Origin of the sequence: Aeromonas sp. 6P, assembly GCF_051919525.1 — a bacterium.
Taxonomy (GTDB): Bacteria; Pseudomonadota; Gammaproteobacteria; order Enterobacterales; family Aeromonadaceae; genus Aeromonas; species Aeromonas veronii.
In genome coordinates this window covers 3,750,172-3,806,032 of record NZ_JBQBEO010000002.1, presented here as the reverse complement: position 1 = coordinate 3,806,032, position 55,861 = coordinate 3,750,172, and the positions used below count along the sequence as shown (strand labels likewise).

The window sequence follows — 55,861 nt, the reverse complement described above, 5'->3', positions numbered from 1 at the left end:
AGCCACAGCTCGCGGCTGGTGGGTCAGACCATCAAGGATGCCGAATTTCGCACCCACTTCGATGCGGTGGTACTGGCGGTGCGCCGCGGCGAAACCCAGCTTACCGGTGGCCTCGGCCAGATTGAGCTGCACGCCGGTGATACTCTGCTGCTGGCCCCCGGCCCCCAGTTTGCCCGCAACAAATCGTTGGGACGGGAGTTTGTGGTGGTGAGCGGGCTGGAAGCCTCCACCCGTCTCGATGGCAAGCGCAGCGCCGCCGTGGTGCTGGGCTTTCTCGGGGTGCTGGCGCTCTCGGTGTTTGATCTGGTGCCGCTGTTCAAGGGCTTGCTGCTGATGCTGGTGGCGCTGCTGCTCACCCGTATTCTGACCCTGGACGAGATCCGCCGCCGCTTTCCGCTGGATATCTGGCTGGTGGTGGGCGGGGCGCTCGCCATCGCCGATCAGCTGGAAAAAAGCGGGCTGGCCAAGCTTATCGCCGACTGGCTGATGGGGGAGTTCAATGGTGCCAGCCCCATCATCGCCTTTATCGGTATCTATGTGTTTACGCTGGTGCTGACCGAGCTGATGAGCAACAACGCGGCCGCCGCGCTGGCCTTCCCCATGGGTTACCAGCTGGCGCTCAGCATGGATGTCTCGACCATGCCGTTTATTCTGGCGGTGCTGTTCGGGGCAAGCTCCAGCTTTATCCTGCATCCTGCCCTACGGCTACCAGACCAACCTGATGGTCTATGCCGCGGGCAACTACAAGATGCCGGACTACCTCAAGCTGGCCCTGCCGGTCTCGCTGGCCTATAGCCTCGGGGTGATTGTGATGGTGCCCCTGCTGTTTCCGTTTTAAGGCGTGAGCGCCAGTCAAGGGGTGTTGGATGAGCAATGCCATGGCATCAGCACGTTGTCGGCGGATAGTCCTAGGCGGCTCCCCGTGGTGCCGGACAGTTTCCGTTTTAAGGCGTGAGCGCCAATCAAGGAGTGTTGGATGAGCAATATCGTGTGGCATGCCCATGCCGTGGGCAAACAGAGCCGGGCCGAGCTTAAAGGGCAAAAACCGCTGGTGATCTGGTTTACCGGGCTATCGGGGGCGGGCAAATCGACCCTGGCGGGGGCGCTGGAGCAGGCGCTGGCGGCACAAGGCAAGCATACCTATCTGCTGGATGGGGACAATGTGCGCCATGGCCTCTGCGGCGATCTCGGGTTCGATGATGCCGCGCGGCAGGAGAATATCCGCCGGGTCGGCGAGGTGGCGAAACTGATGGTGGATGCGGGCCTTATCGTGCTTACCGCCTTTATCTCGCCGTTCCGTGCCGAGCGGGATCTGGTGCGCAATCTCGTGGGTGAAGGGGAGTTTGTCGAAGTCTTTGTGGATGCGCCTCTCGCCGTCTGTGAAGAGCGCGATCCCAAGGGGCTCTACAAAAAGGCACGGGCAGGGGAGATCACGAATTTTACCGGTATCGACTCCGCCTACGAGGCCCCAGAGCAGCCGGAAATACACCTGCTTAACGCCGGTAAGCCGGTGGAGGTGTTAGTGGATGAGTTGCTGACCGCCCTGCGGCAGGGGAACTATCTGTAATTGGATCGGAAGAACCTATAACAAGCGCCCAGTGGTCTGCCACTTGGCTACCACAGGCGCTGCTGGGCTGGCGGCAGCCACTATAAACAAAAGTTGGGTAATAATCGGAAAACCCATAAATCCAGCTTATAGTGGCACCGACGAGCCTTGAGCCACCCCAAGGCAGCCGATAGCAACCCCGCAACGGGATATTCCGATCCTTGCTTATATCGCGGCGGGGTTATTCGCGATTGTCCGAATACGCTGCGCTATTCGAACCTACGGGGTTGTTTTATTTTTCCACTTAACACCAAAGGCAACACGATCCTTGTCTAGCTTTAAAAACTGTGAGTCTTTTATTATTCTTTGCGTGTTAATTTTGTACTTTGATGTTTCATCAATAGAAATAAATATTTGTTTGTCAAAATAAGAGTAAGTTGAAATCAGGTTTTCTATTGATGTTACATCCATGTTCTTGAATAGCAGACTATCGTGAATGATATTCGGTAGGCATGTCTTCTCTAGAAATGTTAGATCTAGGGATATCATGTTCGCAAATCCTTTTCCTGTTCCTCTGTCATCACCTCGATCGAAATTATAGTCATTATCAAAAATATGGATTTTTGGACTTATTGGATTTTCCGTATATATACGCTTGATATATTTAGCTAACCCTTCGTTTATTGTGGTTTGAATTTTTTCAACTGAATCGACAAGTGCATATTTTATATCTGAACTAATGGACTTTATTTTTTCCTTAACATCTTCGTCCTTTTCCCAAAAATTATTTTGCTGGGTTAGCCTTTTTTCAAGGCGATCAAGTTCAATTAATTTTTCAAGCATATAAACGGACTCTTCTTTAGAGTCAACAATTTCAAGGAGTTTTTCGTCAATTGTCTGTATTTCTTTGTTGATGTCATTGATATTTTCAATGAGAGAGCGTTTTTCTTCATTAAGTTGATTCCTCATTATCTTGCTAATTCCATTATGAAATGAATCAACTTGTGACAGGCGATCTTTATCTATCTCTGGGAAGAACTCAACTAATTGGACAAAGCTTTTACTATTTTTTAGTGTTGTTTTTGAAAGACTGTCTTCAACTCGACTCAGGCTGGTTTCTAGCTTTATTCTCATTTCAATGAGAGAATCTTTATTTCTCTTAAGTTCAGAATTTTCTTTGCTGATTAATGATTTTATGTCAGTTACATTTGTCTCTAGGGCTTTCTTAATACTAGCAATGAGGTCTCTAAGTTCTAAAATTTTATCCTCATTTAGTTTAAATGTTCTTTTGTTAATTTTAGTTATCGCACCAGTATTAAACGTTCCCTTGATATCATTCTTGCGCTCTGTCTCAGTCTTCTTGTTCTGTTCGAGTTTTTCGATAGTGCTGTACTCGTTGAATAGCTTAAGAATGCGCTTTCTGATAGATAGCCACCCTTCTTTGTGAAAGTTGTCCAAAGGTCGCTTATCATTGTAGTTGTCTCTCTGGTAGATTCTATAGAATCCGCTTACACACTCACGAAAAGATAGTGAATTTTTGTCAATGTTATATTTCTTCTGAAGAAAATCCTGAAATCTTCAATAGTTAAAACAGATTGTTCTTCAATATGATAAACATCATTACTGGTGCTAGTGTTTCGAACGAAAGAATATGTTTTATCAAACTCAAATACCATGCCGACATCAAAGTCGCCGATGTTCTTAATTACATCATCACACTTTATTGGGAAGTCATCTCCGCCAAAAGCAAAATCAATTAACATTAAGATAGATGATTTTCCAATTGAATTATGAGCATCGTCAGCACCAACTACAGAGTTTAAACTGCTTTTGAACATCAAGGTTGTTTCTATAATTTTTTCGCAGGTAATAGATTTAAGCAATTTTAATAACTCCGTTAGTTGAGTCTAAATTTATTCTTTTTAGAGAAAATAGGATATCAAGAGCTTCAATATACTCTGGAATGTCAGAAAATAGTTTTTTATTCTTTATGTATAGTTCTGTAACCGCCACATCACCATCGATTTTTGACATTAGCTTTGCGGCTTTATAAATTCCACTTTCATCAATCGCTATAATTTTATTCGGCATTATCATCAGAAAATATCTCGCAATTTTGAATAAAGTAAGAAACTAAAACTTCAGCTTTAGTTCTTTCTGTTATTCCAGTATTGACCATGAACCACTCACACATGTGTTCAAAGATTTGACTTTGACTAAAATTTTGGAGTAATAGAGCGGTATAGAATGTTCTTACTTGATTGCATATAAATAGAGAGCTTGCTTTCCTTTGCATTTCAAGGTGCTTGAGAGATTCTTTGATATGGGCGAAGTAGTTGATGACAAACATATTGACTTTCATTTCATTAATTGGCCCAAAAGTGTCATCTGTTTTTTCTGATACCTTAAGTGCATCATATGAAAGTTTAGTGTCTGCTAATTCGTCTTTATTTAGTTTGCTGATGTTTTCTGCGACAATAGAAATGTCTCTATGCAAGGTTTGAGTATCCCAAGTTGCGGTGAGAGCATGTATTTTATTAATTGTTCTCTTTATTTCAACTAACTGCCTATATTCGGTGACAGTTTTTTTAGTGTCATACATCTTGTGGCATTCTTTACAAAGAGCAATGAAATTACCTTCTGAGTCAATGTCATCACAGAGTTTTTCTTCATTTACTAGCAGTGTTATTTCACTAGGCGTGGCGTTTAGTGGATATATATGAGCTACATCAAACACCCGAACCGGTATATTAGATGCTTTTCGTTTGATTAGACTCTTTCGGCATAGGGGGCATTTTCCCTGAACTTCTGAGAGTAGGCCCATTTTAATCGTATCGTTCACCTGTGCTCGTCTTAACTGTTCTGCCAATCTGATAATACTCCGCAGTGAGAATTTATAAGTAGAGTAAATTGAGCCACTGAATAGACTGACACTATGACAGTCACCATTGCAAAAAGGAGTGTAGGGTAAGGACACGACTCACAGGCCTGTTGCATCAAGCAAAGCTACCGCCCCTGAATCCCAGCCTCCAGTCTGCTGCTTTTTACCTGCGTTTTGGCATTGGCCTGACTCATGGCTGACTCCGACAAGAGGTTGCCAAGCGGCTATGTTACCGAACGGGGCTGGGGTGAAAAGCGCAAGCGGGCCGTTTCCTGAGCAAGATCGATAAATTAATCATTAACGGGTTTAAATGTGGTCGATCAACCGCTTGGGCCCATCAGCGCAGAGGAAAATCAGACGGTGAAAGCGGGAGTATCGTCCTCTTGTTGGCGGGTATGAAAAAACCAAATGGGCCTGCGGGCCCATTTGGTTTTTCTGCGGTGATTGTTTGTGTTGTGGTTATCTGGCTTGGCGTACCGGCACGGTGCGGGCGGTGGCCACTTCGTAGCGGCTCTGGGTTGCCGGAGCGCCCTTCTGGAACTGGCGTACCAGCCGGTCGAGATCGCTCAACTGGTTGACCAGCTGGGTGATGCCGTGCACGGCGTGCTGGCTGCCCACGCTGGAGTCATCGGCCAGGGTCTTGATGCTGAGCACGTTGCGGTTGATCTCGGCGGTGACGTGGGACTGCTCCTGCACCGCCTGGGCAATCTGGCTGCTGCCGGAGGCGACCTGCTGCAACATGTTGTTGATTTGCTGGAGTATGGTGCCGGTCGCGGTGGCCTTCTGCTGGCAACTGTCGGCAAGTTGGCAGCCCTTCTCCATCGCTTGCTCAGCCTCGCCAGAGCTGTTTTGCAGCTCGGTGATCATCTTCTGGATCTCGCTGGTCGAGGATTGGGTCTTGATGGCGAGGGTGCGGATTTCGTCAGCCACTACCGAGAAACCGCGACCCGCTTCGCCAGCCCGGGCCGCTTCGATGGCGGCGTTGAGGGCCAGCAGGTTGGTCTGGTTGGCGATGTTGTTGATCACATCGAGGATGCCGTCGATATCGCGGCAGTGGCCGACCAGCGCACTGATCACGCTCTTGGAGGTGATAAGTTCGCTGTTCATGCCCGCCACGGCAGCCACGGTTTCGGCCACGCTACTGTTGCCGCTCTTGAACAGCACGGCTGTTTCATCCAGCAGGCTGGAGGAGTCAGTCGAGCTTTGTGACACCTCGCGAATGGATTCCGACATTTCGGTCACGGCAGTGGCTACCTGATTGGTTTCGGCCTGCTGCTGTTGCAGGTTGTCGGTGATGGATTCGGCGTTGCGCAGATCCCCCTCGGCGGCCTGCAGGATCTTGCTGCAAGTCTGTTGGGTGCGGGCCAGCACGGCGTTGAACTCGGCCTGATTCATCACCATCGAGAGTTCGATGGCGGCGATATTGTCCACCTTGTTGGTGTAGAGCAGCTGCATCAATGGGTTGTCAAAGCGGCTGCGGGCCATCTTGTTGAGCTTGCCGAGGCGACGGGAGAGGGCATTCAGGGTGATGGCCGCTATCGCCAGCGGCAGGGCGGCCAGCGCCAGTTGCCAGTTCATATCGTGGCTGTAGCCCAAGGCAAACATGGCGAGCAGGCTCAGCAGCAGGCAGAGGTTGATGGTCAGGGTATGGGAGAAGGTGGGCAGCTTGAGCGCCAGCGGCAGCTTGTTGTTGCGAAGGTCGGCATAGACCTTCTCGGCCCGCTGTTTGATCTCCTCGCTCGGGGCGGTGCGCACCGACTGATACTCCACCACCCGGCCGCTGGCATCCTTGATGGGGGTGACAAAGGCGCTGACCCAGTAGTGATCACCGTTCTTGCAGCGATTTTTCACCGGTCCCATCCAGCTCTTGCCATCCCTGATGTGACCCCACAGATCGGCAAAGGCCTGTTTCGGCATGTCAGGATGGCGCACCAGATTGTGGTGTTCCCCCTTCAGCTCGTCGAGCGAGAAGCCTGCAATATCGCAGAACTCATCGTTGGCGTAGGTGATGCGGCTCTCCAGATCCGTGGTGGAGATGAGGCTCTGGTGGTCTGGATAGAGACGTTCTCTTTGGGTAACCGGTTGATTGATTCTCATGGCCTTGCTCCCGAGCTGTGGTGGTTAAAATTTGATCTGCATCAAGACATGTGCAAGGGGCGGGCCAGCTGGCAAAAACTAATGATTGATGTATTATTAGCGAGGTTTGGAGAGGAAAAGCGCGTGGTTGTTTGCAATATGCAACGGATCTGACGGGGTGTGCCTTTGCGGCATCTGCAATTTGCAACCTATTCTGGGCAAGCCCATAAGCTTGGAGCCAGCAGCTGGATGCGAAGGAACCACAAACAGACGGGGCATCCGCTGCCCCGCCAGAGATCAGGGGGGAGGGTCGGGAGCGGGTGAGGAGGGTGTGCTGACGAGCTGCATCACTTCAATCTGGATACCCTGCACCAGCACAGTTTTCAGATCCTGCAGGTACTCCTCCAGCGGCGACTCTTGCAGCAGCTGGGCAAGCTCGTTGCCCACCGGGGTGAGGCGGTAGTAGAGCAGGGTGATGTTGTTCTGCTTGCACTGCAGCCGCCAGCGCTGGTTGCCGAACTCCAGCTCGACCCCATCGGCGGGCAGTGGGCCGGACTCCAGCTCCGCGCGATGCAGCAGCCCGAGCTCAAACAGTTGCAGCAGGGCGTTGTAGGGCAGTCGGTATTTGCCAAGGCCGAGGCGCGTTGCCTTGGCGCGACTCAGCAGGGTCGCTCCCTTGTGCAGCCCCAGCAGCAGTCGCTGCTCGTCGGTGCCGGTGTAGTGGCAAGTCAGTGAACAGATGCGCTGAAACAGCTGGGCTTCGCGCTGGGTCATCTCTTTGAGGGTGGCGAGCGCCCGGATGGAGAAGCGGCCCGGCGTGGCGACTTCCAGCGCGAAGATCCGCCCCCACAGCTGCTGCATCGGCACCATGCTGATATCTTCCGCCAGTTGCAGGAAGCGGGTCAGCCAGTCGCTGTCCATCTCGCCGCCAGCCGCAGTCTCTTCGCAGTGGCGGGAGGCCATCACCATGATGGCTTCCAGATTGCGCTGACGGGCGGCCTGATCCGCCAGATGGCGAAAGGTGGCGCGCTGTTCGAAGGTGCTGTCGGTATTGCGGGTGAGCATGCCGTCGATGCCGCGACTGCGGGCCAGACGCAGGGTCTGCTCCTGGCTGCTCAGGATCGAACTCTCTTTTTTCGGGGGGGGGAGGTCTGCCATGCTGACTCCATTCGCACAGGTTCTGGAGCTGAATGTTACTCCAACCGGGATGCCAAGATAACAAAGCGGCCTCCGTGGAGGCCGCTTTTTTTGCAACGGGAGGATTACTCCTCGTAGACGCTCACCTCGACCGCTTCCATCGAATAGGAGGCGGTGGCCATCTCGTGGCTGGAGCTGACAGTGCGCATCTTGCCCTTCACCCAGATGGCATCCCACAGATCATCCACCGGCGCACCCTTGGGGTAGCTCACATAGATCACCTGATTGGTGGGGGGCGGCGGCACATGGATGCAGGCGCCGAAGTAGGGCACCAGCAGGAAGGCGGTGATCTTCTTGGCATCCCCCTCCAGTGGCACCACGAAGCCCGGAATGCGCACATCCTGGTTGTCCAGCTTCTTGTTTACCCCGCCCACCGGTTGCGGAACCGACATGGGATCTTCGTGATTGACCTGGGGCGGTGGCAGCAGTTTCTCCCCTTCTGGGATGAGTACATCCCAGTCGATGGTCTTGTAATCGGCGGCCAGAGCGGGCAACACCAGCAGGCTGGCGAGCAGCGCCACAATTTTCCACTTCATCATCTGTCCTTCTGTTTCTATTTTTGGGCGTCTCGCTAGACGCGAATGCTCATGCCATCGCTCAGGCTGTAGCGGTAAGCGCGGGCGGCAGGGAGCAGGCCAATCACCATGCCTGCCAGCCAGACTACGCCCAGCAATTGCCACTCGTAGGCGCTCGGCAGCCCCAGACTCAGTTGCAGGCCATAGTGGCTGAGCAGCCAGGGCGAGGCAAGCCCCTGTCCCAGATAGAGCACGGCAACCCCGAGAGCGATACCGACCGTGGTCAGCGCCATGGCTTCCAGCGCCAGCAGCAGGAACAGGTGGGCAGGGCCCGCGCCGAGGGATCGCAATATGGCGAGCTCCCGGCGCCGCTCGTTAAGCCCCGCCAGCAGGGTAGTCAGCATGCCTATCAGGCCCGCGACTACCACAAAACCGGCGATCACCGACAGCGCGGTTTCCGCCACGCTCATCAGGCTCCACAGCTCCTGCAGGGCGGCCCCCGGCAGGATCGCCATCAGCGGCTCTTTGGGATAGGTGTTGACGCTGCGTTGCAGCTGGAACGCCAGAATCCGGTTGCTCAGCCCCACCATAAAAGCGGTGATGGTTTTCGGGGTGAGATCCTGCGCCAGTGCCTGCTCCGGCGTCACGTTCTTGCTGTGGCGGCCGGTATCCCAGCCCAGATGGATCGCCTCTATCCCCGCCAGCGGCACATGGATGGTGCGATCGATGGGCGTGCCGGTCGGCGCCAGAATACCCACCACCTTGAACGGCAGATTGTCGTGCTGGCTGAACGAGGTGTTGCCAGCGCCGTGGGCGATGACGATGGATTGGTCGAGGTGATAGCCGAGCTTCTCGGCTACCTGGGCGCCGAGTACCGCTTCAAACGGCGTGTCGAAGGGCCGCCCCTCGCGCAGTTGCAGCGACTGTTGCTGACCGTACTTCAGGTGGGTGAAGTAGTCGCCATTGGTGCCGAGCACCCGAAATCCTTTGTGGGAGTCGCCAAGGGAAAGCGGGATGGTCCAGGCGACGCCCGGTTTCTGTTTGATGGCCTGATAGGAGTCCCACCCCACGTTGTTGGTGGGGTTGCCGATGCGAAACACCGAGTAGAGCAGCAGGTTCACCTGACCGGATCGGGCGCCAACGATGAGATCGGTCCCCGAGACGGTGTTGGAGAAACTTTCGCGGGCCTGGGTGCGCACCCGCTCCACTCCGAGCAGCAGGGTGACGCTGATGGCGACGGCCAGCAGGGTGAGCCCGGCGGTGAGGCGGCGGGCCCAGAGACTTTGCAGGGCTAGCTTTAGCATGATGCCCTCCGGTTGAGCTGTTGCAGGTTTTCGACCCGCGGGAACAGGGGTTCGAGATAAGGGTCGTGACTGACGAAGATCAGGGTCGAGCCCTGCTTGTCGCACTCCTCGAACAACAGCTTGATAAAGGCGGCCCGGTTGTCGGTGTCGAGTGCCGAGGTGGGCTCGTCGGCGATCACCAGTGGCGGCGAGCCGATCAGCGCCCGTGCGGCAGCCACCCGCTGCTGCTGGCCAATGCTGAGGGCATGGACGGGGCGATGCAGTGCGTCATCCGGCAGTTGCAGCTCCGCCAGCAGACGGCGCGCCTCCTGCTCCGGACTCCCTTGCAGGCGGGCCCGTTTGGTGGGCGAAAAGGTGAGGGCAGCGGTCACGTTGTCCTGCACCGAGAGAAACGGCAGCAGATTGAACTGCTGGAAGATATAACCCAGATTGGCCGCCCGGAAGTGGTCACGGGCACGGCCAGAGAGCCGGGCCAATGGTTGGCCCAGCACCTCCAGGGTGCCGTGGTTGGCGGTCTGGATCCCGGCCAGCAACCCGAGCAGGGTCGACTTGCCAGAGCCCGACGGGCCCTTGATAAAGACTCGCTCACCCTCGCGGATGGTGAGGGCGGGCAGATCGAGTACAGCGTCGCCACCTGGCCAGGCAAAGGCCAGATCGCGGATCTCAACCACGGCTTTTTTCATGGCGTTACCAGCTCAGCTTGTTAGCGGACGGGGTCAGCTCGCCAGCGGTCTGGCCAGTGGGCAGGATCCCCTGCACGCTCAGCTTCTCAAGGCTCGGATAGACGCTGAACAGGGTCGCCTCAAGGCCGGTCAGTTTGGTCGGCGTGGCGCAGGTGTAGGTGTACATGGCGCCCATATCGGCGTGACCCGCTTCGTCATGATCATGGTGGTCTTCATGTTTGTCGCTGGCAGCCTTGTCATGGTCATGGTCGTGATCATGCTCTTCTTTGGCGGCTTGCAGCTCCTGCTGGGTCAGTTTGCAGCCAGCGGCCGGGTCGAAGCGGAACAGGGCGTCAGGCTGCTGGAGGCGGGTGACCGCTTTGGCATATTGCGCCTTCTCTTCATCGCTCTTGGCGGCGTGCTCGAAGCCCACCAGATCGGCTGCGGGTGCCTGCAGCTCGATCATCAACTGGTCGCCATCGACCACCAGATTGAGGTGGCCGTGGCCATGCTCGTGGGCGCCGTGGCTGTGGCTCTCGTGTTCGTCGTGATTTGCGTGTGCGCCAAAGGCCGCAGCGGCCAGTAACAGAGTAACTGCTTTCATCTTTAATCCTTTTTCAAAACAAATAGCGAAATTAAACAAAGGGATAGAGAAAAGCAGAGGCGGGCGGCGCACGGATGGCATAGCTGTGAAGCGTGGCGGTATCCGCCGAGCGTTGCATGGTTGCAACAGTGGGCAGAACAGAGGTCGAACCGGGGAAACAATAGGGGGTGGCGGTGATGACCTGTTTGCCATCCAGATGGAGGGCGCAAACCAGGCAGTGATGGTCGTCGTGGCCGGGCAGGGCAGATTCAAACTGGTGCCGGGCAAGGGCAGGCTGCAGCCATAACCAGCCCAGCAGCAAGATCCAGATTTTCAGCTTGATACGACCCATAGACCCTTATGGAAAGGGCGCCATCAGCGCCCTTTCTCTCTGACTTAGAGATGGGACTTGATAAGCCCCATCACGGTAGTAATGTTGTTGGCATCGAGCTGGCCATCTTTGGCAAACAGCACCTTGCCCTCTTTATCCAGCAGGATGATCGCCGAGCTTTCCGGCGTCAGATCCCAAGCGTTGCGCGCCATGCCCTTGGCATCCAGCACCATGGCGGACCAGGGGAACTCTTTCTTGCTGTCCTCGGCACTGCTCTTCACGAAGCCGGAGGTGCCCCAGATGGCGTCATTGCTGTTGATGACGGTAACGGTCTGGTACTTGTCTTGCGGCAGTTTGGCGGCCTTGATCGCCTCGATCATCGGGGCGTTCAGCTCCTTGGCACTGGAGCGACCGGCAATATGCTGGATCAGGAACACCTTGCCGGTGAGCGAGGTGCTCTGCCACGGCTGGTAGCCGATATCCTTGCCGTTCAGTACCAGCTCACCCTTGTCGCTGACATTGACCAGCGGCACCGGGTTGCCATCCTTGAAGTTGTGAGCAAAGACCAGAGATGGCAGCAGCGCCAAAGTAAGTACGAGACGTTTCATCCTGATGACACTCCATTTGTTATGTTATAACGAGTTTCGGATTGAGGGAATGGGCGAGCTTCATCCTAAACTGATCGGATCTGTTTAAAAAGTGTTAAATAAGATCGCAATTCAGAAGCGTCGGCGCCCCGCCAGTCAGGTTGTTGGCTGGCAAGGGCGGCTAGGATGGCATGACATCGATAAAAATCAATGAATTGGCTGCTGGTCTGAGCTGTCTGCGTCAGTAGAGCGACTCGCTGATGAGGGGGATCTTGGCCATGGTCATCTGCTGGGCCAGCAGGGACGAGCCGGTCAGCAGCACATGGCGCTGATTGTTGATCACCACCACATCACCGGGTACGCCACTGTCTGCCGTAATGGCCAGCCAGGCAGGGGAGACGCTGCCGATGCTGATATCCGGATAGATGATGCTGAGCACATATTGCGGCGCCAGCTCCGCCAGCAGGCTGGCCATCAACAGTGCCTTCTCGTCGCTGTCGGCCTTGTTATCCTGCAGCGCCTGCAGCGGCGGCGCGAAGTGATCGAGCTGCTCCGGCTGGGTGGGGATGGCGTTCAGCCACTCCTGCAGCAGGCTGACGCTGGTGGCGAGATCCTTGGCCGCAAATTGCTGCGCCAGTGGCTTGAGGTGTCCTTTGAAGTGGTAGAAGAGCTGGGAGTAATCGGGTCGCACGCAAGGCAGTTTGCGATTGGCAGGATGGACGCAGGGGATCACCCTCATCTGGTAGAAGGCATCCTCCTGATACTGCTGGTAGGCTTGCCAGAACAGCATCGACTCCATGCTGTCGTCCCGCAGGGTGAAGGCCGCTCCAGATTGCGAAATTTGGTAGCGGTCTCGGGGCTGCTCTGATTGATCAGGTTGATGCTGTTGTAGAGCCGCGGGCTGATGTAGGCGTAAAGGGTCTCCAGCGGATTGGTGAGGGAAGCCTTCAGCAGGCTCATCTCGTGGCGACTGGCGGCCATCACCTGATCGTCGGTGGTCAGCTGGAAGTGCTTGCGCTGGCCATCGGTGGATTGCCACTGCCAGCTCATGTTGATTTCGCTGGCGTTGCTTGTAGCACCAAGAGTGGTGCAGAGAGTGAGGCTGAGCAACAGCGCGGGGGTCAGCTTCATGATGGTGCTTCCTGCCGTGGACGATAATTAACAACTAGGTGAGCCGGCACCACTTTGGTGATGTTTCGTTTTGTGATCTGGATAACAGATTGATGTGACTTTTAATTTAATTGTGAAATTAAGTCACTCTGGAGGGGTTATGAAGCCTTGGATCATAGTGCTGTTTGGGCTGCTCAGCCTGCCAGCCATAGCGGGTCAGGTGATCGTCAACAAGGGGATGTCTGTTGCGGATACCTTTGCCCTGCGTGATCAGCTGGCACGCGAGCACGAATGGCAGGAGTGGCTGCGCTACCAGCAGGCCATCAAGTGGCTGGAGGTGTTGCCGGTCAACTGCGAGCTGATGAGCCAGCCGGGCGGCGGCTATCGCTGTGGCGGTGATTACTATCGGCCTTACCAGAAAGATGGTCGTGAAATATACATTCAGGGCAATCCTGCCGAAGATGCGGCCGGTCAGCTGCCGCAAACACCGACAAAAAAGGCGCCATAAGGCGCCTTTTTTACAAGCGAAGTGACGCTTACTTGGCAGCGTAACGCTCGGCAGAGGTCTTGATCTCGGCTTCGGCAGCAGCCTTGTCGCCCCAGCCTTCCACCTTGACCCATTTGCCCGCTTCCAGCTCTTTGTAGCGCTCGAAGAAGTGCTTGATCTGGGCTTTCAGCAGTTCCGGCAGATCGTTCACATCCTGGATGTGGTCGTACTGCTTGGTCAGCTTGGAGTGCGGTACAGCAACGATCTTGGCATCTTCGCCAGATTCGTCGGTCATCTTCAGCACGCCAACCGGGCGGCAGCGAATGACGGACCCGGCCAGCAGCGGGTAGGGGGTCGGAACCAGTACGTCGACGGGGTCACCATCCAGAGAGAGGGTCGCGTTCACGTAGCCGTAGTTGCACGGATAGAACATCGGGGTAGACATGAAGCGATCGACGAAAATAGCACCGCTGTCCTTGTCGACTTCGTATTTGATCGGGTCGGCATTCTGCGGGATTTCGATGATGACATAGATATCGTCGGGCAGGCTCTTGCCGGCCGGTACCAGGTTCAGGCTCATGATAATTCCTTCGTTGTTAGTATCAGGTTTGCAGGCCGATATTATAGCGATGTGATGTTAAATGACCATATTTCAGCGGCTATCGCTAACAAAGAAGGGGGATGTTTCCGCTTTGCGGCGCTTTGATGTGTGCGGGATGCAACAAAACGGCTGTTTTGATGCCCTGCCGCTGACCTTGGCCACCGGCAGGGCATGTGGAGTTGCGAGTAAAAGAGGGTCAGAGCGAGTAGGGGAGTCTCGATTCGTTGACCAGTCGCGACAGGGCTGTCACTACATGAGGGTCAAACTGGGTGCCTGAGCGGGACTGGATATACTCCATGGTCTGCGCCAGCGTCCAGGGCTCCTTGTAGGGGCGCTTGCTGAGCAGGGCATCGAATACATCGACCACCGCCACAATCCGCGCCGACAGCGGGATCTGCTGGCCAGCCAGCTGCTGCGGGTAGCCCTTGCCATCGAAGTGCTCGTGGTGGCCCCGGGCGATTTCGGCGCCGAGAGAGAGGTAGCTGGTTCCCTCCACCATTTCACCCGCCTTGTGCAGGATATTGGCGCCGATACCGGCGTGCTGCTCCATGATGGCCCGCTCTTCCGGGTCGAAACGCCCCGGCTTGTGCAGGATATGGTCCGGGGTGCCCACCTTGCCCACATGTGCAGGATGGAGGCCATCCCGATCATCTCGACAAACTCCGGGGTCAGCTGCTCGGGATAGGCCGCCATCTGCTTCAACTCGGCCACGATGGCATCCGAGAGCTTCTGCACCCGCAAGACATGCTCGCCGGTATCGGAGTCGCGAAACTCTGCCAGCGCCGCCAGCGCCACCACGGTGGCCTCCTGGGCACGAAGCAGCTGGTTGTATAGATAGAGATTGTCGTAGGCCGCCGAGATGCGCTGGCAGAAGACATCCAGCAGGTCGCACTCGAGAGGATCCAGAGGCTGGGTTGGGGTGAAGCTCAACACGAACTCGCGGCCATTCTGGGCGGCGATATAGAGGGAATCCTGAGGGTGTTCAAAGCGGTTGCAGCGCGCCGCCAGTGCCTTCATGACCGAGTCATTGAGGGTGGGGAAGTCGGTGATCTTGCCATTATCCAGAAGAGTCTCGTAGTCGCCGGTAGCGGCGAGGATCTCTAGCCCCTGTTCGCCGGGACGGCGCTCGGCACAGATAGCCCCTTCGGTGCCCACATCGAGAATGGCGCTGATCTGTTTCAGCACGCCGGAGGCAAACTCTTTGAGTGAATGAAGATGGTAGAGATCGCCCGCCCCTTCCAGAATTTTTCCGAGCCCCTGCCGGCTCTTGTCTATGGCGCTGAGGGTTTCGTATGAACGCAGGGATGCGATGACGGTGGTATATAGCTTTTGTACCGTCAGCTCGGTCTTGGTCTTGTAGTCATTGATGTCGTAATCGAGGATTACCCGCTGCTCGGGGGCTTGGCCGGGTTGGCCGGTACGCAGCACGATCCGCACCAGTGAGTTGTGCATTTCGTTGCGGATCCGGTGCACCAGCCGCAGACCTGCGTCTTCTGTCTCCATCACCACATCGAGCAGGATCAGCGCAATCCTGGGATTGGCCTCCAGCATACGGCCAGCCTCGGCGCCGCTGTAGGCATTGAGCAGCTCCAGCGGACGGGATTTGTAGTGAATGTTGGAGAGGGCCAGGCGGGTGGCATGATGGATATCCGGCTCATCATCCACGATCAGCACTTGCCATGGGTTGAGTGCCTTGGGGACCACGACCTCCTCATCATCGAGTTCGATGATGTCGTCGTCCAGCAAGATATCGTCCTTGTCTTGGGCACTGCTCATATCGGTTACGCCTCCGGCGCTCAATGAGTATGTGAACAGTATGCACGATCACATCCGCTCGGATCATCAGGATAAGTAGATATCGTGAGCTGGCTCCGCCTCTTTATCGCTACTCGAAAGGTTCCAGATACCCCTGGATCGACTTCTTCAACCAGGCCAACACCTTGCCGTGATAGGCGTTTTCCGCCAGATAGACCCCGTAATCGCGCCACTGCAGGCTGAACTTGTGTTTCAGGGTCAGCAGGGAGCCTTGTCGCAGCTGACTCTGGATCAGCGGCGAGGGGAGCACTGCCCAGCCCAGCCCGTCCAGCACCGCATTGCGCATCAACTCGAAGCTGGAGAGGCCGATATGCTGCCCTCCCACAGGTAGCAGGCTTTTTACAGAAAATTCATCTACATACGAGAGAGTGACCTGGGTGTGATCGGTCAGATCCTGCTGTTTGACCCGCTTCAGTCCGGCCAGCGGATGGCTGGGTGCCACCACCATCAGGGTGCGGATCGGGTTGAGCACGTCGATATTGAGGCCGCTGCGCTCCTGATCTTCGGTAATAAGGCCAAAAGCGGCATCGACGAATCCCTCTTCCACCAGCGCCGGCAGTTCGGGTGGGGAGGCGAGCACCAGAGAGATACTGGTACCGGGAAACTGATTGTGCAGGCTGGCCAGCATCTCGCGCCACACCGGCTCGGGAATCGCGTCATCGCGGGCAACCCGCAGCGCCACTTCGGCCCCCGAGGCGTAATGTTTGCACTTCTGCTGCAGGCTGTTGGCTGCCTGTAGCAGGCGGGTGCAATCATCCAGCACCAACTCGCCGATCTCGGTCAGCCGACTCTGATTGGCACCTCGTTCAAAAAGTTCGACGCCAAGCTCAACTTCCAGCGCCGCGATGGAGGTGCTGACGGCGCTGCGGCTTTTGCCGAGGCGACGGGCGGTGTTGGCAATAGAGCCGCTATTGGCGGACTCTACAAAGAGTTCTATTTGATATAGCTTCATCTTTTACAGGCTGTGGCGGAGTTTTTCACCATCACCTTAGCGTGCCGAACCAAGGCAAGGCAAACCTGCAGCGTCGGAATAATCGACGCTGAGCGATTGTCGCGAGTTGCTTCTCCCCGTTTACCATCTCTCCCGTCGAAGCAACAAAGGCATCTTATATGTTATTAAGTCGTATGTTTCTGGCCCGGCTGTTTTTGACCGGCGCCATCGTGACCGAGGTCGCCGGTACCTCCAGCATGGCCATGATCCCCGAGCAGGGGGCTGGCTGGATGAATTACATCCCGATGTGGCTGTTGATCGGTTTCTCGTACTGGTTGCTGGCGAAAGCCGCCAAAACAATCTCCATTGGTATTGCGTTTGCGCTCTGGGAGGGGCTCGGGATCACCTTGATCACCATAGTGTCGGTCATGTTCCTTGGTTACGATGTGACCGTTCAGGAGCTGATTGGCCTGGCTCTCGCGATAGTGGGGATTGTTATGGTGACCATGGGGGAGACCCATGATGAGCCCGCAGACAAGTCAGTAGAAGCGGAGGCCACAGCATGAGTCCGTTTGTGATTGTACTGGGTGCCGCACTGATCGATATCGGCGCCAACATGGCCATCAACCGCTCCAAGGGTTTTCGTTACAAGGGGTGGGGATTCCTGGGGATCATGCTGGTACTCGGCGCCTTTACCCTGCTCTCGGAAGCGGTAAGTGGCGGCCAGATTGACCTGGCTGTTGCCTACGCCACCTGGGGGGCTATCGGCATCGTCGGTACGGCGCTGGGTGGTTTGCTCTTCTTTGGTGAGCGGCTCAAGCCCATCGGCTGGGCTGGCATGATGGTGATGGCGCTGGCTGTCGTTATGCTGACTACCGCCTGATAACCTGAAGCAATAAGAAAAGCCGCCCGGTTGCAACCGGGCGGCTTTTGTTTGGCTGATTGCTTGGTCGATGCAGGCTCAGCGCGGCGCTTCGTAGAGCTCCAGCGGCAGGCCGTCGGGGTCGGCGAAGAAGGTAAAGCGCTTGCCGGTCAGCTCGTCCACCCGCACCGGCTCTACCTCGACCCGATGGGCCAGCAGGTGGGCGATGACCCGGTCAAGGTCGCTGACCCGAAAGGCGAGATGGCGCAGGCCGCACGCTTCGGGGCGGGAGGGGCGCTCGGGAGGCGAGGGGAAGCTGAACAGCTCCAGCTGGCTGCCGTCCGGCAGGGCCAGATCCAGTTTCCACGACTGGCGCGCCTCGCGCAGGGTCTCGGCGATAATGGGTAGCCCCAGCACCTTGTGGTAGAAGTGGCGCGAGCGTGGGTAATCGCTGGCGATGATGGCCACATGGTGGATGGCGTCAAACAGCGGAAAGGTCATGATGTTTCCTTGTCAGCAGCATAGTGAACGGGCAGCCTGCGCTGCCCGTGTCGTTGATCTAGTTGAAGAAACCGCCGAACCAGTCATCCAGCGCACTGCGTGGCGTCGCACTGCTGGCGCAACCGGCCGGGGAGCCCATGGTGGAGGCTTTGGCCGGCACCTGCAGGCTGCCCGGGCAGTCGCTGGTGACGCGGGTGCCGCTGGCGCGGGAGAAGTTGGCCCAGGTGACCCCTTCCGGCATCTTCAATCCCAGACTGTTGACGCCGCGCTGGCTCATGTAGCCGCTAAAGAGCTGCAGGGCACCGCTGGCACCGGTCAAACCCGCCGGGGTGTTGTCGTCGCGACCGACCCAGATACTGACCAGTTCGTTGTTGTCCATCCCGGCAAACCAGGAGTCGCGCAGCTCGTTGGTGGTGCCTGTCTTGGCCGCCATGGTGGCGCCCGGGAACTTGGCACTGAGGGCGCGGGCCGTGCCCTGACTCACCGTCTTGGTCATGGCGAACAGGGTCAGCCAGCTTGCTTGCTGGTCGGTGACCCGCTTGGCGGTCTGATCATGCTGATAGAGCAGGCTGCCATCCCCGTTGACTACGGCGCGAATGGCCGACAGCGGCTGGGTGAGCCCCTGATTGGCGATGGGCAGATACATCTGGTTCACCTCCAGCGGGGAGAGGGCGACCGCCCCCAGCACCAGCGACGGATAGGGCTGGATCTCCTGCTGGACTCCCAGCTTGTGCAGGGTATCGACTACCTTTTCCAGCCCCACCTGCAGACCCAGATTGACGGTCGGCACGTTGAGTGAGCTGGCCAGCGCATCCATCAGCGGCACGCTCTGGCGGAACTTGCGATCATAGTTCTGCGGCGTCCAGACCTGACCATCCTGACCGCGAATACGGATCGGCTGATCTTTGAGCGGGGTCGCCAGGGTCAGGCCGTTGGAGAGACCGGTCAGGTAGACCGCCGGCTTCACCAGCGAGCCGATCTGGCGGCGGGCATCCAGCGCCCGGTTGAACCCGGCGTAGCGGGGATCGCGGCCACCCACCAGCGCCACTACTTCGCCCTTGTGCCAGTCGGAGACCACCATGGCCGCCTCCAGCTTCTTCTTGCCGCGCAGCTTTTCTATATCGGCGAGGCCCGATTCGACCGCCCGCTCGGCCGCGTGCTGGGCGATGGGGTCGAGGCTGGTGAAGATCTTCAGGCCAGACTGCTTGAGCAGATCGGCGCCGAAGCGGCTCTGGATCTCTCGCTTGAGCAGTCCCATAAAGGCCGGGGTGCGACCATAACTCATCTGGCCGCGGGCGATGATGCCGAGGGGCTGGCGGCTGGCCAGTTCATACTCGGCCTGGGTCAGGCTGCCGTGATCCATCAGCAGCTTCAGCACCAGATCACGGCGGGTCTTGGCCCGCTCCGGGAAGCGCCAGGGATCGTAATAGGAAGGGCCTTTCACCAGACCGACCAGCAGGGCGACCTGATCGATATCCAGCTCGTTGACCGGAATGCCGAAGTAGAAGTAGGAGGCGAGGCCGAAACCGTAGACCCCTTGCGAGAAGTTCTGCCCCAGATAGACCTCGTTGAGGTAGGACTCGAGGATCTCGTCCTTGCTGTAGCGATAGTCGATCAGCACCGCCATATAGGCTTCTTGCAGTTTTCGCCACAGGCTGCGCTCACGGGTCAGGAAGAAGTTTTTGGCCAGCTGCTGGGTGAGGGTACTGCCCCCCTGCACGGTGCGACCCGCGATCAGGTTGGCGAACATGGCGCGCATGATGGCCACCGGCGAGACGCCGCCATGCTGGTAGAAGTCGCGATCTTCGGTGGTGAGCAGGGTCACCAGCAGGCTGTCGGGCACTTCGGCGATACGCACCAGCAGGCGATCTTCCCGATCTTCGGTATTGAGGCGATCGAGCAGCACCGGGTCCATCTGGGCGTAACCGAGCTGGCGCTGGTTCTCCAGCGACTGGATCCCCTCAAGGCGCGGGCCGTTGAAGGTGAGGCGCAGGCCGCGGGCTCCATCGGCGCCATCATAGAACTCGAACGGACGGCGAATAAGCTCGATGCGGTTGCCGTTGATGGTGTATTCACCCGGCGTGTGAGGCTGGCGCACCTGCTTGTAGCTCAGCATGTTGAGCTCGCGCAGCATCTGGTCCCGCGACAGGCGCTGGCTGGGATAGAGCTCCAGCGGGCGGCTGTAGACCATCACCGGCAGCTGCCACTTCTCGCCATCGAAGCGCTCGCGCACCTTGGTATCGAGGTAGATGCCAAACACCACCATAAAGGCCGCCACCACCAGGGAGAGCTTGAAGCCAAGCCAGAACAGCTTGCGCCAGATGGTGCGTTTGGGCGCTGCCTTCTTGGGGACTCGCTTGCGTCGTTGGGTTGCCATAAATCCTCTTTGCTTTCCTTTCTACTTGTTATGTCGCATTCGCGAACGTCCGAGCGGGATTAACCCATCGAACCTAGATGCCCATCTTCTTTTTGGTGACTTTGGTCGGCATCGCTTCCAGCGGATTATCCGGCCAGTAGTGGCGGGGATAGCGCCCCTTCATCTCTTTCTTCACCTGTTCGTAGGAGCCAGCCCAAAAGGCGGCCAGATCGGCGGTGATCTGCAGCGGCCGCTGGGCGGGGGAGAGCAGCTCCACCACCAGCGGTACCCGGCCATCGGCCACGCAGGGGGTCGAACCTTGCCCGAACATCTCCTGAATGCGCACCGGGATCACCGGTGCCTGCCCCGGCTGATAGCGGATCCGCACCCGGCTGCCGGTCGGTGCCGCAAAGTGGCTCGGCAGCGCCTCGTCGAGCCGTTTGGGCAACGGCCAGGGCAGGGATTGGCGCAGGATGTCGCTCATATTGAGCCTCTTCAGTTGCTCCAGCCGGGTCATGCCGCTCACCGCTGGCAGCAGCCACTGTTCTAGGTCGGCCAGCAGGCTGTCGTCATCCATGGCTGGCCACCCCTCATCGGGCAGCCACTCACGGGCGCAGCGCAGACGGGCCAGCAGCCCTTCGCTGCTCTCGTCCCAGGGCAGCACATGCAGCCCCTTGCGGCGAATGCCTTGCAGCAGGCAGCGCCCTTTCTGCTCGTCAGAGAGTTCGGTCAGCGGTCGCTGGCTCAGCACCAGCTCGCCGATCACCTGCTGGCGTTCGGCGCGCACCCGCTCTTCCCGTTCATCCCAGTCGAACCACTGCCGTTCGCTCACCAGTTCCGGCAGCAGGCGCACCAGCTCGTCCAGATCGACCTGTTCGGCGATAAAAATGCGGCTGCCACGATCGTTCTGCCCCATCTCGATGGCGATGAGGGCCCCTTGTCCCTGACAGGGATGACCTTCTACCAGATCGCAGCTCACCCCACCACTGAGTTGATAGCGACTGCCGCTACGCAGTTTGCCGATGCGATCCGGCCAGGCGAGGGCACAGAGTAGCCCCAGCCACTGGCCCTGCGCATTGGCAGGGCGGGCGCCAAGCCGTTCAAACCAGCGGGCCGCGTTCTGGCGCAGGGCGTTTTGACGGCGGTGGAACAGCACAGAGAGGCGCTCCGATCCTCGCAGATCTTCTTCCTGCAACGCCACCAGATAAGCGGCATCGGCGACAATCCCTGTCAGACCCTCTGACTCCAGCTCGCGGGCGCGCAGCAGCATGCGGGCGAGACGAGGGTGGGTACCGAAGGCCGCCATGGCACGACCAGCGGGAGTGAGTTGTTGCTCACCCTCCGGCTTCATGGCGCCAAGAGCCACCAGCAGCCGCTGGGCGCTGGCCACCGCAGCGGCGGAAGGCATATCGAGAAGCGGCAGATCTTCCACCTTTGCCCCCCACTGGGCGGCGTCCAGCAACAGGCTGGTCAGCTCCTGAGTGAGGATATCTGGCGGGCTCTGCTCGGCGAGTCGCTCCTGCACCTCGCTGCTCCAGAGCCGGTAGCAGACGCCGGGGCCGAGGCGACCAGCACGGCCTGCCCGCTGGGTGGCGGAGGATTTGGCTATCTGGCGGGTTTCCAGCCGGGTGACACCGCTTTTCAGATCATAGGAGGCCAGTCGTTCCAGCCCGCTGTCGATAACGACAGAGACCCCTTCGATGGTGAGGGAGGTCTCAGCCACATTGGTGGTGAGCACCAGCTTACGGCGACCCGCTGGTGCCGGTTCGATGGCTGCCTGCTGGGCCGCCATATCGAGGCGACCGTAGAGGGGGGCGAGGGTCACGTCGTCCGGCAGTTTGTCTGCCAACCATTGTGCCAGCCGCTCGATCTCCCCCTGTCCCGGCAGAAATACCAGCAGGCTGCCATCTTGCTCGGCTAGCGCTTCGAGCACCACGGCGCCGACTTGCGGCTCCAGCCACTGCTGGCGGTTGGCGGGGTGGTAGTGGTAGTCGATGGGAAAGCCGCGCCCCTCGGAGCGAACCACAGGGGCATCCGGCAACAAGGTCTCGAGTGCCATGCCATCCAGGGTCGCGGACATCACCAGGAGCTTGAGATCATCGCGCAATCCCTGCTGGCTCTCGATAGCGAAGGCCAATGCGGTATCGGCGTGCAGACTGCGTTCGTGGAACTCATCGAAGATCACCAGCGAGACGCCAGTCAGCTCCGGGTCCTGCTGCAACATCCGGGTCAGCACCCCTTCGGTGACGATCTCGAGCCGGGTCGCTGGGCTGGTGCGGCTCTCACCGCGTACCCGCAGGCCGATGCGATCGCCCACCTTCTCCCCCAGCTGGCGCGCCAGAAAGCTGGCGATATTGCGCGCCGCGAGGCGTCTTGGCTCCAGCATGATGATGCGGCCGGGCAGCCGGTTCTGACGCACCAGCTCCAGCGGCAGCAGGGTCGATTTGCCCGCGCCGGGGGGCGCCTGCAGGATCACGCTGGTGTGGCTGTCGAGGGCGGCAAAGAGTTCGGGCAATACCGAAACGATGGGGAGCTGGGACAAAGCGATGAGCACCTTCTGTAGCAACCGGTAAAACGGCGCCTATTCTGCCACAGCCACCCGCGCCACCGTGAGTGGATGTGAGGAGATGGCCACTCGGGCGGGAGGGCGGCGAGACATGGCCGGATGGCTGCCATAGAATGGGCTGATCCAATGAGCGTGAAAAAGGCATTATCACCACATGGCCAAACTCTTCTTTGCCCTGCCCGTCAAGGAGCTCGCCCCCGAGCTCATCGCCTGGCGCGATAAGCAGCCCTGGCCCGGTCAGCCGGTGCCGCAAGCCAACCTTCATCTAACCCTGGCCTTTCTGGGTGAGGCAGACGAGTTGACCACCCGCCGCCTGATCGCCGCCGTGGAGCGTCAGCACTGTCCGCCGCTCGCCATCAGACTGGATGAGACCGGCTGGTTCAGCCGGGCCAAGGCCGCCTGGATCGGCCCGAAAGAGTGGCCCAACGAGCTGACCGTGCTGGCCCGGGCGCTGCGCCGCCACGGCGAGAAGCTGCGCCTTGGCAATGGCGAGCAGGGCTATCGTCCCCACGTCACCCTGTCGCGCAAGGCGGGCGAGGCTCCGGCCATCCAGCCTGCTCCCAATTTTCTGCTGCAGGCCGATGAGTTCTGCCTCTATCAATCCATCTCGACTCCGGACGGGGTGCGCTATGAGCCGCTTGCCTGCTGGCCGCTGCGTGCCCGGGTAAAAGAAGATGCGCGGAGGGCTAACCCGTGATTTTTGATCCCCCCCTGCAATCGGGCCAGCTGGTGGCCCGCTACAAGCGCTTTCTGACCGATGTGCAACTCGATAACGGCGAGGTCATTACTATCCACTGTGCCAATACCGGTGCCATGACCGGTTGTGCCGATCCGGGCACCCGGGTCTGGTACTCCACCTCCGATAACCCCAAGCGCAAGCTGCCCAACAGCTGGGAGATCGCCGAGAGTCCGGCGGGCCACTTTATCTGCGTCAACACGGCGCGCGCCAACCAGATTGCCCGGGAGCTGATCGAGCAGGAGGCCATCGCTCCGCTGGCGGGTTACAGCCGGTTGCGCACCGAGGTGAAGTATGGCGAAGAGAACAGTCGCATCGATCTGTTGCTGGAAGATGATGAGAAGGGCAATTGTTACATCGAGGTAAAATCTGTCACCCTGCTCGACGAGCGGGAGGAGGCTGGCATGGGCTACTTCCCCGATGCGGTCACCGCCCGTGGTGCCAAGCATTTGCGCGAGTTGATGGCGATGAAAGCGGCGGGCCACAGGGCCGTGCTGCTCTTTATGGTGTTGCACTCCGGAATAAGCCGGATGCGCCCTGCAACCCATATAGATCCGCACTATAGTCTGCTAATTGAGCAGGCAATCGCGGCGGGGGTTGAAATTTTATGCTATCGGCCCCATGTTGGGGTGCAAGGCATGGTGGCTCAAGGGTTTATCCCGTTTGAATCTGGTCACCTGTTACCCGAGGGGAGTGCATAAATATTGGAGTGGGTAACATTATTGGTACGGCTCGTTTGCTTACCCGTTACCCTTCTGCTATAGATGTCGCCCTCAATTTATGGATGGCACGGGTAGCGTGCTGAATTAGGAGACAGGGCATGCCAACAGGCGAAAACAGGAAATCTCTGGGCCCCCTGGCCATTGCGGGTGTCGCGCCTTACCAGGAAAAGCCGGGTGAGGAGTACATGAATGACCAACAAAAGGCGCATTTTCGCAAGATCCTGGGTGCCTGGCGCAACCAACTGATGCAGGAAGTTGATCGTACCGTCGACCATATGAAAGACGAGGCTGCCAACTTCCCGGATCCCGTGGATCGTGCCGCGCAAGAAGAAGAGTTCGCTCTTGAACTGCGTACCCGCGACCGTGAACGCAAGCTGATCAAGAAGATCGAGAAGACCTTGCAGCTGCTTGAAGACGATGATTTCGGTTACTGCGAACACTGCGGTATCGAGATCGGTATCCGTCGTCTGGAAGCCCGTCCGACTGCCGACCTCTGTGTCGATTGCAAGACGCTGGCCGAGATCAAGGAAAAACAGATGGCCGGTTGATCCCGACCCTCTGGTATATGAAAAAGGGAGCTCGCGGGCTCCCTTTTTTATTGAGCTTTTGGCGGTCGCGCCCCAGAATGCAGCCTCAATGAATCGCTTACCCGAACAGTCATGCCAGTGAATCCCCCGTCCTCACCCTTTGCACGTCCCTATGTCGGCCGCTTTGCCCCCTCACCCTCAGGCCCGCTTCATTTCGGTTCGCTGATCGCCGCCCTCGGCAGCTTTTTGCAGGCCAGAGCGCAGCAGGGACGCTGGCTGGTGCGCATCGAGGATATCGATCCGCCGCGGGAGATGGCGGGGGCTGCGGCCCTGATCCTCAAGACCCTTGAGGCATATGGCCTCGAGTGGGATGGGGAGGTGATGTTCCAGAGCGTGCGCCACGGCCGTTATGACGAGATCATCGACCAGCTCTATCGGGCGGGGGACCTCTACTGGTGCCGCTGCACCCGGCGCGAAATCATGGCCGCGGGCGGTCTCTACAGCGGCCACTGCCGCACCCTCGGGCTTGCGGCCGAAGGTTGCGCCGCCCGGCTGCGGCAGCACCATCCGGTCTACCACTTCGACGATCGTTTGCAGGGCCATATCGCGGTCCCGGCGGCGCTCGCCGAGGAGGATTTTATTATCCGTCGCCGCGACGGGCTCTACGCCTACAACCTGGCGGTGGTGGTGGATGATATGGACAGCGGTATCACCGAGATAGTGCGCGGCGCCGATCTGCTGGAGCCCACGGTGCGCCAGATTGCCCTTTATCAGACCCTGGGGGCTCCGGTGCCCGACTGGGTGCACCTGCCGCTGGCGGTGCTGGCAGATGGCAACAAGCTCTCCAAGCAGAACCATGCGCCGGCACTGGCGCTTGATGAGGTGCGACCGGCCCTGTTGCAGGCACTGCACTTCCTCGGCCAGTGCCCGCCGCCCGAGCTGATGGCAAGCCGGATCGACGAGATCATCCGGTGGGGCATCGCCAACTGGCTGCTCGAACGGGTGCCCGCCAGCGAGAAGATCCCGCTCGCGGATTGCTGAGTCGACCAGGTGATTTTTGTTTGATTGAGCGTAAATTGCCGCTGTTGATTGTGATTTTATCGGGATGATCCGTTTCAAACGGGATCAATTGTCAGCACGGTTTTTCATTTGGTTAGGCGTGAGCTATGATAGGCCGCTATTTTTTGGCCTCCCGTCAATTTAGAAGTCATGAAGAGGTGTACCATTTTTTCCCAGATCGCAAACTTTTGCCGCAAGGTGCTCGGCAAGGAAGACGGCGAGCAGTCGGTGGAATCCCCCATTCCAGCCCGTGTCGCCGGTCAACGTCGTACCTTAAGCCGTGATCAGCACCCTATTTCGCGCAAAGAGATCAGCGAGAATGCACTCAAGGTGCTCTATCGCCTGAACAAGGGCGGCTACGAAGCCTACCTGGTCGGCGGCGGAGTCCGGGATCTGCTGCTCGGGAAGACGCCCAAGGATTTCGACATCGCAACCGATGCGACGCCGGAGCAGATCAAGGCGCTGTTCAGCAACTGCCGCCTGATTGGCCGTCGTTTCCGCCTGGCCCACATTGTCTTTGGTCGTGACGTGATCGAAGTGGCCACCTTCCGGGGTCACCACCATCAGGTCAATACCAGCAAACATGTGTCGGCCCAGTCTGATGAAGGCATGCTGCTGCGCGACAACGTCTACGGCACCATCGAAGAGGATGCCGAGCGCCGCGACTTTACCGTCAACGCCCTCTACTACAGCGCCAAAGATTTCACCCTGCACGATTTCGAAGGGGGTCTGGAAGATCTGGCCGAGCGCAAGCTTGAGCTGATCGGCGATCCCGAGACCCGTTATCGTGAAGATCCGGTGCGGATGCTGCGCGCCGTGCGCTTCGCCGCCAAGCTGGATATGACCATCAGTCCGCGTACCGCCGCCCCCATCAAGGAGCTGGCGCCACTGCTGCAAGACATCCCGGCTGCCCGCCTGTTTGAGGAGACCCTCAAGCTGTTCCTGGCTGGCGACGGTCTGGCGACCTACAAGCTGCTGCGTGAGTATGGCCTATTCCAACAGCTCTTCCCACAAGTGGCTGCGCTGTTTACCCCGCACGGCAACTCGCCCTACGAGCAGTTTATCGAGCAGGCACTGATCGACACCGACACCCGCGTTCGTGAAGATAAGCGCGTCACCCCCGCCTTCCTCTACGCCACCCTGCTGTGGGGCTGCGTCGAGGCCCGTGGTCGGGTGCTGGAGAACGAGAGCGGCCTGCCCTGGTATGACGCCTTCATGCTGGCGATCAACGAGGTGCTGGACAATCAGGTGCGGATCATCGCCGTTCCCCGCCGTTTCACCACAGATGTCCGCGACATCTGGGCACTGCAACAGCGGTTGACCCGTCGTCAGGGCAAGCACCCCGAGCGCGCCATGGAGCACCCCAAGTTCCGCGCGGCGTTCGACTTCCTGTTGCTGCGCAACCGGGTCGAGCGCGGTCTCGGCGAGCTGGCCAGCTGGTGGGAGCGCTATGTTGCCTCCAATCCGGATGTGCGCCCGCAGCTGCAACGGGAAGCGACCCGTCGCCCGGCCAGCGGTGAGAGCCGTAGCCACGATGGCGAGAAGCGCAGCAGCAACAGCCGCAATCGTCGCCGCCCGCGCCGTCGCAAGCCGAAAGCGGCCGAGTGACCACAGACGTGATGACCGAGGTCTTCATCGCCATTGGTTCCAACCTGTCTGACCCATTGGGTCAGGCGCGCCGCGCGGTCGCCGCGCTGGCGACCTTGCCGGAATCAGTGCTGGTGCAGGCCTCGTCGTTTTACAGCAGCCGCCCGATGGGGCCTGCTGATCAGCCGGACTACGTCAATGCCGTGGCCCGGCTCAACACCCGGCTGACGCCGCTGGCGCTGCTGGATCAACTACAAAAAATCGAGCTGGAACAGGGACGTGTGCGCAAAGAGGAGCGGTGGGGGCCGAGAACCCTGGATCTCGATCTGCTGCTCTTTGGCGATCAGGTGATCAACCACGAGCGCCTGATCGTTCCCCATTACGGCATGAAGGAGCGGGAGTTCGTGCTGCTGCCCCTTGCCGAAATCGCGCCCGCTCTGGTGCTGCCCTGCGGCACCCCGCTCGCACAACTGGTTGCCCGCTGCCCGCACAATGATTTGGCCATCATTGCCCCGCGTGCAGACGTACAGGAGCCTCTATGAGCAAGATCACCACCGCCAGCCTGCTGAAGATGAAGCAGGATGGTCAAAAGTTCACCGCCATCACCGCCTATGATGCCACTTTTGCCAAGTTGTTCGACGATGAGGGGGCCCACGTGCTGCTCATCGGCGATTCGCTGGGCATGGTGCTGCAAGGGGGTCAGGACACCCTGGCGGTCAACATGGATGAGATGGTCTATCACACCCGCTGTGTGGCTCGCGGTGCCAGCAATGCGCTGATCATCGCCGACATGCCCTTCATGAGTTACGCCACTCCCGAGCAGACTTACCAGAACGCTGCCCGCCTGATGGCGGCCGGTGCCCGCATGGTCAAGATGGAAGGGGGCGACTGGCTGTGTGACTCCATCCGCCACCTCACCCGCAACGGGGTGCCGGTGTGCGGTCACCTCGGCCTCACCCCGCAATCCGTCCACGTCTTTGGCGGCTTTAAGGTGCAGGGGCGCGATGAGTTTCAGGCGCAGGAGATCTACCGCCAGGCCCTCGAACTGCAAGCGGCCGGTATCCAGCTGCTGGTGCTCGAGTGTGTGCCCACTGCGCTGGCCGAGCGCATCACCAAGGCGCTTCGCATCCCGGTGATCGGCATTGGTGCCGGCCCCGCGACCGATGGTCAGATTTTGGTTATGCACGATGCCTTTGGCGTCACCTCCGGCTATGTGCCCAAGTTCACCAAGAACTTCCTGGCTGAGACCGGCGATGTGCGTGCCGCCATCCGCCTCTATGTGCAGCAGGTGAGCGAGGGGAGCTTCCCCGGCCCGGAGCACTGCTTCAACTGATCCTGGCAGTTGCATGATGGGGACTGCGGCCCCCGTCTCTGCTTCTCAGCCTCGCACAGTTAATCCGTATAGCTAATCCGTATCTTATTGATTCATCTAAAGGTGAACTGCTGATAGCCATGTTCGTGCCCCATCCCGCCCGAGTGCTATCTGTGGATGCAACCCGTCTCTCTTTTTGATTTATCGGAAGGTGAACTGCTGATGTTGGTCGTAAACAATCCCGTCGTTCTGCGTGAGCAGATAAGCCAATGGCGCCGTGAAGGGCGTGCCATCGCATTCGTGCCCACCATGGGCAATCTGCATCAGGGCCACCTGACGCTGGTGAAAGAGGCGCACAGCCACGCCGAGAAGGTGGTGGTCAGCATCTTCGTCAACCCGATGCAGTTCGACAAGGCCGAGGATCTTGCCAACTACCCGCGCACTCTGGAGCAGGATTGCGCAGCGCTGGAAGCGGCTGGGGTCGATATGGTGTTCACCCCGACCCCGGAGATCATGTATCCGCAGGGGCTGGCCAGCCAGACCTTCGTCGAGGTGCCGGGTCTCTCCAATCTGCTGGAGGGGGCGCTGCGCCCGGGTCACTTCCGTGGTGTCAGTACCGTCGTCACCAAGCTGTTCAATCTGGTACAGCCGGATGTGGCCTGCTTTGGCCAGAAGGATTACCAGCAGTTGGCGCTTATTCGCAAGATGGTGGCCGACATGGCGATGCCCATCGAGATCGTCGGCGTGCCCACCGTGCGGGCCGAAGACGGGCTGGCACTCTCTTCCCGCAACGGCTACTTGACTGCCGCCGAGCGGGCCATCGCCCCCGAGCTGGCGCGCACCATGAACTGGATCGCCGAGCAGATTGAAGCGGGTGACCACCACCTGCCCTCCTTGGTGGCGCAGGCCAGCCAGCGCCTCGACAACGCCGGTTTCCGTACCGATGCCATCGACATCGTCGATGCCGCCACCCTCGAGTCTGCCACTGACGAGAGCGCGCAGCTGGTGATCCTGATGGCTGCTTATCTTGGCAAGGCCCGCCTTATCGACAATCAAGTGGTCACGCTGCAGCAAGCCTGAGCCCGCCACAACCAGGAGGATCCCATGTCCAAGAAGGTTTACTGCATTGCCCAATTCCTGCCCAAACCCGGTCAGGAGCAAGCCCTGTTTCAGGTGCTGCAGGCACTCGAGCCCAATACCCTGCGTGAGGATGGTTGCTTGCAATATCGGGTGACCCGCCACATCGCGAGCCCCTTTGCCGAGGGGGAGAGTTTCCCCATCGTGTTCAACGAGATTTGGCAAGATATGGCGGCTTTCGAAGCCCACTGCCAGCGTGCCGAGATCACCGCGTTCTTCGAGCGTTACTGTCTGGCGGAAGATGGTTTGGCCGCGAAGTGGAATGTCTGCGTCTATAGCGACGAACCTGAACAGTACGACGCCCCCGTAAAGAAGTAATTACCCCGAATGCCAGCGGACGCCCTCTCGGGCGTCCGCTGCTTTTTCACGCCTGCACTCTCCTGCATTCCGGCGTTTTGTTCTGCGGCCCAGCCCGCATTTCCCTTCGTTTCTATCCACTTTCGGCCTGATGGCCGCTACAGGTATTCATGATGTTTGTCCTGATTGCATCGCTTGTTTTCTGTCTGCTCTGTTTTGCTCTCACCCGGTTGCCTACCGGGTTGCCGCTCTCGCGCAAGGTGCTTGCGGGTCTGCTGCTTGGTGCCCTGTTCGGACTGGCGCTGCAACTGGGCTGGGGCGCCGATGATGCCGGCGTTCAGCAGACCCTGGAGTGGGTCAATATCGTCGGCGGTGGCTATGTCAGCCTGCTCAAGGTGGTGATGATGCCGCTGGTGTTCACCTCCATCCTCTCCGCCATCAACAAGCTGGAGCAGGCCCAGTCTCTCGGCAAGATCAGCGCCGTGCTGATCGGCTCCATGCTGATGCTTGTGATGATCGCCGGTCTGGTGGGGATGACCATCACCCACCTGAGCGGTCTCACCGCAGCCGGGCTGCTGAGCCATGGTAGCGGCAGCGCCACCCTGCAACAGAGCATGAGCACCATCGACGGTGCCCAGACCCTGCCGGCCCTGCTGCTCTCGCTGGTGCCCACCAACTTTGCCGCCGATATGGCGGGTAGTCGCGGTCTCTCGGTGATCGGCGTGGTGATCTTCACCGTGTTGGCCGGGGTTGCCCTGCTGCAGTTGAAGGCGGAGCATCCAGAGGCTGGTGCTCGCGCCGCCGTGGCCATCGACACCCTGCAACTGTGGGTGATGAAGATGGTGCGGGTGGTGATTGCACTCACCCCCTATGGCGTGATGGCGCTGATCGCCCGGGTGGTGGCTCACTATCCCCTGAGCGAGATCCTCAGCCTGCTCGGCTTTATCCTGGTCTGCTACGTCGCCATTCTGGCGATGTTTGCGGTGCACATGGTGATCCTGCTGCTGATCGGCCAGAACCCGTTGCACTACCTGTGGGAAGTGTGGGGCGTGCTTACCTTCGCTTTTGTCTCCCGCAGCAGCGCCGCCTCCATTCCGCTCAGCATCGAGACCCAGCAGCGCCTTGGGGTGCCCGCCAGCATCGCCAACTTTGCCGCCTCGTTCGGTGCCAATCTGGGCCAGAACGGTTGCGCCGGCATCTATCCGGCCATGATGGTGGCGATGATCGCCCCCATGCTCGGCATCAACCCCTTTGATCCCCTGTTTCTGCTGACTCTGCTGCCGGTCATTGCGCTGGGCTCCATCGGGGTGGCTGGCGTTGGCGGCGGAGGCACTTTCGCCGCGCTGATCGTGCTCTCCACCCTCAACTTCCCCATCGCGCTGGTGGGGGTGATGATCGCCATCGAGCCACTGGTGGATATGGGCCGCACCGCTCTCAACGTCAACGGCTCCATCATGGCGGCGATGATCACCAAGCGGTTGCTGGGCAAGCAACAGCTGGCCAACGTGGAGACGGTGCAGACGCAGGCCGCCAGTTAACTCCGAGTGTTGCCCAATATGAAAGAAGCCCGCAGTTGCGGGCTTCTTTCATATCGGCTGTGTTGCCTTGTGGGCAGACGCGGTTACTCGGCAGAGACGGGGTAACCGGCTCCTTTCCAGGCGAAGATGCCGCCCGGCACCCGATAGACTTGCTGATAGCCCTGAGTCACCGCCCAGGCGGCTGCGTTGTGGCTGCGGCCGCACTTGACGAAGCCGCAGTAGATCACCACCGGGCGGGACTTGTCTTCACCCAGCAGCGCCTGGAACTGCTCCGCCGTGCCGCTCCCCTCGACGATTTCGCTCCAGTTGTCGCCGGACTTGGCCTCCTTCACGAAGACAAAGTTCTTGGCGCCCGGGATGTGCTCTTTCTTGTAGGAGTCCTCATAGGGCATGGTGTCGATGATCACCAGCTCCTCACCCTTGTCCATCCGGGTTTTCAGCTCGGCTACGGTCAGCAGCTGATAGCCCCCCTGCTGCGCCTCCTGTGCCAGTTGCACTGCCGACTGCTCCAGCTTCACCTCCTGCTCGAACTGGTTATCGCCACAGCCACCGAGGGCAAAGCTGGCGGCGATCAGCGAGGCCAGCAGGGTGCGGGATCGCAATGTCATCATGTCACTACTCCTTTAGAACGGGAAAAACGGGGCGGGAAGTTAGCAGCAGGGCGCCCGCAAGCGTCAGTAGCAGCAGATCCCGCACAATGGCCTCCGGCAACGAGCTGAGATCAGCCCTGCCCAGACAGCCGCAAGAGATGTCGAGCCCGATGGCAACGCCATAGCCCAACACCGGAATAAACAGGGCGAGCAGCCCGATCACCAGCCACAGTCCCCAGCGCCGGTTGGCGATGACCGCAAGCCCTGCGCAGAGCTCCAGCGCGATCAGCCCCCAGGCCACTGGCGGGATTAGTGACGGCCAGATCAGCCCGAAGGCCGCGATCTGTTCGACAAACAGGGCGGGGGAGACCAGCTTGAACCCGGCCGAGGCGAGGAAGAATCCCCCCAGTGCCAGATTGGCCAGCATGCGCAGATAAACAGCCATGGGATAGATCTTTATCATCCATGACTCCGACTGCCAGCCACAGGCGTTTGCTTCGCCATGTCCGGGCTATCGGCCGGATAGCGGGCCAGCTCCTGATAGTCGCCGTCCGCTTCGCAGCGAAAGACGGCAGCGGTTTCACCGCTCTGGCACCACTGCTGCCACTCGTCTGGCGGGCAGTGGAGGCGAATGGCGAGGCCACAGCCGGCACTGAGCAGGCGCGGCACGTCGCAGACCCGAAACGACAGGTCGTGTTGCTCCAGCCGCTTGCGCATCCTGATCGTGCCGAGAGTGGAGTGGAACAGGTAGAGAAACTCCTGATTCATGATTTGCCTCCCGTGCTGGCGCGCGCGCCGAACAGGGCAGCCCCCAGCGCACCGGCAAACTGGGCATCCGGGTGGGTGGCCACGTCGCAGCCCAACCCTTCGGCCAGATAGTGGCGGAAGGTGGCGCAGTGGCTGACGCCGCCGGTAAAGAGCACTGTCGGTCGGGCGCCGAGGCGGCCGATAAAGTTGGCACTGCGCCGGGCCATGGAGCGGACGATACCGGCCAGGATTGACTCGGCCGGAATGCCCGCCGAGCGCAGGCTGATCGCCTCCGATTCGGCAAACACGGTACACATGCTGCTGATGTCGTGGGGCTCGGCCCCTTGCAGCAGTTCGTCAAGCTGCTCGACCCGAGCTCCCAGAGTGCGGGTGATCACCTCGAGAAAGCGACCGGTGCCGGCGGCGCACTTGTCGTTCATCAGAAAATCGGTGAGGTTGCCGTCGCTATCGAGCTGGATCACCTTGCTGTCCTGCCCGCCGATGTCGATGACGGTGTGTACCGACGGGCAGAGCAGGCGAGCCCCCAGCCCATGGCAGGAGATCTCGGTAACCCGGCGATCGGCGAACGACGCCAGATCGCGGCCATAACCGGTCAGGGTCAGGTGGGGGCGCTCTGGCAAATCGGCCGAAAGTTCGGTCCAGCCTTGCTCGATGGCGGCCAGCGGACGAAAGGGGGTCGGCACCAGAAAACGGCGGACGATACGCCCGCCATCCCGGCTGTCGAACAGGATCCCCTTGGTCGCGGTGGAGCCCGAGTCAATCCCGATGGAGAGTGACACGGCGCCTCCTTACAGCATCTCGATAAAGGCGGCCAGCCGGGTGGCCAGTTGTCCCTTGTCGGCGCTGGAGTAGTCGGTCTCGACTGCCATGTAGGGGATGCCGTGGCGTTCGCGCACATGGCGCTTGATGGCGAGCGACTCCACCGCATAGGTGTGGCAAGCCTGCAGGATCACATCGATCACTCCGTCCGCCTGATACTCCTCCACCATCTGGCTCAGCAGATTCATGCGCTGGTGGTTGGGGGAGATGCAGGAGCAGCCGATGGCCAGATACTTGTCGGTCAGCGCATCGAACGGATCGCCCTCCTCGCTGACGCACTGCTCGGTCGCCTTGGCGCCGGTGCAGTTCTCGTAACCCACCACCCAGCCGCCGTGCTCCTCGATGAGACGCACCACCTTGTCGGCCGCGCCGCCGATGGGGCAGCCGGTGATGAGGATGCGCGGGCGGGCATCGAGCCGCTTGCCCTCGGCATACTCGACCTTGATGCGGCGGGTCATCTCCTGCAGCTCGCTGATGAGCAGCTCCTTGTCGAAGCGGAAGGTGGCGCCATAGACCACCTTGAGCAGGTCGGTGCCGCTCAGCGCCGGCGGGTTGAGCTGGCCCAGCCGGTAGAAATTGGCCAGCGCGCGGCGTTCGCGGTTTTTCAGCACGATGGCGTCTCGCAATGCCTGCTCGCTGATGGGCTTGCCGAACTGCTGCTCCAGCAACTCCTTGAAGCGGACGATTTCGCTGCGCCACAGGTTGCGGGAGGCTTCGTCATCGGCGCGGTTGGGCAACTGCATCACATGCACCGGTTTGAACTCGGCCATGTACTCGTACATCTTCTTCTTGCCGTCGCAGGTGGTTTCCCCCACCACCAGATCGGAGAAGTAGAAGTAGGGGCACTTGTCGGTCTTGCCAAAACCGTAGCTGCTCTTGATGAGCGGGCAGAGGTTGCGGGGCAGATCTTTCTCGGCCTCCTCGATGGTCTCGTCGCTGGTGGAGCAGAGCGATACCACCACGGCGCCGGCGGCTATCGCCACCTCCTGCGGCATAAAGGTACAGTAGGTACCGACCAGGGGGATCTGTCGCTCCTTGAGTGCCATTACAGCCAGAAAGCCCTGACGACGGGCATCTGAAAAACTATCGAATATGGCTGGCAACTCGGTGATAAGTGACATAGGCGATCCTGCCCTGATGAGAGAAATGAAGAGACGGACGAGCCATCCGTGACGGCACATCCAACCGCGAGAATTATACCTTTGGGGGTAATTCGAAAATTGCGGTGGATCACAAGGTGTCAGGTAAATCCTTAATGACAGGCAGGTTATTGAGAAGGGGGCTAGCAGGTTGAAGGGGCTACAGGGGGAATAAAAAACGGGCACCGCGAGGTGCCCGTTTTGGCAATCAGTGGCGCAGCCCGGTGCCGCGGGAGATAAGCCACCAGGCGATGCCGTAGAGGGCCACGATAAAGCCGATGATGATGAGGTAGGCGGTTCCGAGCGGCACGTCGGAGATACCGAGGAAACCGTAACGGAACGCGTTTACCATGTAGATGATGGGGTTCACTTGGGAGACACCCTGCCAGAAGGGGGGCAGCAGGCTGATGGAGTAGAACACTCCACCCAGATAGGTGAGCGGCGTCAGCACGAAGGTGGGGATGATGCTGATGTCGTCGAAGGTCTTGGCAAACACCGCGTTGATAAGGCCACCCAGCGAGAAGAGGATGGCGGTCAGCAGCACGGTGAAGCAGACGCTGAACAGGTGGTGGATCTGCAGCGGCACGAAGAACAGCGACACCAGGGTGACGATAAGGCCGACGCAGAGGCCGCGTGCCACGCCCCCGCCCACGTAACCGGCGATGATGACGTAGTTGGGCACCGGTGCGACCAGCATCTCCTCGATATTGCGCTGGAACTTGGCGCTGAAGAAGGAGGAGGCGACGTTGGAGTAGGAGTTTGTGATCACCGACATCATGATGAGGCCGGGCACGATGAACTCCATGTAGGTGAAACCGCCCATGTCACCGATGCGCGAACCGATCAGGTTGCCGAAGATGACGAAGTAGAGGCTCATGGTGATGGCCGGTGGCACCAGGGTCTGGATCCAGATCCGGGTAAAGCGGCTCACCTCTTTGGCCAGAATGCTCTTGAAGGCGATGTAGTAGATGGCCAGATTCATGCTTTTCTCCCCTCTTCGACCAGATTGACGAACAGCTCTTCCAGCCGGTTGGCCTTGTTGCGCATGCTCACGACCTGCACCTGCTGCTTCGACAGTTGCTCGAACAGGCTATTGAGTGACTGGCTCTTGTCGAGATCCACCTCAAGGGTACGTTCATCCTGCATGCGGCCGTTGAACTCTGGCACCTCAGGTACGGCAGAACCTGGCGCAAGGTCGAGCAGGAAGGTCTCGCGACCCAGCTTGCCCAGCAGATTCTTCATGCTGGTGTTCTCGATCAGCCGACCCTTGTCGATGATGCCGATGTTGCGGCAGAGCATCTCGGCCTCTTCCAGATAGTGGGTGGTGAGAATAATGGTGACGCCCTGCTCGTTGAGATCCTTGAGGAAGGTCCACATGGAGCGGCGGATCTCGATATCGACCCCGGCGGTCGGTTCATCGAGGATCAGGAGTTTGGGCTCGTGCATCAGGGCGCGGGCGATCATCAGACGGCGCTTCATGCCGCCGGAGAGAGTACGGGCAGGCATGTCGCGCTTCTCCCACAGATCGAGCTGGCGCAGGTACTTCTCGGCGCGGATCTTGGCTTCCGCCTTGGGCACGCCGTAGAAACCGGCCTGATGGGTGACAATCTGGATCACCTTCTCGAACTGGCTGAAGTTGAACTCCTGCGGCACCAGTCCGAGCTGAGCCTTGGCCTGTTCCAGATCGCTGTCGATGTCGTAGCCAAATACCTTCACCTTTCCGGCGCTCTTGTTTACCAGCGAGCTGATGACGCCGATGGTGGTGGACTTGCCCGCGCCGTTCGGGCCGAGCAGGGCGAAGAAATCCCCCTGCCTGACGGTAAGATCGATGCCTTTAAGGGCTTCGACGCCCCCCTGATAGGTCTTTTTCAGGCCGCTGATTTCCAGTGCGTTCATTGCAACCTCTGTGATGGTTGAATCCGGCTCGATACAGAAAAGGCGGCCAAGGCCGCCTGCACAGAGTAAAGGGCGCAAGGCCGCTTCACCCGTGATATTCCTGAACCTGGCTTACTCCTGGGGTACCACTTTGCCGATAAACGGCAGGTTGCGGTACTTCTGGGCGTAGTCGATGCCACAGCCGACCACGAATTCGTCCGGAATGGCGAAGCCAATCCAGTCGACCGGCACCTGCACTTCGCGGCGGGAGGGTTTGTCCAGCAGGGTGCAGATGGCCAGGGATTTCGGCTCGCGCAGGGAGAGGATCTCGCGCACCTTGTTGAGTGTGTAACCGGTGTCGATGATGTCTTCCACGATCACCACATCCTTGCCCTTGATGTCATCGTCCAGGTCTTTGAGGATGCGGACGTCACGGGTGCTGTGCATGCCGGAGCCGTAGCTGGAGGCGGTCATGAAGTCCAAGGTGATGGGCAGCTGGCACTGGCGGCAGAGGTCGGCCAGGAAGATGCAGGAACCGCGCAGCAGCGCAATCATCACGACTTCGTCAGAACCCTGATAGCGGGCGGTGATCTCTTCACCCAATTTGGCGATCCGGGCGGCTACTTCAGCCTCGGAGATCATCACCTCGACGGTGTGTTTCATCACTTACTCCCATAAGGCCAAAGGGGATTTGGCCGTTCATGAATATCAAAACCGATGATTCTACCACTCATGTTGAAGGGTGCTAGAGATACGTGGTGCTTTTATCGGCTTATTTTAATTGATAGAGTTAGCAGGCACTCAGGCATGATTAGTTAAAATACTATAAACACCATAATCAATAACTATTAGATGATAAAAACTATGGAACCACGCGCAGAAATAAGACGTCGTACCCGGCTGTCGCCGGAAGCTCGTCGCTCCCAATTGATGGAATGTGCCATCGAGGTGTTCTCCCGTCGCGGCATTGGCCGTGCAGGTCACGCCGAGATAGCCGAACAGGCCAAGGTCTCTGTGGCTACCGTCTTCAACTATTTCAACACCCGCGAGGAGTTGGTAGATGAGGTGCTGGCCGAGATCGAACGCTTTGTGAACCAGATGCTGTCGCAGGCATACGGTGACCAGGGCTCTATTTTCGACAAGATCCAGCGTCATGTACGCCTCTCTGTCGATGCCGCCTACGATCAACCGGATTATGCCGGTATCTGGCTGGAGTGGAGCTCATCGGTTCGGGAAGAGGTATGGCCCCGCTATACCCGGCTGCTCGATCAGTGCCTTGAGCTGATCGCCAGCGAGCTGCAAACCGCCATGGATGCAGGGGAGATCACCAGCGTGCTGTCAGCACAGGATCTGGCCCGCTCTCTGACCGGTTTTGGCTATGTGATGATGCAGATGATCAATCAACCTCAGCGCCCGGCGCGCCAAGAGGTGACTGATTTCCTGTTCAAGTACGTGACGGCGCCAATTCAGGCTCGCTAACACGGCTTAACGAAAAAACGGCGTCACTCATTGAGTGGCGCCGTTTTTTTATGGCCGGATATGGCGGTCACCTCACTGGTGGCCATAGCCCCAGCGGTGGGTCAGCTCATGCTCGACACCCAGATGATCTAGGATGCGGGCAACCATAAAGTCCACCAGATCGGCGATGCTTTTCGGCTCATGATAGAAACCGGGCGCAGCGGGCATGATGGTCACTCCGAGCCGTGCCAGTTTCAGCATGTTCTCCAGATGGATCGCCGAGAAGGGGGTTTCGCGGGGCACCAGGATCAGCTGGCCGCGCTCCTTGATCACCACATCCGCTGCCCGCTCCAGCAGGTTGTCCGAGGTGCCGTTGGCAATGGCCGAGACGGTACCCATGGAACAGGGGCAGACCACCATCTGTTTGGGCGCGGCCGAGCCGGAGGCCACCGGTGAGAACCACTCCTCCTTGCCGCAGGCGACAATCTGCCCCTCCTTGGCGCCATATTGGCGACAGAGATAAGCAGAGAGCTCTTTCGGCGAGCCGGGCCAATCCTGTTGTTGCTCGGTCTTGAGTACCACACGAGCCGCCGATGAGGCGAGCAGGTAGACCCGATAGTCCGCCTGCACCAGACACTGGAGCAGGCGCAGGGCGTAGGGTGCGCCGGAGGCGCCGGTCAGCGCCAGGGTGATCGCTTTGTTCATAGTTCGCCGTGGTAATCCTTGAGGCGGGCGATCAGCTTGTCATGAATGCCGCCGAAGCCGCCGTTGCTCATGATCAGAATATGGTCGCCATCGCGGCTCTCGGCCACCAACCGGTTGATCAGGGTCTCCAGATCGTTGAATACCTTGGCCGGTCGGGTCATATGGGCCGTCACCTCGCCGAGATCCCAGCCGATGTTGGGCGGCTGGAAGAAGAACACCTCGTCGGCACCATCGAAACAGCCAGCCAGCTCCTCCTTGTGAACCCCCAGCTTCATGGTGTTGGAGCGAGGCTCCAGCACCGCCAGAATACGTGAGCTGCCTACCTTGGCGCGCAGGCCGCCGAGGGTGGTCTCGATGGCTGTGGGGTGGTGGGCAAAGTCGTCATAGACGCTGATGCCCGCCACCTCACCCTTGAGCTCCATCCGCCGTTTGGGGGATTTGAACTGGCAGAGGGCGGCGATGCCATGCTCCACCATCACGCCAGCGTGGCGGGCGGCAGCGATGGCCATCAGACCGTTGTTGACGTTGTGTTCGCCAATGCACTCCCAGTGCACCTCGCCCTGTTTTTCGCCATCCAGCCACACCTCGAAGGCGGAGCCGTCACCGGCCAGCTTGACCGCCTTCCACTTGGCGTCGTCCTGACCTACCAGCTCCACTTCGCTCCAGCAACCCATCTTGCGTACGGCGGTGAGGTTGTCATCGGCTTGCGGGAACAGCACCCGGCCGTTGCTCGGCACGGTGCGCATCAGGTGGTGGAACTGGCGCTGGATGGCGGCGAGATCCGGGAAGATGTCCGCGTGGTCGAACTCCAGGTTGTTCATCACCAGGGTGCGCGGATGGTAGTGGACGAACTTGGAGCGTTTGTCGAAGAAGGCGCAGTCATACTCGTCTGCTTCGATGACGAAGAAGGGGGCAGAGCCGAGACGGGCGGAGACCGGGAAGTTGCCCGGCACGCCGCCAATAAGGAAACCGGGTTCCAGTTTGGCATACTCCAGCACCCAGGCCAGCATGCTGGCGGTGGTGGTTTTGCCATGGGTACCGGCAACGGCTAGCACCCAGCGATCTTGCAGCACGTGATCCAGCAGCCACTGGGGGCCGGAGATATAGGGCAGATTACGGTCCAGCACATATTCAACACAGGGGTTGCCGCGGCTCATGGCGTTGCCGATCACCACCAGATCCGGCGCCGGATCGAGTTGGGAGGGGTCATAGCCTTCGGTCAGTTCGATGCCCTGTTGCTCGAGCTGGGTACTCATGGGGGGATAGACGTTGGCATCCGAACCGGTCACCCGGTAACCAAGCTGTTTTGCCAACACCGCCAGACCACCCATAAAGGTGCCGCAGATCCCGAGAATGTGAATATGCATACCGCTTCCTTTCGCAGTAAAGGGAAGTGCGCATTCTAGGGGGTGTTGCGGTGGTGGCACAAGCCGCACTCATGGTGAGCGGCCCACAGATGCAGCACCGAAGGCAGAAATCTTGGCGCTGTTGGGGGGGGGGAGGCTTGAATGGATTTTTGGGTTTTATTTGAAGCTTGATATTATGTCGCACTTTCTTACAATTCTTCGGTTTTGTGACGCACTTTACAGTTTTACGATATCGCCCTTTTCCAAAGGAGAGTCCCCATGGGCAAGTTCCTGCTTTGCTATCTGGTCGGTGGTCTGGTGGCCATCAGTTGGGCTGCGCTGCCCGCTCATGGTCCTTGGGATCAGTGGGACCTCGCGATTTTTCATACCGTTAACGGCTGGCTCGGCCAGTCGGCTCTGTGGGCCGATCTGGTGGCCATCACCAATAACCGGCTGTTCGATCTGGCGGTGTTGGCCTGTATGGGGCTGATCCTGGCCCGCTGCTTCGTCGCCCGGGATTTGGCGGGGCGTCGCCAACTGGTGGCGATGGGTATAGTGATGCTGCTGAGTGCGTTAGTGATCAACCAGCTTGGTCACCGATTGCCGGTGGAGCGACCCAGCCCGACCCTGATGGTGGCCGATGCGCTTCGGCTGACCCAGATCAGCGGTATTCCGACCAAGGACTCTTCCGGTGACAGCTTCCCCGGGGATCACGCCCTGTTCCTGATGATCTTCGCCGGCTACGCCTTGCGCTATCTGCCGCGCTGGGCGGGAGTCACCGCATTGCTGATGGTGCCGATCTTTTCCGCGCCGCGCATTCTGGCTGGGGCTCACTGGTTTACCGATGTCTACGTCGGCGCGCTGGGGCTGGCGACCCTCTGCCTGCCCTGGTTGCTGCTGACCCCGCTGACGGATCGGCTGATAGAGCGCATCGCCCCCCGATTGGCCCGTGTGCCGCTGCTGCGCAGTCAGACCCACTGATTGAACGTCGCAAAATAAAACGCCCCGACATGAAAATGTCGGGGCGTTTTGTTATCTACCCGGATAGATCAGCCTTGATAGCCGTTCGGGTTGTTGCGTTGCCAGCGCCAGGTATCGACCATCATCTGCTCCAGACCGCGCTCTGCCTGCCAGCCCAGCTCGGCACGGGCCAGCGTCGGCTCTGCCCAGCACTCGGCGATGTCGCCCGGGCGACGGGGTTTGATCTGGTAGGGAATGGGTCGGCCGCTGGCCGCTTCAAACGCCTTGACCATCTCCAGTACCGAGTAGCCTTGACCTGTGCCCAGGTTGTAGGTGAAGACGCCGGTGTCGCTCTTGATGCGTGCCAGTGCTTTCAGGTGACCGATGGCGAGATCCACCACATGGATGTAGTCACGTACGCCGGTTCCATCCGGGGTCGGGTAGTCGTTGCCAAATACCCCCAGCTCCTTGAGCTTGCCCACGCCGACCTGACTGATATAGGGCAGCAGGTTGTTGGGGATACCGTTGGGATCTTCACCGATCAGGCCGCTCTCGTGGGCGCCGACCGGGTTGAAGTAACGCAGCAGTACGATGGCCCAGCGGGGATCGGATTTGGCGAGATCACGGAGGATCTCCTCCACCATCAGCTTGGAGCGACCATAGGGGTTGGTTGCGCTGGTGGGGAAATCTTCCCGCAGCGGCACCGAGGCGGGATCGCCATAGACGGTAGCCGAGGAGCTGAATACCAGGCGGAAAACCCCGGCCCTGGCCATCTCTTCGCACAGCACCAGAGTGCCGCTGATGTTGTTCTGGTAGTAGGTGAGCGGGATCTGGCTCGACTCCCCGACCGCCTTGAGACCGGCGAAGTGGATGACCGATTCGATCTGGTGGTTGGCGAACAGCTGCTGCAGGCAGGCTCTGTCCAGCACATCCCCTTCGATGAAGGTGACCGGCTTGCCGGTGATCTGCTCGACCCGCTTGAGTGACTCCGGTGAGGAGTTGGAGAGGTTGTCGAGCACCACGACCTGCTGCCCGGCGCTAAGCAGCTCAACCAGGGTGTGGGAGCCGATATAGCCGGCGCCCCCTGTAACCAGTATTGTCATTTTTTATCCCGTGTTCTGGTGAAACTGGGGCAGAGTCTACCCGCCCTGCCCGCTCAGGAAAAGGTTGAGATGCCAATGAAGCCCTTTGTGTATCTCAATAATCGAGACTGATATCCCCTTTCGCAGTGCAGGAACAGGCCAGAGCCACGCCGCTCTCCAGATCCTGCGCACTCAATGTCATCACGCTCTGGCGCTCGATGTCACCTGTGGTGGTGCAATGACAGCTGCCACATACCCCGGCGCGGCAAGCAGCCATCATGGTTTCGCCTGCAGCTTCTAGCGCCGCCAGCAGGGTCTGACCCGGCAGGATCTTCACCTTTTTGCCGCTCTTTTTCAGGGTCAGCCAGAAGTGGTCGCTGGTGGTTGTGGCAGGCTCTGCTGGAGGAAGGCCAAAGGACTCCTGATGCAGCTGCTCCGGCGGCAGTCCCAGCTCAGCCAGCATGCTGCTGACCGCCGCCATATAGGGAGCTGGGCCGCAGAGATAGACATGGCGTTCGCGAAGATCTGGGGCCAATTCGGCCAGCATGGCGGGAGTGAGTCGGCCAATCCAGGGGTGATCTGCTGGGGCCTGTTCCAGAATCAGGGCATGGCGTACACCGGGATGAGCTTCGGCCAATGCTGCCAAGTCATCTGCGAAGATCACATCTGCTGGCGAGCGGGCGCTATGAATAAAGCGGATATCGGCATCCGGTCGTTTGGCGAGCTCGTCCCGCAGCATGGCCCACATGGGGGTGATGCCGGAACCGGCACTGAGCAGCAGCGGTCGTTCACAAGGGAGGTTGGTCAGGTTGAAATCGCCGAACGGGCCATCAGCCCGGATCTTGTCTCCCACCTGCAAGGTCTGGTGCAGATGGCGGGAGACCCGTCCCACCTCCTTGATGGTCACTTGCCAGCAGGCATCCTGCGGGCTGGAGGAGAGGGTATAGGCGCGGCACTCCGGCTGGCCGTCGATCTCGGTGTGCAGGGTGATGCACTGGCCAGCCAGCACGGGAGGGAGGCTGCCTGTAACGGGTGCCAGCTGCCAGCTCACGACGTCGTGGGTGTTCTGTTGGCGGCCAATGCAGGTGAGCGTGAGAGAGGTCATCACAAGGCTCCTTAGGTTTGAAACAGTTTGAAAAACGTCTGGTGAAAAAGCTGGATCCAGAAAAAAGGCGAGCCGGGCGGCTCGCCAAACGCTTACAACATGAGGAGCCGATCAGGCCGCCAGGATCTCGGCCAGGTCAGCCTCGGCCGTGGTGGTCCCTTTCAGGCCAAACTGCTCCTCCAGCACCTTGAGCAGGGCCGGGGTGAGGAAGGCGGGGGCGGTCGGGCCGGTACGAATGTCCTTCACCCCGAGGGAGAGCAGGGTGAGCAGAATGACGATGGCTTTTTGCTCGAACCAGGAGAGCACCAGCGTCAGCGGCAGATCGTTGACCCCACACTCGAACGCCTCGGAGAGTGCCAGCGCCAACTGGATGGCGGAATAGGCATCGTTGCACTGACCCACGTCCAGCAGACGCGGAATGCCGCCGATGTCGCCAAAGTCGAGCTTGTTGAACTTGTATTTGCCGCAGCCCAGGGTGAGCAGCAGGCTGTCCTGCGGAGCCGCCTTGGCAAACTCGGTGAAGTAGGCGCGTTCGGCCTTGTCGCCGTCACAACCCCCCACCAGGAAGAAGTGGCTGATCTCTCCGGCTTTGACCTTATCAATCACCGCGGGTGCGGCCTGCATCAGGGCGTTGCGGGCAAAGCCGATGGTGATGAAGTGCTCGAGTTCGGTGTGCTTGAAACCTTCCAGCGCTTGCGCCTTGGTGATCACGGCGGAGAAATCATCCCCCTCCAGATGGGTCACGCCCGGCCAGCCGACGATGGAGCGGGTGAAGATGCGATCCGAGTAGTTGCCCACGTTCGGGTCGATGATGCAGTTGGAGGTCATCACCACCGCGCCCGGGAAGTTGGCAAACTCCTTCTGCTGGTTCTGCCAGGCGGAGCCGTAGTTGCCCACCAGATGGGGGTACTGCTTGAAGAAGGGGTAGGCTAGCGCGGGCAGCATCTCGCCATGGGTGTAGACGTTGATGCCTGTCCCCTTGGTCTGCTCCAGAATGAGCTTGAGATCCATCATGTCGTGGCCGGAGACCAGAATGCACTTGCCGGGGATAGGGGTGACGCGTACCTGGGTGGGTTCCGGATGGCCGAAGGCGCTGGTTTCACCCAGATCCAGCATCTCCATGATTTTGAAGTTGAGCTGACCGATCTCCATGGCGCAGTTGAACAGCCGCCCCATTTCGCTCGGGTCTGTGCTGAGCCAGCTCATGATGCGGTGGAATTCGGCGGCCACCTCGTCACTTTGCTGATCCAGCACCCGAGCGTGCTCCATGTAGGCGGCGGCGCCCTTGAGGCCGTAGAGACAGAGCAGACGCAGCCCCATGATGTCTTCATTCACCTCGTTTTTACCCCGATTGGGGGCGGCTGGTGCGGCATGGGCAAGTTGTTCCAGCAGCTCGGCACCGGGCTCGAAATAAGCGGAGTGTGGCAAGTCGTTCACCTGCACCGCCATGGCGGTCATACGATCGGCCAGCTGCTGGCGATAGGCGAGGGCCTGATTGACATAGGCCACGATGCGATTCGAGTCGAAGTTGACGTTGGTGAGGGTGGCGAAGAAGGCCTTGGGCACGAAGGCATCGATCTCGCGGTCGATGATGCCCTGCTTACGGGCGGCCAGCGCCCAGGCGCTGAGCCCCTGCAGGGTATAGATCAGTACATCCTGCAGATCCGAGGTTTCCGCCGTCTTGCCGCACATACCTTGTGCGTAGGCACAGCCGTTGCCAGCCGGGGTACGAATTGTCTGTTCACATTGCACACAAAACATCATGCCTCTCCTAATTGGACATTTCAGTTGTCTGTTTTGTGGCGATTCTATTCCTCTCGCGAAAAACTTAATAGGTATTCAATTTGCCAATTAAATTTTCATTGATGCAGATCAAAAACAAAAATAGCCGCCCAAACAGGGCGGCAAGCAGGTGGATAAAAGGAAAGACAACTCAGGTTTGCAACAGAACATAACAATCAAGCGGGTTGGACCGGGATAGAGACTCTCGGTCCAGCACTTCCTCAAACCAGCATACGTGTGTTGTAGCTGGTTTGGTTCACTATCAGGCGAGATAAGCGCACAGCATCCAGACCAGTTTTTCCTGCTGCTGCACATAGTCGGAGAGGATGGAGGCTGTGCCCTCATCACCGGTTTCGGCGGCCTGACCGAGAATACGGCGCTGGGCGACCAGCAGTTCGCGGAAGCTCTCCAGCAGGGATTCGACACAGGCGCGGCCATCGTGCAACCCCTTTTGCTCGGGGATGGCAGAAACTTTCAGGTAGTCACTGAAGCTGTGCATCGGCACTCCGTCCAGGGTCAGGATGCGCTCGGCCAGTGCATCGACTTTCAGCAGCAGGTCGTTGTAAATCTCTTCAAATTTCAGGTGCAGTTCGAAGAACTGGTTGCCACGGATATTCCAGTGGAAGCCGCGCACGTTCATGTAGAGGATCTGGTAGCTGGCCAGCAATTTGTTCAACTCGGCTGCCAGGGCTTGTGATTGAGCAGTATCAAGACCAATCGGGCTTTTCATCATTCACCTCCAGATTTGGAAATCGGTTTTAAATTCTCTTTCGGAACGCAGTCAGAGTAACGCCTTGCAAAATGCAGGGACAATTGCTTGTGCCTAACTGTTTGATAGCTAATGGCTATCAAACAGTACGCAGCAACAGGGGCAATGGATGAGTATTAGGGGAAGTATTTTTCCAGCAGCGCCATCAGGATGGCCTGACACTCGCGGTCTGGTTTGCTATCGACCTTGCTGGCGCGAAAGTGGAGCTGAAAGGCGCTCATGACGGCGCGGCTCTGCTCATCCCACTGGCCGGTTTGGGGCAGGCCATAGCCATAGCGGGCCAGCTGCTTCTGCCACATGGCCGCATCCCAATCGGTCAATGGGCTGGCCAGTAACTCAGCCACCCGACCTTCATCGGGCCAGGCGCCGACTCCGTACATCAGATAGAGCTGGTGCCAGGGGAAGTGGGGGCCGGGATCCTGCTTGCGCTCGGGGGCGACATCGCTGTGGCCCAGCACCTGGGTCGGTGGAATCTGGTAGCGGGCGACCAGCTCCCGGCTGAGGGCGCCGACGGCGGCAATCTGCTGCGGGGTATAGGGTTGCCAGCGGCGGGCATCGGGGGCCAGCGGCTGATCTTCCGCTGGATAGCCGAGGTTGACGATCTCGATGCCAAGGGAGCTGGCATTGAGCCCGGCATATTGGTGCCAGCGGCTGCGTCCGGCATGCCAGGCGCGCGCGCTGTCCGGCACCAGCTGATGGACGGTGAGCGGTGTCTGGCGGCTCTCGCGGGGGATCAGGTAGTGGGCGCTCACCTTGTGCTCCGGCTCGGTCAGCAGGCGCAAGGAATTGGCATCGTCTTCGTCGGTGTAGTGGAGGATCAGAAAGGCGATCCGCTCGTTCTGGTTGGCGCTCTGATAGCGGGTTGAGAGCTGATATTCGGACGGAGTACAACCACCCAGCAGCAGAACCACTGGCAGAAAAAAGAGGGGAAGAAGAGAGCGCCAGCGCCATCCCCCTGCCGCAGCCAGGTTGCTGAACGTGGGAGGAGTGAGTCGCTGGCACATGTCGAAGGCCCGGTCTGGTCAGCCGCGGTATTTGGCCGTGAGGCCGATCAGGAAGTTGCGCAGGATCTGATCCCCGCAATCCTGATAGTGCTTGTGATCCTTGGAGCGGAACAGGGCACTGAGCTCGGACTTGGAGAGGTTGAAGTCGGCGAGCTTGAGGGTGCCGAGCATGTCCTCTTCCTTGAAGTTGAGGCCGATGCGCAGCTTGCGCAGGATCATATTGTTGTTGATCCGGTTCGGGATCACCTGGGCCGGTGCATCTTCCCTCACGCCGCGGCGGGCGATGATGAAGCCGTCGAGGAACTGGCTCAGGGCCGAGTCGGGACAGGCGACATAGCCTGCCTCTTGCTCTTCACCTTCCGCCGCCTCTTTCATCAACCAGCTGTGCAGTTGGGCGTGAGTGACCGTCAGGTTGCCCTTGGCAAACATCTCGACCATCTCATCGTTGCTGATGGTGAGGGCGTAGCGCAGACGGCGCAGAATATCGTTGTTGGTCATGCTGACTCCTGTGTAAACGGCGCAACTTTACCATCTGGCGGCCCTCGCGTCAGAAAAAGCGGGGGCCGATACAGTTCAGGTCAAGCTCATCAAGCCTTGCCGAGATAACGGGGCGCCTCCTGGCGCACCAGATCAAGGGCATCCTGCAGCTCCAGCAGCTCGGGCTCCAGCTCGCTGACCGGCACGCCGTCGCGCAGCTGTTGCTCCAGTTGTGACAGCAGCCGCTGCAGACCGGGCACCCCCGAGTAGGCACAGCCGCCGTTGAGACGATGGAGCTGGGCCAGCACTTCGCTGTCCTCTATTTCGCCAGCCAGCGCGCTATCCAGCACAGGTTCCACCTCGTCGAAACTGGCCAGCAGCATGGTCAGCATCTCTCTGGCCAGATCCTCCTTGCCAGCCGCCTGACGCACCGCCAGTGCCCAGTCGATCTGCTGCTCGCCGACGCTCTGGTGGCGGCGATGGGCAAAGTCGGTGATGAGTCTGGCCAGCATGCTCTCGTCGATGGGCTTGGCCAGATAGTCATCCATCCCTTGCCGGATCAGCCGTTCCCGTTCGCCGGGGATGGCGTGGGCGGTCACCGCCACGATCGGGGTGGTGGTGTTGAGGGACTGGTTGCGGATCGCCTGGGTGGCACTGATGCCATCCATGATCGGCATCTGGATATCCATGAAGATGATGTCGAACGGCTGGCTCTGGGCCTGCTTGACCGCCTCCTTGCCGTTTTTGCACACCACCACCTGACTCACCATCTCCTTGAGCATGGCGGCGATCAGCTTGAGGTTGGCGGCGTTGTCGTCCACCGCCAGCACCTTGATCGGCTGCAACTGGCGCGGCGCAGGCTGAGCAGGCAGCTTCTGGCGGCTCGACTCCGGCGAGAGCAGGGCGTGCAGCAGCTTGCGGTGGTTGACCGGTTTGGAGAGACAGTGCTGGGCGCCATGGGCCAGCATCGCTTCATAGAGCGCCGGCTCGTGGCTGCTGAGCAGTACTATGGTGTTCTGCTGCTGGCCGTTCAGTTTGTCGAGACGGCCGAGCACCTGCTGCGGCGTATGCAGGGTGCTGCTGCCGATGATCACCATCTCCTGCTCGCTCATCTCGGGCCAGGGATCATCGCTGGTCAGTGGGTGCACATCGAGGTGCCACTCCGCCAGCAGGGCGAGCAGGGAGGCTTGCGCGAAGGGATCCGGCTCCAGCAGCCAGAGCCGTTTGCCACGGATCCGATCCAGCGGCAGTTGATCGGTCTGGGGCAGGGGGGAGACCTCCACATCCAGACTGAACGAGAAGATGGAGCCTTTGCCGAGCTCCGATTCAAAGCGGATCTGGCCGCCCATCTGCTGCACCAGCTTCTGGGTGATAACGAGGCCCAGGCCCGTGCCGCCATAACGGCGGGAGATGGAGGAGTCGGCCTGATTGAAGGCCTGGAACAGCTGATGTTGCTGCTCCTGGGAGATTCCGATGCCGGTATCGCGGATCTGGACGTTGAGCCTCACCTTGTGGTTGCCACTGTCGGTTTGCTCGATATGGACATCCACGTTGCCCTGTTCGGTGAACTTGATGGCGTTGCCGGTGAGGTTGGTCAGCACCTGTTGCAGACGCATGGGGTCGCCGGTGAGGTAGTCCGGCACATCGGCATCCACCCGCAGGGAGAGTTCCAGCTGCTTGTCGTGGGCGCTGGGGCCGAGCAGGTGCATGGTCTCGTTGAGGGTGTCGCGCAGGCTGAAGGGGATATGCTCCAGCTGCAACTTGCCCGCTTCCAGCTTCGAGAAGTCGAGGATGTCGTTGATGATGCCAAGCAGGTTGCGCGCCGACTTCTCGATGGTCTGCATGTAGTCGGTCTGGCTCGGGGTCAGGCTGGTTTTCAGCAGCTGGCGGGTAAAGCCGATGACCCCGTTGAGCGGGGTACGCAATTCGTGGGACATGTTGGCCAGAAACTCCGATTTGACCCGCGCCGCCTCCTGCGCCCGCTTCTTGGCCATGTCGAGTTCGACGTTCTGGATCTCGATCTGCTCCAGGGTTTCACGCAAGTCAGAGGTGGCCTGATCGATATTCTGCTGCATCTCTTCGTGATATTCGGAGAGCGCCTTGGCCATGGCGTTGATGCCGTTTTTCAGCATATCCAGCTCGCCGGTGAGCTGGCCGCTGACCCGGGTATCGAGCCGCCCCTCCCTGATCTTGTGCACCGCCTGCACCATGTTGGTGATGGGCTGGGTCACGCTCTTGACCAGCCGGAAGCCAAACAGGGTACTGAAGGCGACCCCGATGAGCACCATAATCACCGCAAAGAAGGTGTCTCGGTACTGCAGCAGCATGGCCCGATCGGTCGCCATCTGCATCGAGATGTAGCCGATCATCGGCGGCTCTACATCGCTGGGTAGTGGGAAGCCATCCAGACTGGTTTCAGCCTGGATCGGGGTGCGCAAAATGATGTCGTCCCCCTGAAACGTCACGCTGGTCAGATCCGGAATGGGCTCGCCATCGGGCAGCCTGAGCCGGGTGAAATCCCGGTGGTAGTTCGAGGTGACGAACAGCTGGTTGTCCTGGGTGAAAACCGCGATGGACTTGATGAAGGGGGAGTTCTTGCGATGGGTCAGGCCAATCAGCCGCTTGAGGGACTCTCGACTGTGCTGGGTCATCCAGTATTCACTGGCGATCGCCAGCGGTTCGATGATGTTGATCCCCTGATCAATGAGGTTGTTTTCCAGCTGCTGGTAGCGGTGGAAGGTGAAGTAACCGGCCATCAGGCCACCGATGATCAGGGTCGGCAGAATGGTGAAGGCGAGAACGCGTGCTCTCAGGCCATATTTGGTCATACGAACAGGCCACCAGTGAACAGGGTTGGCGATAGGGTTGATGGCAATACACGGGCTCTGTGGCCGTATTTGGTCATACTATTATTCTTGTGGGACAATACCCGGCAGCAGATTCCACAATCATGACATAGCCACCTATAGGCACCAAGTTTTATGGCCCAGTTTTTCAAGCCCCAAAAGAAGTCCACCCAGCTCCAACGCATTGAATTTACGATAGACACCCTCGATCACCACTGCGTCGGTATCGGTCGCCATCAGGGCAAGGCGATCTTCGTCGAAGGGGCACTGCCCGGCGAGACCGTCAAGGCACGCATCACCGAAGAGAAAAAGCAGTACGGTCACGCCGCCTTGCAACAGGTGGTGACCCCGGCGGCCAATCGTATCGCCCCCTTCTGCAGCCACTATCGCGAGTGCGGCGGTTGCAGTGCCCAGCACATGTCGGTTACCGATCAGCAAGCCGCCAAGGCGGCCGGACTGGTCAGCCTGTTCGAGCGGTTGGGCAACATCAAGGCGCCGGCGCTGGAGCCGGTACTGACCGGTGAAGATCGTGCCTACCGCCGGGTCTGTCGTCTGGCCATCAAATTTGACAAGAACGGTCGCTGCACCCGGGTTGGTTTCCGCCGTCGCAACAGCAACGATCTGGTGGAAATCGAAGGGTGCCCGGTACTGGCCGAGCCGCTCTCTGCGCTGATTGCCCCGCTGCGTGAGTGCCTCAATCGCCTCAAGAGCCAGCGCGAGCTGGGCCATGCGGAGCTTATCCAGGCCGAGCAGGGGATCATGATGCTGCTGCGCCACACCGGCCGTCCCAATGAGGCGGATCGCGCCCTGCTGGTGGAGTTTGCAAAAGCGCAGGGGATCGACCTCTATCTGCAAGCGGCCGATGATCGCATCGAAGCGCTGCAGCAACAATTTTCCCCATCCTACTCGCTGGATGGCCTGTCTCTTGCATTTGCTCCGGGTGACTTCATTCAGGTCAACGGCCCCATCAACCAGAGCATGGTTGAGCAGGCGCTGACATGGCTCGGGGCGAGCAAGGATGACAAGGTGCTCGATCTCTTCTGCGGTATCGGCAACTTCACCCTGCCGCTGGCCCGTCAGGCTCGCGAAGTGGTGGGTGTGGAAGGTGAACTGGCCATGGTGCAGCGGGCCGAAGAGAACGCCCGTCGCAACGACATCACCAATGCCCGTTTCTACAAAGCCGACCTGAGCGATGACATCGTCGGCATGTCTTGGGCGCGGGAAGGGTTTGATCTGGTGCTGCTGGATCCGGCTCGCCCCGGCGCACTGGAAGTGATGGGACACGTCGTGAAACTTTCACCCAAGCGGGTGGTCTACGTCTCCTGTAACCCGGTCACCCTGGCGCGGGACAGTCAGGTGCTGGTGAAAGGGGGTTACCGTCTGGTGCGCCTCGGCATGCTCGACATGTTCCCTCACACCGGTCATCTGGAGTCCATGGCGCTGTTTGAACGGGAGTAAATGACTCATCAGTTCGGCGATGCCGGATAGGTCATCCGGCATGTTCGTTACTCTTTGAGCAGGTGTGTATATGAAGTAATCCTGCTCATCGGTACGGCGATGCGGATATGTAATCTGGCATGTCTGCGGCTGTTTGAGCTGATGTGATTGGGGTAATCTAGAACCTCGTCGTTCGGCAGGGCCTGTTGGCGCGCTCTATTGTCTTTCTGGACAATATGCCTTGAAAAGTGCGCTGGATATCCCCATTTGAGGCAATCTCATGAGGGGGGAAAGTGACAGCTTTCGGCCCGATAATTTAAAGGATTGATACCATGGTTGCGGTTCGCGATATTCATTTGAAAGACAACTTCACCCTGGAAGAGTGGGTCAGCTCGCTCTCCTTGAGTGACAGTGAAAAGGATCAGCTGCGAACCGTCTACCAGTATTGTCTGACGCTCGGTGACGAGGCGCTGACCAGCAAGCTGCTGGTGCGCGGCATCGAAATGGTGGGTATCCTGCAGATGCTCAGCATGGATATCGGTACCCTCAAGGCCGCCATCATCTACCCCTTCGTCGAAGCCGGTCTCATCAGCCAGGAGCGGATGGACGAGGATTTCGGCTCCAAGATCGCCAAGCTGGTGGAAGGGGTGCTGGAGATGGAGGCCATCCGCTCCCTGCAGACCCTCCATCGCAGCGAAACCTCGCCGGAGCAGGTCGACAACGTGCGCCGCATGTTGCTTGCCATGGTCGAGGATGTGCGCGCCGTGGTCATCAAGCTGGCGGAGCGGATCGCCTGCCTGCGGGAAGCGAAGACGGCAGATGAAGAGACCCGGGTGCTGATGGCCCAGGAGATCACCAACATCTATGCACCGCTCGCCAACCGTCTGGGCATCGGCCAGCTCAAGTGGGAGCTGGAAGATCTCGCCTTCCGTTACCTGCACCCGGATACCTACAAACAGATCGCCAAGCAGCTCGACGAGAAGCGGCTCGACCGCGAGCGCTACATCCGCGAGTTTGTGCAATCCCTGCGTAATGGGTTGAAAGAGGCGGGAGTTGACGCCGAGGTGTACGGTCGGCCGAAACACATCTACAGCATCTGGCGCAAGATGCAGAAGAAGCACCTCGAATTCAACGAGTTGTTCGACGTGCGCGCGGTGCGGGTAGTGACCAAGCGGCTGCAGGATTGCTATGCGGCGCTCGGCATCGTGCATACCCAGTTCCACCACATTCCTCGCGAGTTTGACGACTATGTCGCCAACCCCAAACCCAACGGCTATCAGTCGATCCACACCGTAGTGGTGGGGCCGGAGGGCAAGACTGTCGAGATCCAGATCCGTACCGACCAGATGCATCAGGATGCCGAACTCGGCGTCGCGGCGCACTGGCGCTACAAGGAAGGGGCACAGGCTGGCGGCAAGGCCAACACCTTCGAAGACAAGATCGAGTGGCTGCGCAAGCTGCTCGCCTGGCAGGAAGATCTCTCCGAGAGCGGCTCCCTGCTGGAAGATCTGCGCAGTCAGGTGTTCGAGGACAGAGTCTACGTATTTACCCCGAAAGGGGATGTCATCGACCTGCCAGCTGGCGCCACCCCGCTCGATTTTGCCTATCACGTCCACAGCATGATCGGTCACCGCTGCATCGGCGCCAAGATTGACGGCCGCATCGTGCCGTTCACCTATGCGCTGCAGACCGGCGATCAGGTGGAGGTGATCACCCAGAAAGAGCCGAACCCGAGCCGCGACTGGATGAACCCCAACGCCGGCTTCCTGCGCTCCAGCCGGGCGCGGGCCAAGGTGGCGACCTGGTTCAGAAAACTGGATCGGGACAAGAATATCGTGGCCGGTCGCGAGCTGTTCGAGAAGGAGCTGGATCGCCACAACCTCAGCATGTCCAAGATCGACAAGGGCAACATGCTGCGCCGCTTCAATCTGGAGAGCACCGACGATCTGCTAGCCGGTATCGGCAGCGGCGATATCCGCATCAACCAGGTGCTCAACTATCTCGACACCTGCTACAACAAGCCGACGGCGGAAGAGGAAGATCGCCGCCTGCTGGAGAAGCTGGAGCAGAAGGCCAATGCGCCGATGCGCCACAAGCCCAAAGACCACATAGTGGTGGAAGGGGTCGGCAACCTGATGACCCATATTGCCCGCTGCTGCCAGCCGATCCCTGGGGACTCCATTCAGGGCTTTATCACCATGGGGCGCGGCGTTTCGATCCACCGGGAAGATTGCGAGCAGTTGAAAGAGCTGTCACGTCGCAACCCGGAGCGGCTGATCGATGCGGTGTGGGGGGAGAACTACTCCGGCGGCTATGGCCTCACCATCCGGATCATCTCCAACGATCGCTCCGGCCTGCTGCGCGATATCACTACCGTGCTGGCCAACGAGAAGATCAATGTGATGGGGGTGCGCTCACGCTCCAATGTGCGCGAACAGACCGCCGAGATCGACATGGAGCTGGAAATTTACAACATCAACGCCTTCAACCGGGCGTTGGCCAAGCTCAGTCAGCTTAACGACGTGATCAGCGCCAAACGGCTTTGATATCGAACCGACCGGCCCCAGTGGCCGGTCTGCATTTACGACCCTTTTTGAACGAATCGAAAGCGAATATCCCATGTCCCAACGTTACGATCTGCCCCAACTGCTCGACATCATGGCTCGTTTGCGTGATCCGCAAAACGGCTGTCCCTGGGATCTGAAACAGGACTTCCAGACCATAGTGCTGCACACCCTGGAAGAGGCCTACGAGGTGGCCGATGCCATCGAGACCGAAGATTGGCAGGGGCTGAAAGGGGAGTTGGGCGACCTGCTGTTTCAGGTGGTGTTTTACGCCCAGCTGGGTAAAGAGCGGGGCTTGTTCGACTTTGCCGATATCGTCGATACGGTGAGTGAAAAGCTCATTCGCCGTCATCCCCACGTTTTTTCCGATGCAGATCTCTCCAACGAGCAGGCGGTAAAAGCGAACTGGGAGGCGGAAAAGGCCAAAGAGCGGGCGGCCCTCGACAAAGAGAGCGTGCTGGACGATATCCCACAGGCGCTGCCTGCCCTGACTCGCGCCGCCAAAATTCAGAAACGCTGCGCCACTGTCGGTTTTGACTGGAAGACGCTGGGGCCTGTGGTGGACAAGATCCACGAAGAGATCGACGAGGTGATGGAAGAGGCATTGATGGCCGATGTGGACGAGGCGAGGGTGAGCGACGAGCTCGGCGACCTGCTGTTTGCCACCGTCAATCTGGTGCGTCATCTGGGCAAGGATCCGGAGCAGGTGCTGCGCGGTGCCAACGCCAAGTTCGAACGTCGTTTTCGTCAGGTTGAGCAGATAATCGCCGCAGAAGGCTTGAAAATGACCGATTGCACCCTCGAAAAGCTGGATGCCGCCTGGGATAAGGCGAAGGAAACCGAGCAAAGTTGATTTGGCGCAAGATGGGGGGGCGGTGAGCCTGATAGATTTTTGCTCATTGTTTGGGAGAGGGGTTTTTGGTATACTGTTTCCCCGTCCTGCTTCATCCCCGAAGCACCCCTTAAAATTCCCTAAACTTCTTTCAGGTTCAGCATGACGACCAAATATATTTTTGTTACTGGTGGCGTTGTTTCATCCCTCGGCAAAGGCATTGCCGCAGCTTCTCTGGCAGCCATTCTGGAAGCCCGTGGTCTGGATGTGACCATCATGAAACTGGACCCCTACATCAACGTGGATCCGGGCACCATGAGCCCGACCCAGCATGGTGAAGTGTTCGTAACCGAGGACGGGGCCGAAACCGATCTGGATTTGGGCCACTACGAGCGTTTCATCCGCACCAAGATGACCCGTCGCAACAACTTTACCACCGGCCGTATCTACGCCGACGTACTGCGTAAAGAGCGTCGT

Annotated in this window: 54 protein-coding genes and 3 pseudogenes (2 of these 57 running past the window's edge); 21 read left to right on the top strand and 36 right to left on the bottom strand. The window is 59.1% G+C overall.

From position 1 onward, the window contains the following. Both ACTG2J_RS17535 and cysC read left to right on the top strand, forming a co-directional pair. A pseudogene (locus ACTG2J_RS17535) lies at positions 1-838 on the top strand (SLC13 family permease) (it extends 894 nt beyond the left edge of the window). A gap of 138 nt (positions 839-976) precedes the next feature. Further along, complete coding sequence (cysC, locus tag ACTG2J_RS17530) at positions 977-1,567, top strand: adenylyl-sulfate kinase (protein ID WP_439997730.1); 591 nt, start codon at positions 977-979, stop codon at positions 1,565-1,567. A gap of 258 nt (positions 1,568-1,825) precedes the next feature. On the opposite strand, the gene ACTG2J_RS17525 is transcribed toward cysC, so the two are convergent. From ACTG2J_RS17525 to ACTG2J_RS17465, 13 genes and pseudogenes are all read right to left on the bottom strand, one after another. Continuing rightward, the gene (locus ACTG2J_RS17525) at positions 1,826-3,004 is read right to left on the bottom strand and encodes a DUF2326 domain-containing protein (protein WP_439997729.1); all 1,179 of its coding nucleotides are present in this window, start codon (positions 3,002-3,004) and stop codon (positions 1,826-1,828) included. A 50-nt stretch (positions 3,005-3,054) separates the two neighbouring features. Continuing rightward, on the bottom strand, positions 3,055-3,429 hold the full coding sequence (locus ACTG2J_RS17520) for a hypothetical protein (RefSeq protein WP_439997728.1): 375 nt from the start codon (positions 3,427-3,429) through the stop codon (positions 3,055-3,057). Continuing rightward, entirely contained in the window at positions 3,422-3,637 is a 216-nt protein-coding gene (locus ACTG2J_RS17515; protein WP_439997727.1) for an ABC-three component system middle component 7, read from the bottom strand. The genes ACTG2J_RS17520 and ACTG2J_RS17515 overlap by 8 nt, the downstream gene beginning before the upstream one ends. Continuing rightward, on the bottom strand, positions 3,627-4,388 hold the full coding sequence (locus ACTG2J_RS17510) for an ABC-three component system protein (protein WP_439989288.1): 762 nt from the start codon (positions 4,386-4,388) through the stop codon (positions 3,627-3,629). Before ACTG2J_RS17510 ends, ACTG2J_RS17515 begins: the two co-directional genes overlap by 11 nt. Before the next feature lie 498 nt (positions 4,389-4,886). Continuing rightward, positions 4,887-6,524, bottom strand: coding sequence for a methyl-accepting chemotaxis protein (locus ACTG2J_RS17505; RefSeq protein WP_439989289.1), 1,638 nt, complete (start codon positions 6,522-6,524; stop codon positions 4,887-4,889). Between the two features lie 276 nt (positions 6,525-6,800). Beyond that, entirely contained in the window at positions 6,801-7,661 is an 861-nt protein-coding gene (locus tag ACTG2J_RS17500) for a TIGR03899 family protein (protein ID WP_439997726.1), read from the bottom strand. A 104-nt stretch (positions 7,662-7,765) separates the two neighbouring features. Further along, positions 7,766-8,239 (bottom strand): DUF3299 domain-containing protein, encoded by a 474-nt coding sequence (locus ACTG2J_RS17495; protein ID WP_026034852.1) that lies wholly within the window; start codon positions 8,237-8,239, stop codon positions 7,766-7,768. 32 nt (positions 8,240-8,271) lie between these two features. Then, entirely contained in the window at positions 8,272-9,519 is a 1,248-nt protein-coding gene (locus ACTG2J_RS17490) for an ABC transporter permease (RefSeq protein ID WP_042052401.1), read from the bottom strand. Then, complete coding sequence (locus tag ACTG2J_RS17485; protein ID WP_139462061.1) at positions 9,513-10,202, bottom strand: ABC transporter ATP-binding protein; 690 nt, start codon at positions 10,200-10,202, stop codon at positions 9,513-9,515. The genes ACTG2J_RS17490 and ACTG2J_RS17485 overlap by 7 nt, the downstream gene beginning before the upstream one ends. A 4-nt stretch (positions 10,203-10,206) precedes the next feature. Next, positions 10,207-10,785 (bottom strand): DUF2796 domain-containing protein, encoded by a 579-nt coding sequence (locus tag ACTG2J_RS17480; RefSeq protein WP_439989290.1) that lies wholly within the window; start codon positions 10,783-10,785, stop codon positions 10,207-10,209. A 31-nt stretch (positions 10,786-10,816) separates the two neighbouring features. After that, entirely contained in the window at positions 10,817-11,116 is a 300-nt protein-coding gene (locus ACTG2J_RS17475; protein WP_439989291.1) for a hypothetical protein, read from the bottom strand. Positions 11,117-11,160: 44 nt separating this feature from the next. Next, the gene (locus tag ACTG2J_RS17470; protein ID WP_439989292.1) at positions 11,161-11,703 is read right to left on the bottom strand and encodes a YtfJ family protein; all 543 of its coding nucleotides are present in this window, start codon (positions 11,701-11,703) and stop codon (positions 11,161-11,163) included. A gap of 220 nt (positions 11,704-11,923) precedes the next feature. Further along, positions 11,924-12,813 (bottom strand): annotated as a pseudogene (locus tag ACTG2J_RS17465) (hypothetical protein). Between the two features lie 139 nt (positions 12,814-12,952). On the opposite strand from ACTG2J_RS17465, the gene ACTG2J_RS17460 reads away from it, so the two are divergent. Further along, positions 12,953-13,300: a hypothetical protein gene (locus ACTG2J_RS17460; protein ID WP_103250935.1), complete on the top strand. Its 348-nt coding sequence runs from the start codon at positions 12,953-12,955 to the stop codon at positions 13,298-13,300. 28 nt (positions 13,301-13,328) lie between these two features. Here the strand turns inward: ACTG2J_RS17460 and ppa are convergent, their stop codons facing one another. The 3 genes and pseudogenes from ppa to ACTG2J_RS17445 form a co-directional block, all read right to left on the bottom strand. Further along, positions 13,329-13,859 carry an inorganic diphosphatase gene (ppa, locus tag ACTG2J_RS17455; protein ID WP_252655752.1) on the bottom strand — a complete coding sequence of 177 codons (531 nt, stop codon included), beginning with the start codon at positions 13,857-13,859 and terminating at the stop codon, positions 13,329-13,331. A gap of 217 nt (positions 13,860-14,076) precedes the next feature. After that, a pseudogene (locus tag ACTG2J_RS17450) lies at positions 14,077-15,656 on the bottom strand (DUF3369 domain-containing protein). 109 nt (positions 15,657-15,765) lie between these two features. Then, the gene (locus tag ACTG2J_RS17445; protein WP_021229560.1) at positions 15,766-16,647 is read right to left on the bottom strand and encodes a LysR family transcriptional regulator; all 882 of its coding nucleotides are present in this window, start codon (positions 16,645-16,647) and stop codon (positions 15,766-15,768) included. Between the two features lie 158 nt (positions 16,648-16,805). Here ACTG2J_RS17445 and ACTG2J_RS17440 point away from each other — a divergent pair, with 158 nt between their 5' ends. Both ACTG2J_RS17440 and ACTG2J_RS17435 read left to right on the top strand, forming a co-directional pair. Beyond that, positions 16,806-17,192 carry a DMT family transporter gene (locus tag ACTG2J_RS17440; protein ID WP_005335660.1) on the top strand — a complete coding sequence of 129 codons (387 nt, stop codon included), beginning with the start codon at positions 16,806-16,808 and terminating at the stop codon, positions 17,190-17,192. Next, positions 17,189-17,509: an SMR family transporter gene (locus ACTG2J_RS17435; RefSeq protein ID WP_005335659.1), complete on the top strand. Its 321-nt coding sequence runs from the start codon at positions 17,189-17,191 to the stop codon at positions 17,507-17,509. The genes ACTG2J_RS17440 and ACTG2J_RS17435 overlap by 4 nt, the downstream gene beginning before the upstream one ends. A gap of 78 nt (positions 17,510-17,587) precedes the next feature. On the opposite strand, the gene gloA2 is transcribed toward ACTG2J_RS17435, so the two are convergent. The 3 genes from gloA2 to hrpB form a co-directional block, all read right to left on the bottom strand. Continuing rightward, positions 17,588-17,989, bottom strand: a complete 402-nt coding sequence (gene gloA2 / locus ACTG2J_RS17430) for an SMU1112c/YaeR family gloxylase I-like metalloprotein (RefSeq protein WP_439989293.1) — start codon at positions 17,987-17,989, stop codon at positions 17,588-17,590. 58 nt (positions 17,990-18,047) lie between these two features. Next, on the bottom strand, positions 18,048-20,366 hold the full coding sequence (gene mrcB, locus ACTG2J_RS17425) for a penicillin-binding protein 1B (protein WP_439997725.1): 2,319 nt from the start codon (positions 20,364-20,366) through the stop codon (positions 18,048-18,050). 73 nt (positions 20,367-20,439) lie between these two features. After that, positions 20,440-22,887: an ATP-dependent helicase HrpB gene (gene hrpB, locus ACTG2J_RS17420; protein ID WP_439997724.1), complete on the bottom strand. Its 2,448-nt coding sequence runs from the start codon at positions 22,885-22,887 to the stop codon at positions 20,440-20,442. A 178-nt stretch (positions 22,888-23,065) separates the two neighbouring features. On the opposite strand from hrpB, the gene thpR reads away from it, so the two are divergent. The 10 genes from thpR (at position 23,066) to ACTG2J_RS17370 (ending at position 31,826) form a co-directional block, all read left to right on the top strand. Continuing rightward, complete coding sequence (thpR, locus tag ACTG2J_RS17415) at positions 23,066-23,608, top strand: RNA 2',3'-cyclic phosphodiesterase (RefSeq protein ID WP_439997723.1); 543 nt, start codon at positions 23,066-23,068, stop codon at positions 23,606-23,608. After that, the gene (gene sfsA / locus ACTG2J_RS17410) at positions 23,605-24,348 is read left to right on the top strand and encodes a DNA/RNA nuclease SfsA (RefSeq protein ID WP_019444756.1); all 744 of its coding nucleotides are present in this window, start codon (positions 23,605-23,607) and stop codon (positions 24,346-24,348) included. Before thpR ends, sfsA begins: the two co-directional genes overlap by 4 nt. Positions 24,349-24,467: 119 nt before the next feature. After that, positions 24,468-24,917, top strand: coding sequence for an RNA polymerase-binding protein DksA (dksA, locus tag ACTG2J_RS17405; protein WP_005335644.1), 450 nt, complete (start codon positions 24,468-24,470; stop codon positions 24,915-24,917). Between the two features lie 111 nt (positions 24,918-25,028). Then, positions 25,029-25,937: a tRNA glutamyl-Q(34) synthetase GluQRS gene (gene gluQRS / locus ACTG2J_RS17400; RefSeq protein ID WP_439997721.1), complete on the top strand. Its 909-nt coding sequence runs from the start codon at positions 25,029-25,031 to the stop codon at positions 25,935-25,937. Positions 25,938-26,105: 168 nt separating this feature from the next. After that, complete coding sequence (pcnB, locus tag ACTG2J_RS17395) at positions 26,106-27,563, top strand: polynucleotide adenylyltransferase PcnB (protein WP_439997719.1); 1,458 nt, start codon at positions 26,106-26,108, stop codon at positions 27,561-27,563. A gap of 11 nt (positions 27,564-27,574) precedes the next feature. Then, entirely contained in the window at positions 27,575-28,084 is a 510-nt protein-coding gene (folK, locus tag ACTG2J_RS17390) for a 2-amino-4-hydroxy-6-hydroxymethyldihydropteridine diphosphokinase (RefSeq protein ID WP_439997926.1), read from the top strand. Then, on the top strand, positions 28,081-28,875 hold the full coding sequence (gene panB / locus ACTG2J_RS17385) for a 3-methyl-2-oxobutanoate hydroxymethyltransferase (RefSeq protein ID WP_144714091.1): 795 nt from the start codon (positions 28,081-28,083) through the stop codon (positions 28,873-28,875). Before folK ends, panB begins: the two co-directional genes overlap by 4 nt. A gap of 201 nt (positions 28,876-29,076) precedes the next feature. Beyond that, positions 29,077-29,934 carry a pantoate--beta-alanine ligase gene (gene panC, locus ACTG2J_RS17380; RefSeq protein WP_005335639.1) on the top strand — a complete coding sequence of 286 codons (858 nt, stop codon included), beginning with the start codon at positions 29,077-29,079 and terminating at the stop codon, positions 29,932-29,934. Between the two features lie 24 nt (positions 29,935-29,958). Continuing rightward, positions 29,959-30,309 carry a putative quinol monooxygenase gene (locus ACTG2J_RS17375; protein ID WP_047437807.1) on the top strand — a complete coding sequence of 117 codons (351 nt, stop codon included), beginning with the start codon at positions 29,959-29,961 and terminating at the stop codon, positions 30,307-30,309. Between the two features lie 152 nt (positions 30,310-30,461). Next, positions 30,462-31,826, top strand: a complete 1,365-nt coding sequence (locus ACTG2J_RS17370; protein WP_439997925.1) for a cation:dicarboxylate symporter family transporter — start codon at positions 30,462-30,464, stop codon at positions 31,824-31,826. Between the two features lie 83 nt (positions 31,827-31,909). Here ACTG2J_RS17370 and ACTG2J_RS17365 read toward each other — a convergent pair whose 3' ends face one another. From ACTG2J_RS17365 to hpt, 8 genes are all read right to left on the bottom strand, one after another. Next, positions 31,910-32,437, bottom strand: a complete 528-nt coding sequence (locus ACTG2J_RS17365; RefSeq protein ID WP_047437813.1) for a rhodanese-like domain-containing protein — start codon at positions 32,435-32,437, stop codon at positions 31,910-31,912. A gap of 4 nt (positions 32,438-32,441) precedes the next feature. Further along, a complete protein-coding gene (locus ACTG2J_RS17360; protein ID WP_439997718.1) occupies positions 32,442-32,861 on the bottom strand; it encodes a MauE/DoxX family redox-associated membrane protein in 420 nt (139 codons plus the stop codon). 14 nt (positions 32,862-32,875) lie between these two features. Further along, on the bottom strand, positions 32,876-33,184 hold the full coding sequence (locus ACTG2J_RS17355; RefSeq protein WP_113739791.1) for a DUF3343 domain-containing protein: 309 nt from the start codon (positions 33,182-33,184) through the stop codon (positions 32,876-32,878). Continuing rightward, on the bottom strand, positions 33,181-33,963 hold the full coding sequence (locus tag ACTG2J_RS17350; RefSeq protein WP_113739790.1) for an acyl-CoA dehydratase activase: 783 nt from the start codon (positions 33,961-33,963) through the stop codon (positions 33,181-33,183). Before ACTG2J_RS17350 ends, ACTG2J_RS17355 begins: the two co-directional genes overlap by 4 nt. 9 nt (positions 33,964-33,972) lie before the next feature. After that, complete coding sequence (locus ACTG2J_RS17345; RefSeq protein WP_113739789.1) at positions 33,973-35,124, bottom strand: double-cubane-cluster-containing anaerobic reductase; 1,152 nt, start codon at positions 35,122-35,124, stop codon at positions 33,973-33,975. A 226-nt stretch (positions 35,125-35,350) separates the two neighbouring features. Continuing rightward, a complete protein-coding gene (locus ACTG2J_RS17340) occupies positions 35,351-36,124 on the bottom strand; it encodes an ABC transporter permease (RefSeq protein WP_019445351.1) in 774 nt (257 codons plus the stop codon). Next, positions 36,121-37,038, bottom strand: coding sequence for an ABC transporter ATP-binding protein (locus tag ACTG2J_RS17335; RefSeq protein WP_042052377.1), 918 nt, complete (start codon positions 37,036-37,038; stop codon positions 36,121-36,123). The genes ACTG2J_RS17340 and ACTG2J_RS17335 overlap by 4 nt, the downstream gene beginning before the upstream one ends. 111 nt (positions 37,039-37,149) lie before the next feature. After that, entirely contained in the window at positions 37,150-37,680 is a 531-nt protein-coding gene (gene hpt, locus ACTG2J_RS17330) for a hypoxanthine phosphoribosyltransferase (RefSeq protein WP_005335618.1), read from the bottom strand. A 201-nt stretch (positions 37,681-37,881) separates the two neighbouring features. Here hpt and ACTG2J_RS17325 point away from each other — a divergent pair, with 201 nt between their 5' ends. Beyond that, a complete protein-coding gene (locus tag ACTG2J_RS17325) occupies positions 37,882-38,496 on the top strand; it encodes a TetR/AcrR family transcriptional regulator (RefSeq protein WP_005362858.1) in 615 nt (204 codons plus the stop codon). Positions 38,497-38,568: 72 nt separating this feature from the next. Here the strand turns inward: ACTG2J_RS17325 and ACTG2J_RS17320 are convergent, their stop codons facing one another. Further along, on the bottom strand, positions 38,569-39,180 hold the full coding sequence (locus ACTG2J_RS17320; protein ID WP_042052375.1) for a flavin prenyltransferase UbiX: 612 nt from the start codon (positions 39,178-39,180) through the stop codon (positions 38,569-38,571). Further along, positions 39,177-40,547 (bottom strand): UDP-N-acetylmuramate:L-alanyl-gamma-D-glutamyl-meso-diaminopimelate ligase, encoded by a 1,371-nt coding sequence (gene mpl, locus ACTG2J_RS17315; RefSeq protein ID WP_439997717.1) that lies wholly within the window; start codon positions 40,545-40,547, stop codon positions 39,177-39,179. The genes ACTG2J_RS17320 and mpl overlap by 4 nt, the downstream gene beginning before the upstream one ends. Before the next feature lie 258 nt (positions 40,548-40,805). On the opposite strand from mpl, the gene ACTG2J_RS17310 reads away from it, so the two are divergent. Then, a complete protein-coding gene (locus tag ACTG2J_RS17310) occupies positions 40,806-41,507 on the top strand; it encodes a phosphatase PAP2 family protein (protein WP_439997715.1) in 702 nt (233 codons plus the stop codon). A gap of 68 nt (positions 41,508-41,575) precedes the next feature. On the opposite strand, the gene galE is transcribed toward ACTG2J_RS17310, so the two are convergent. The 7 genes from galE to barA form a co-directional block, all read right to left on the bottom strand. Further along, a complete protein-coding gene (gene galE, locus ACTG2J_RS17305) occupies positions 41,576-42,589 on the bottom strand; it encodes a UDP-glucose 4-epimerase GalE (RefSeq protein ID WP_439997713.1) in 1,014 nt (337 codons plus the stop codon). A 94-nt stretch (positions 42,590-42,683) separates the two neighbouring features. Then, positions 42,684-43,673, bottom strand: coding sequence for an FAD-binding oxidoreductase (locus ACTG2J_RS17300; RefSeq protein ID WP_439997711.1), 990 nt, complete (start codon positions 43,671-43,673; stop codon positions 42,684-42,686). 111 nt (positions 43,674-43,784) lie between these two features. After that, positions 43,785-45,434, bottom strand: a complete 1,650-nt coding sequence (hcp, locus tag ACTG2J_RS17295) for a hydroxylamine reductase (protein WP_439997924.1) — start codon at positions 45,432-45,434, stop codon at positions 43,785-43,787. 283 nt (positions 45,435-45,717) lie between these two features. Continuing rightward, on the bottom strand, positions 45,718-46,185 hold the full coding sequence (locus tag ACTG2J_RS17290) for a Dps family protein (RefSeq protein WP_439997923.1): 468 nt from the start codon (positions 46,183-46,185) through the stop codon (positions 45,718-45,720). Positions 46,186-46,340: 155 nt separating this feature from the next. Then, positions 46,341-47,228, bottom strand: coding sequence for an N-acetylmuramoyl-L-alanine amidase (locus ACTG2J_RS17285; protein WP_439997709.1), 888 nt, complete (start codon positions 47,226-47,228; stop codon positions 46,341-46,343). An 18-nt stretch (positions 47,229-47,246) separates the two neighbouring features. Continuing rightward, a complete protein-coding gene (locus ACTG2J_RS17280) occupies positions 47,247-47,726 on the bottom strand; it encodes a DUF1456 family protein (RefSeq protein WP_206901159.1) in 480 nt (159 codons plus the stop codon). A gap of 89 nt (positions 47,727-47,815) precedes the next feature. After that, complete coding sequence (gene barA / locus ACTG2J_RS17275; protein ID WP_439997708.1) at positions 47,816-50,533, bottom strand: two-component sensor histidine kinase BarA; 2,718 nt, start codon at positions 50,531-50,533, stop codon at positions 47,816-47,818. Between the two features lie 153 nt (positions 50,534-50,686). On the opposite strand from barA, the gene rlmD reads away from it, so the two are divergent. The 4 genes from rlmD to pyrG form a co-directional block, all read left to right on the top strand. Beyond that, on the top strand, positions 50,687-52,009 hold the full coding sequence (rlmD, locus tag ACTG2J_RS17270) for a 23S rRNA (uracil(1939)-C(5))-methyltransferase RlmD (RefSeq protein WP_113739781.1): 1,323 nt from the start codon (positions 50,687-50,689) through the stop codon (positions 52,007-52,009). Between the two features lie 311 nt (positions 52,010-52,320). Continuing rightward, positions 52,321-54,534 carry a GTP diphosphokinase gene (gene relA, locus ACTG2J_RS17265; protein WP_005335588.1) on the top strand — a complete coding sequence of 738 codons (2,214 nt, stop codon included), beginning with the start codon at positions 52,321-52,323 and terminating at the stop codon, positions 54,532-54,534. 73 nt (positions 54,535-54,607) lie between these two features. Beyond that, a complete protein-coding gene (gene mazG, locus ACTG2J_RS17260; RefSeq protein ID WP_439997707.1) occupies positions 54,608-55,405 on the top strand; it encodes a nucleoside triphosphate pyrophosphohydrolase in 798 nt (265 codons plus the stop codon). A gap of 141 nt (positions 55,406-55,546) precedes the next feature. Further along, positions 55,547-55,861: the start of a glutamine hydrolyzing CTP synthase gene (gene pyrG, locus ACTG2J_RS17255; RefSeq protein WP_005335584.1), read on the top strand. It continues 1,323 nt past the right edge of the window; the window shows 315 of its 1,638 coding nt (coding positions 1-315); it begins with the start codon at positions 55,547-55,549; its stop codon lies beyond the right edge, outside the window.

What these genes read in the sequence shown, in the direction of transcription:
- ACTG2J_RS17355 (WP_113739791.1), bottom strand. Translation starts at nt 33,184, where the DNA reads ATGAATCAGGAGTTTCTCTACCTGTTCCACTCCACTCTCGGCACGATC.
- ACTG2J_RS17505 (WP_439989289.1), bottom strand. Translation starts at nt 6,524, where the DNA reads ATGAGAATCAATCAACCGGTTACCCAAAGAGAACGTCTCTATCCAGAC.
- ACTG2J_RS17340 (WP_019445351.1), bottom strand. Translation starts at nt 36,124, where the DNA reads ATGAATCTGGCCATCTACTACATCGCCTTCAAGAGCATTCTGGCCAAA.
- ACTG2J_RS17495 (WP_026034852.1), bottom strand. Translation starts at nt 8,239, where the DNA reads ATGATGAAGTGGAAAATTGTGGCGCTGCTCGCCAGCCTGCTGGTGTTG.
- ACTG2J_RS17375 (WP_047437807.1), top strand. Translation starts at nt 29,959, where the DNA reads ATGTCCAAGAAGGTTTACTGCATTGCCCAATTCCTGCCCAAACCCGGT.
- ACTG2J_RS17345 (WP_113739789.1), bottom strand. Translation starts at nt 35,124, where the DNA reads ATGTCACTTATCACCGAGTTGCCAGCCATATTCGATAGTTTTTCAGAT.
- ACTG2J_RS17490 (WP_042052401.1), bottom strand. Translation starts at nt 9,519, where the DNA reads ATGCTAAAGCTAGCCCTGCAAAGTCTCTGGGCCCGCCGCCTCACCGCC.
- pcnB (WP_439997719.1), top strand. Translation starts at nt 26,106, where the DNA reads ATGAAGAGGTGTACCATTTTTTCCCAGATCGCAAACTTTTGCCGCAAG.
- ACTG2J_RS17360 (WP_439997718.1), bottom strand. Translation starts at nt 32,861, where the DNA reads ATGGCTGTTTATCTGCGCATGCTGGCCAATCTGGCACTGGGGGGATTC.
- thpR (WP_439997723.1), top strand. Translation starts at nt 23,066, where the DNA reads ATGGCCAAACTCTTCTTTGCCCTGCCCGTCAAGGAGCTCGCCCCCGAG.
- cysC (WP_439997730.1), top strand. Translation starts at nt 977, where the DNA reads ATGAGCAATATCGTGTGGCATGCCCATGCCGTGGGCAAACAGAGCCGG.
- ACTG2J_RS17440 (WP_005335660.1), top strand. Translation starts at nt 16,806, where the DNA reads ATGTTATTAAGTCGTATGTTTCTGGCCCGGCTGTTTTTGACCGGCGCC.
- gluQRS (WP_439997721.1), top strand. Translation starts at nt 25,029, where the DNA reads ATGCCAGTGAATCCCCCGTCCTCACCCTTTGCACGTCCCTATGTCGGC.
- hpt (WP_005335618.1), bottom strand. Translation starts at nt 37,680, where the DNA reads ATGAAACACACCGTCGAGGTGATGATCTCCGAGGCTGAAGTAGCCGCC.
- rlmD (WP_113739781.1), top strand. Translation starts at nt 50,687, where the DNA reads ATGGCCCAGTTTTTCAAGCCCCAAAAGAAGTCCACCCAGCTCCAACGC.
- ACTG2J_RS17470 (WP_439989292.1), bottom strand. Translation starts at nt 11,703, where the DNA reads ATGAAACGTCTCGTACTTACTTTGGCGCTGCTGCCATCTCTGGTCTTT.
- ACTG2J_RS17500 (WP_439997726.1), bottom strand. Translation starts at nt 7,661, where the DNA reads ATGGCAGACCTCCCCCCCCCGAAAAAAGAGAGTTCGATCCTGAGCAGC.
- ACTG2J_RS17435 (WP_005335659.1), top strand. Translation starts at nt 17,189, where the DNA reads ATGAGTCCGTTTGTGATTGTACTGGGTGCCGCACTGATCGATATCGGC.
- ACTG2J_RS17325 (WP_005362858.1), top strand. Translation starts at nt 37,882, where the DNA reads ATGGAACCACGCGCAGAAATAAGACGTCGTACCCGGCTGTCGCCGGAA.
- ACTG2J_RS17485 (WP_139462061.1), bottom strand. Translation starts at nt 10,202, where the DNA reads ATGAAAAAAGCCGTGGTTGAGATCCGCGATCTGGCCTTTGCCTGGCCA.
- ACTG2J_RS17280 (WP_206901159.1), bottom strand. Translation starts at nt 47,726, where the DNA reads ATGACCAACAACGATATTCTGCGCCGTCTGCGCTACGCCCTCACCATC.
- ACTG2J_RS17370 (WP_439997925.1), top strand. Translation starts at nt 30,462, where the DNA reads ATGTTTGTCCTGATTGCATCGCTTGTTTTCTGTCTGCTCTGTTTTGCT.
- ACTG2J_RS17515 (WP_439997727.1), bottom strand. Translation starts at nt 3,637, where the DNA reads ATGCCGAATAAAATTATAGCGATTGATGAAAGTGGAATTTATAAAGCC.
- ACTG2J_RS17300 (WP_439997711.1), bottom strand. Translation starts at nt 43,673, where the DNA reads ATGACCTCTCTCACGCTCACCTGCATTGGCCGCCAACAGAACACCCAC.
- galE (WP_439997713.1), bottom strand. Translation starts at nt 42,589, where the DNA reads ATGACAATACTGGTTACAGGGGGCGCCGGCTATATCGGCTCCCACACC.
- gloA2 (WP_439989293.1), bottom strand. Translation starts at nt 17,989, where the DNA reads ATGACCTTTCCGCTGTTTGACGCCATCCACCATGTGGCCATCATCGCC.
- relA (WP_005335588.1), top strand. Translation starts at nt 52,321, where the DNA reads ATGGTTGCGGTTCGCGATATTCATTTGAAAGACAACTTCACCCTGGAA.
- barA (WP_439997708.1), bottom strand. Translation starts at nt 50,533, where the DNA reads ATGACCAAATATGGCCTGAGAGCACGCGTTCTCGCCTTCACCATTCTG.
- ACTG2J_RS17460 (WP_103250935.1), top strand. Translation starts at nt 12,953, where the DNA reads ATGAAGCCTTGGATCATAGTGCTGTTTGGGCTGCTCAGCCTGCCAGCC.
- ACTG2J_RS17320 (WP_042052375.1), bottom strand. Translation starts at nt 39,180, where the DNA reads ATGAACAAAGCGATCACCCTGGCGCTGACCGGCGCCTCCGGCGCACCC.
- mrcB (WP_439997725.1), bottom strand. Translation starts at nt 20,366, where the DNA reads ATGGCAACCCAACGACGCAAGCGAGTCCCCAAGAAGGCAGCGCCCAAA.
- ACTG2J_RS17445 (WP_021229560.1), bottom strand. Translation starts at nt 16,647, where the DNA reads ATGAAGCTATATCAAATAGAACTCTTTGTAGAGTCCGCCAATAGCGGC.
- panC (WP_005335639.1), top strand. Translation starts at nt 29,077, where the DNA reads ATGTTGGTCGTAAACAATCCCGTCGTTCTGCGTGAGCAGATAAGCCAA.
- mazG (WP_439997707.1), top strand. Translation starts at nt 54,608, where the DNA reads ATGTCCCAACGTTACGATCTGCCCCAACTGCTCGACATCATGGCTCGT.
- dksA (WP_005335644.1), top strand. Translation starts at nt 24,468, where the DNA reads ATGCCAACAGGCGAAAACAGGAAATCTCTGGGCCCCCTGGCCATTGCG.
- ACTG2J_RS17480 (WP_439989290.1), bottom strand. Translation starts at nt 10,785, where the DNA reads ATGAAAGCAGTTACTCTGTTACTGGCCGCTGCGGCCTTTGGCGCACAC.
- ppa (WP_252655752.1), bottom strand. Translation starts at nt 13,859, where the DNA reads ATGAGCCTGAACCTGGTACCGGCCGGCAAGAGCCTGCCCGACGATATC.
- hcp (WP_439997924.1), bottom strand. Translation starts at nt 45,434, where the DNA reads ATGTTTTGTGTGCAATGTGAACAGACAATTCGTACCCCGGCTGGCAAC.
- ACTG2J_RS17285 (WP_439997709.1), bottom strand. Translation starts at nt 47,228, where the DNA reads ATGTGCCAGCGACTCACTCCTCCCACGTTCAGCAACCTGGCTGCGGCA.
- ACTG2J_RS17290 (WP_439997923.1), bottom strand. Translation starts at nt 46,185, where the DNA reads ATGAAAAGCCCGATTGGTCTTGATACTGCTCAATCACAAGCCCTGGCA.
- mpl (WP_439997717.1), bottom strand. Translation starts at nt 40,547, where the DNA reads ATGCATATTCACATTCTCGGGATCTGCGGCACCTTTATGGGTGGTCTG.
- ACTG2J_RS17335 (WP_042052377.1), bottom strand. Translation starts at nt 37,038, where the DNA reads ATGAACGCACTGGAAATCAGCGGCCTGAAAAAGACCTATCAGGGGGGC.
- ACTG2J_RS17310 (WP_439997715.1), top strand. Translation starts at nt 40,806, where the DNA reads ATGGGCAAGTTCCTGCTTTGCTATCTGGTCGGTGGTCTGGTGGCCATC.
- folK (WP_439997926.1), top strand. Translation starts at nt 27,575, where the DNA reads ATGACCGAGGTCTTCATCGCCATTGGTTCCAACCTGTCTGACCCATTG.
- ACTG2J_RS17475 (WP_439989291.1), bottom strand. Translation starts at nt 11,116, where the DNA reads ATGGGTCGTATCAAGCTGAAAATCTGGATCTTGCTGCTGGGCTGGTTA.
- ACTG2J_RS17365 (WP_047437813.1), bottom strand. Translation starts at nt 32,437, where the DNA reads ATGATGACATTGCGATCCCGCACCCTGCTGGCCTCGCTGATCGCCGCC.
- panB (WP_144714091.1), top strand. Translation starts at nt 28,081, where the DNA reads ATGAGCAAGATCACCACCGCCAGCCTGCTGAAGATGAAGCAGGATGGT.